Annotated in this window: 47 protein-coding genes and 13 tRNA genes (1 of these 60 cut by a window edge); 44 read left to right on the forward strand and 16 right to left on the reverse strand. The window is 70.5% G+C overall.

Annotated elements, in window-relative coordinates:
- Positions 1 to 44: the 3' portion of a GNAT family N-acetyltransferase gene (locus tag VZQ01_RS11005; protein ID WP_223747809.1), read on the forward strand. It extends 490 nt beyond the left edge of the window; the window shows 44 of its 534 coding nt (coding positions 491–534); its start codon lies beyond the left edge, outside the window; its stop codon occupies positions 42 to 44.
- Here VZQ01_RS11005 and VZQ01_RS11010 read toward each other — a convergent pair.
- From VZQ01_RS11010 to add, 4 genes are all read right to left on the reverse strand, one after another.
- Positions 37 to 504 carry a hypothetical protein gene (locus tag VZQ01_RS11010; RefSeq protein ID WP_223747808.1) on the reverse strand — a complete coding sequence of 156 codons (468 nt, stop codon included), beginning with the start codon at positions 502 to 504 and terminating at the stop codon, positions 37 to 39. The two genes, VZQ01_RS11005 and VZQ01_RS11010, sit on opposite strands and share 8 nt — an antisense overlap.
- Before the next feature lie 128 nt (positions 505 to 632).
- Positions 633 to 2,057, reverse strand: a complete 1,425-nt coding sequence (locus VZQ01_RS11015) for an RtcB family protein (protein ID WP_223747807.1) — start codon at positions 2,055 to 2,057, stop codon at positions 633 to 635.
- A gap of 316 nt (positions 2,058 to 2,373) precedes the next feature.
- Positions 2,374 to 3,153 (reverse strand): SDR family oxidoreductase, encoded by a 780-nt coding sequence (locus VZQ01_RS11020; protein ID WP_426747794.1) that lies wholly within the window; start codon positions 3,151 to 3,153, stop codon positions 2,374 to 2,376.
- A gap of 107 nt (positions 3,154 to 3,260) precedes the next feature.
- Positions 3,261 to 4,424, reverse strand: coding sequence for an adenosine deaminase (gene add / locus VZQ01_RS11025; protein ID WP_046711669.1), 1,164 nt, complete (start codon positions 4,422 to 4,424; stop codon positions 3,261 to 3,263).
- A 92-nt stretch (positions 4,425 to 4,516) separates the two neighbouring features.
- Here add and VZQ01_RS11030 point away from each other — a divergent pair, with 92 nt between their 5' ends.
- Positions 4,517 to 5,563 carry an outer membrane protein assembly factor BamB family protein gene (locus VZQ01_RS11030; protein ID WP_426747796.1) on the forward strand — a complete coding sequence of 349 codons (1,047 nt, stop codon included), beginning with the start codon at positions 4,517 to 4,519 and terminating at the stop codon, positions 5,561 to 5,563.
- A gap of 214 nt (positions 5,564 to 5,777) precedes the next feature.
- Here the strand turns inward: VZQ01_RS11030 and VZQ01_RS11035 are convergent, their stop codons facing one another.
- Positions 5,778 to 8,090, reverse strand: a complete 2,313-nt coding sequence (locus tag VZQ01_RS11035) for an ATP-dependent helicase (RefSeq protein WP_426747798.1) — start codon at positions 8,088 to 8,090, stop codon at positions 5,778 to 5,780.
- Between the two features lie 125 nt (positions 8,091 to 8,215).
- On the opposite strand from VZQ01_RS11035, the gene VZQ01_RS11040 reads away from it, so the two are divergent.
- The 4 genes from VZQ01_RS11040 (at position 8,216) to VZQ01_RS11055 (ending at position 11,188) form a co-directional block, all read left to right on the forward strand.
- Positions 8,216 to 8,701 (forward strand): PaaI family thioesterase, encoded by a 486-nt coding sequence (locus tag VZQ01_RS11040; RefSeq protein WP_141326223.1) that lies wholly within the window; start codon positions 8,216 to 8,218, stop codon positions 8,699 to 8,701.
- Positions 8,702 to 8,824: 123 nt separating this feature from the next.
- The gene (locus VZQ01_RS11045; RefSeq protein ID WP_223747803.1) at positions 8,825 to 9,469 is read left to right on the forward strand and encodes an RNA polymerase sigma factor; all 645 of its coding nucleotides are present in this window, start codon (positions 8,825 to 8,827) and stop codon (positions 9,467 to 9,469) included.
- Positions 9,462 to 10,010, forward strand: coding sequence for a zf-HC2 domain-containing protein (locus VZQ01_RS11050; RefSeq protein ID WP_223784481.1), 549 nt, complete (start codon positions 9,462 to 9,464; stop codon positions 10,008 to 10,010). Before VZQ01_RS11045 ends, VZQ01_RS11050 begins: the two co-directional genes overlap by 8 nt.
- 11 nt (positions 10,011 to 10,021) lie before the next feature.
- A complete protein-coding gene (locus VZQ01_RS11055; RefSeq protein ID WP_426747799.1) occupies positions 10,022 to 11,188 on the forward strand; it encodes an AraC family transcriptional regulator in 1,167 nt (388 codons plus the stop codon).
- Positions 11,189 to 11,256: 68 nt separating this feature from the next.
- Here the strand turns inward: VZQ01_RS11055 and VZQ01_RS11060 are convergent, their stop codons facing one another.
- Positions 11,257 to 12,444: a hypothetical protein gene (locus VZQ01_RS11060; RefSeq protein WP_223784479.1), complete on the reverse strand. Its 1,188-nt coding sequence runs from the start codon at positions 12,442 to 12,444 to the stop codon at positions 11,257 to 11,259.
- Positions 12,445 to 12,490: 46 nt separating this feature from the next.
- Positions 12,491 to 13,162, reverse strand: coding sequence for an RNA polymerase sigma factor (locus tag VZQ01_RS11065; RefSeq protein ID WP_046711661.1), 672 nt, complete (start codon positions 13,160 to 13,162; stop codon positions 12,491 to 12,493).
- Between the two features lie 319 nt (positions 13,163 to 13,481).
- Here VZQ01_RS11065 and VZQ01_RS11070 point away from each other — a divergent pair, with 319 nt between their 5' ends.
- From VZQ01_RS11070 to VZQ01_RS11085, 4 genes are all read left to right on the forward strand, one after another.
- Positions 13,482 to 14,189 (forward strand): metallophosphoesterase, encoded by a 708-nt coding sequence (locus VZQ01_RS11070; RefSeq protein ID WP_223747799.1) that lies wholly within the window; start codon positions 13,482 to 13,484, stop codon positions 14,187 to 14,189.
- Between the two features lie 332 nt (positions 14,190 to 14,521).
- On the forward strand, positions 14,522 to 16,285 hold the full coding sequence (locus VZQ01_RS11075) for a vWA domain-containing protein (protein WP_223747798.1): 1,764 nt from the start codon (positions 14,522 to 14,524) through the stop codon (positions 16,283 to 16,285).
- A 32-nt stretch (positions 16,286 to 16,317) separates the two neighbouring features.
- Positions 16,318 to 17,325 (forward strand): hypothetical protein, encoded by a 1,008-nt coding sequence (locus VZQ01_RS11080; RefSeq protein WP_426747800.1) that lies wholly within the window; start codon positions 16,318 to 16,320, stop codon positions 17,323 to 17,325.
- A 21-nt stretch (positions 17,326 to 17,346) separates the two neighbouring features.
- Positions 17,347 to 17,718 (forward strand): Mov34/MPN/PAD-1 family protein, encoded by a 372-nt coding sequence (locus tag VZQ01_RS11085; RefSeq protein WP_223747796.1) that lies wholly within the window; start codon positions 17,347 to 17,349, stop codon positions 17,716 to 17,718.
- A gap of 2 nt (positions 17,719 to 17,720) precedes the next feature.
- Here the strand turns inward: VZQ01_RS11085 and VZQ01_RS11090 are convergent, their stop codons facing one another.
- From VZQ01_RS11090 to nfi, 3 genes are all read right to left on the reverse strand, one after another.
- Positions 17,721 to 18,227 carry a DUF2267 domain-containing protein gene (locus tag VZQ01_RS11090; protein ID WP_426747801.1) on the reverse strand — a complete coding sequence of 169 codons (507 nt, stop codon included), beginning with the start codon at positions 18,225 to 18,227 and terminating at the stop codon, positions 17,721 to 17,723.
- Positions 18,228 to 18,331: 104 nt separating this feature from the next.
- Positions 18,332 to 20,674, reverse strand: a complete 2,343-nt coding sequence (locus VZQ01_RS11095; RefSeq protein ID WP_267697586.1) for a GMC family oxidoreductase N-terminal domain-containing protein — start codon at positions 20,672 to 20,674, stop codon at positions 18,332 to 18,334.
- A 184-nt stretch (positions 20,675 to 20,858) separates the two neighbouring features.
- Complete coding sequence (gene nfi / locus VZQ01_RS11100) at positions 20,859 to 21,560, reverse strand: deoxyribonuclease V (RefSeq protein WP_426747802.1); 702 nt, start codon at positions 21,558 to 21,560, stop codon at positions 20,859 to 20,861.
- A 299-nt stretch (positions 21,561 to 21,859) separates the two neighbouring features.
- Here nfi and VZQ01_RS11105 point away from each other — a divergent pair, with 299 nt between their 5' ends.
- The 7 genes from VZQ01_RS11105 (at position 21,860) to VZQ01_RS11135 (ending at position 28,101) form a co-directional block, all read left to right on the forward strand.
- Positions 21,860 to 22,891, forward strand: coding sequence for a hypothetical protein (locus tag VZQ01_RS11105; protein WP_408891514.1), 1,032 nt, complete (start codon positions 21,860 to 21,862; stop codon positions 22,889 to 22,891).
- 82 nt (positions 22,892 to 22,973) lie between these two features.
- Positions 22,974 to 24,284: a hypothetical protein gene (locus tag VZQ01_RS11110; RefSeq protein ID WP_408891515.1), complete on the forward strand. Its 1,311-nt coding sequence runs from the start codon at positions 22,974 to 22,976 to the stop codon at positions 24,282 to 24,284.
- A 105-nt stretch (positions 24,285 to 24,389) separates the two neighbouring features.
- A complete protein-coding gene (locus VZQ01_RS11115; protein ID WP_426747803.1) occupies positions 24,390 to 25,475 on the forward strand; it encodes a hypothetical protein in 1,086 nt (361 codons plus the stop codon).
- Positions 25,476 to 25,614: 139 nt separating this feature from the next.
- Complete coding sequence (locus VZQ01_RS11120; RefSeq protein ID WP_426747804.1) at positions 25,615 to 26,916, forward strand: S8 family peptidase; 1,302 nt, start codon at positions 25,615 to 25,617, stop codon at positions 26,914 to 26,916.
- 190 nt (positions 26,917 to 27,106) lie between these two features.
- Positions 27,107 to 27,355, forward strand: a complete 249-nt coding sequence (locus tag VZQ01_RS11125) for a hypothetical protein (RefSeq protein ID WP_046711652.1) — start codon at positions 27,107 to 27,109, stop codon at positions 27,353 to 27,355.
- A 9-nt stretch (positions 27,356 to 27,364) separates the two neighbouring features.
- On the forward strand, positions 27,365 to 27,946 hold the full coding sequence (locus VZQ01_RS11130; protein WP_426747805.1) for a HesA/MoeB/ThiF family protein: 582 nt from the start codon (positions 27,365 to 27,367) through the stop codon (positions 27,944 to 27,946).
- A gap of 84 nt (positions 27,947 to 28,030) precedes the next feature.
- A tRNA-Gly gene (locus tag VZQ01_RS11135) sits at positions 28,031 to 28,101 on the forward strand.
- A 115-nt stretch (positions 28,102 to 28,216) separates the two neighbouring features.
- Here VZQ01_RS11135 and VZQ01_RS11140 read toward each other — a convergent pair.
- The gene (locus tag VZQ01_RS11140) at positions 28,217 to 28,558 is read right to left on the reverse strand and encodes a zinc ribbon domain-containing protein YjdM (RefSeq protein WP_223747788.1); all 342 of its coding nucleotides are present in this window, start codon (positions 28,556 to 28,558) and stop codon (positions 28,217 to 28,219) included.
- Between the two features lie 87 nt (positions 28,559 to 28,645).
- Between VZQ01_RS11140 and VZQ01_RS11145 the strand changes: the two genes are divergently transcribed.
- Positions 28,646 to 29,182, forward strand: a complete 537-nt coding sequence (locus VZQ01_RS11145) for an AAA family ATPase (RefSeq protein ID WP_426747806.1) — start codon at positions 28,646 to 28,648, stop codon at positions 29,180 to 29,182.
- A 13-nt stretch (positions 29,183 to 29,195) separates the two neighbouring features.
- On the opposite strand, the gene VZQ01_RS11150 is transcribed toward VZQ01_RS11145, so the two are convergent.
- On the reverse strand, positions 29,196 to 30,212 hold the full coding sequence (locus VZQ01_RS11150) for a hypothetical protein (protein WP_426747807.1): 1,017 nt from the start codon (positions 30,210 to 30,212) through the stop codon (positions 29,196 to 29,198).
- 87 nt (positions 30,213 to 30,299) lie between these two features.
- Positions 30,300 to 30,962: a glutathione S-transferase family protein gene (locus tag VZQ01_RS11155; RefSeq protein WP_426747809.1), complete on the reverse strand. Its 663-nt coding sequence runs from the start codon at positions 30,960 to 30,962 to the stop codon at positions 30,300 to 30,302.
- A 195-nt stretch (positions 30,963 to 31,157) separates the two neighbouring features.
- On the opposite strand from VZQ01_RS11155, the gene VZQ01_RS11160 reads away from it, so the two are divergent.
- Positions 31,158 to 32,135, forward strand: a complete 978-nt coding sequence (locus VZQ01_RS11160) for a hypothetical protein (RefSeq protein ID WP_426747810.1) — start codon at positions 31,158 to 31,160, stop codon at positions 32,133 to 32,135.
- An 11-nt stretch (positions 32,136 to 32,146) separates the two neighbouring features.
- Here VZQ01_RS11160 and VZQ01_RS11165 read toward each other — a convergent pair whose 3' ends face one another.
- Entirely contained in the window at positions 32,147 to 33,289 is a 1,143-nt protein-coding gene (locus tag VZQ01_RS11165) for a serine/threonine protein kinase (RefSeq protein WP_426747811.1), read from the reverse strand.
- Between the two features lie 266 nt (positions 33,290 to 33,555).
- On the opposite strand from VZQ01_RS11165, the gene VZQ01_RS11170 reads away from it, so the two are divergent.
- Entirely contained in the window at positions 33,556 to 33,705 is a 150-nt protein-coding gene (locus VZQ01_RS11170; protein ID WP_426748952.1) for a LytTR family DNA-binding domain-containing protein, read from the forward strand.
- A 98-nt stretch (positions 33,706 to 33,803) separates the two neighbouring features.
- Positions 33,804 to 34,061 carry a hypothetical protein gene (locus VZQ01_RS11175; RefSeq protein ID WP_223747783.1) on the forward strand — a complete coding sequence of 86 codons (258 nt, stop codon included), beginning with the start codon at positions 33,804 to 33,806 and terminating at the stop codon, positions 34,059 to 34,061.
- Positions 34,062 to 34,419: 358 nt separating this feature from the next.
- Here the strand turns inward: VZQ01_RS11175 and VZQ01_RS11180 are convergent, their stop codons facing one another.
- Entirely contained in the window at positions 34,420 to 35,073 is a 654-nt protein-coding gene (locus VZQ01_RS11180) for a glutathione S-transferase family protein (RefSeq protein ID WP_426747812.1), read from the reverse strand.
- Positions 35,074 to 35,162: 89 nt separating this feature from the next.
- Here VZQ01_RS11180 and VZQ01_RS11185 point away from each other — a divergent pair, with 89 nt between their 5' ends.
- The 16 genes from VZQ01_RS11185 (at position 35,163) to VZQ01_RS11260 (ending at position 41,732) form a co-directional block, all read left to right on the forward strand.
- Positions 35,163 to 35,972, forward strand: coding sequence for a helix-turn-helix transcriptional regulator (locus VZQ01_RS11185; RefSeq protein WP_426747813.1), 810 nt, complete (start codon positions 35,163 to 35,165; stop codon positions 35,970 to 35,972).
- Positions 35,973 to 36,075: 103 nt separating this feature from the next.
- Complete coding sequence (locus VZQ01_RS11190) at positions 36,076 to 36,234, forward strand: hypothetical protein (protein WP_426747814.1); 159 nt, start codon at positions 36,076 to 36,078, stop codon at positions 36,232 to 36,234.
- A 282-nt stretch (positions 36,235 to 36,516) separates the two neighbouring features.
- Positions 36,517 to 36,587: transfer RNA gene (locus tag VZQ01_RS11195), tRNA-Lys, on the forward strand.
- A gap of 5 nt (positions 36,588 to 36,592) precedes the next feature.
- Positions 36,593 to 36,665: transfer RNA gene (locus VZQ01_RS11200), tRNA-Gln, on the forward strand.
- Positions 36,666 to 36,865: 200 nt separating this feature from the next.
- Positions 36,866 to 36,938 (forward strand) — tRNA-Phe (locus tag VZQ01_RS11205).
- Between the two features lie 101 nt (positions 36,939 to 37,039).
- A tRNA-Thr gene (locus tag VZQ01_RS11210) sits at positions 37,040 to 37,113 on the forward strand.
- A gap of 22 nt (positions 37,114 to 37,135) precedes the next feature.
- Positions 37,136 to 37,206, forward strand: a tRNA-Ala gene (locus VZQ01_RS11215).
- A gap of 6 nt (positions 37,207 to 37,212) precedes the next feature.
- Positions 37,213 to 37,286 (forward strand) — tRNA-Arg (locus tag VZQ01_RS11220).
- A gap of 14 nt (positions 37,287 to 37,300) precedes the next feature.
- A tRNA-Arg gene (locus VZQ01_RS11225) sits at positions 37,301 to 37,375 on the forward strand.
- Between the two features lie 102 nt (positions 37,376 to 37,477).
- Positions 37,478 to 37,550: transfer RNA gene (locus VZQ01_RS11230), tRNA-Val, on the forward strand.
- 18 nt (positions 37,551 to 37,568) lie between these two features.
- A tRNA-Leu gene (locus VZQ01_RS11235) sits at positions 37,569 to 37,642 on the forward strand.
- A 50-nt stretch (positions 37,643 to 37,692) separates the two neighbouring features.
- A tRNA-Leu gene (locus VZQ01_RS11240) sits at positions 37,693 to 37,766 on the forward strand.
- Positions 37,767 to 37,786: 20 nt separating this feature from the next.
- Entirely contained in the window at positions 37,787 to 38,329 is a 543-nt protein-coding gene (locus VZQ01_RS11245; protein ID WP_074949914.1) for an HNH endonuclease, read from the forward strand.
- Between the two features lie 165 nt (positions 38,330 to 38,494).
- A tRNA-Ser gene (locus VZQ01_RS11250) sits at positions 38,495 to 38,580 on the forward strand.
- 9 nt (positions 38,581 to 38,589) lie between these two features.
- A tRNA-Ser gene (locus VZQ01_RS11255) sits at positions 38,590 to 38,674 on the forward strand.
- A 238-nt stretch (positions 38,675 to 38,912) separates the two neighbouring features.
- Positions 38,913 to 41,732, forward strand: coding sequence for an AAA family ATPase (locus VZQ01_RS11260; RefSeq protein ID WP_141332461.1), 2,820 nt, complete (start codon positions 38,913 to 38,915; stop codon positions 41,730 to 41,732).
- A gap of 48 nt (positions 41,733 to 41,780) precedes the next feature.
- Here the strand turns inward: VZQ01_RS11260 and VZQ01_RS11265 are convergent, their stop codons facing one another.
- The gene (locus VZQ01_RS11265; RefSeq protein WP_426747815.1) at positions 41,781 to 45,422 is read right to left on the reverse strand and encodes a CARDB domain-containing protein; all 3,642 of its coding nucleotides are present in this window, start codon (positions 45,420 to 45,422) and stop codon (positions 41,781 to 41,783) included.
- Positions 45,423 to 45,783: 361 nt separating this feature from the next.
- Here VZQ01_RS11265 and VZQ01_RS11270 point away from each other — a divergent pair, with 361 nt between their 5' ends.
- From VZQ01_RS11270 to rimO, 7 genes are all read left to right on the forward strand, one after another.
- The gene (locus VZQ01_RS11270; protein WP_267697672.1) at positions 45,784 to 46,995 is read left to right on the forward strand and encodes a polysaccharide deacetylase family protein; all 1,212 of its coding nucleotides are present in this window, start codon (positions 45,784 to 45,786) and stop codon (positions 46,993 to 46,995) included.
- Between the two features lie 1,587 nt (positions 46,996 to 48,582).
- Positions 48,583 to 51,297 carry a serine/threonine-protein kinase gene (locus tag VZQ01_RS11275; RefSeq protein ID WP_426747816.1) on the forward strand — a complete coding sequence of 905 codons (2,715 nt, stop codon included), beginning with the start codon at positions 48,583 to 48,585 and terminating at the stop codon, positions 51,295 to 51,297.
- Positions 51,298 to 51,405: 108 nt separating this feature from the next.
- Entirely contained in the window at positions 51,406 to 51,768 is a 363-nt protein-coding gene (locus VZQ01_RS11280) for a hypothetical protein (RefSeq protein WP_248545814.1), read from the forward strand.
- Positions 51,769 to 51,873: 105 nt separating this feature from the next.
- A complete protein-coding gene (locus VZQ01_RS11285; protein WP_223747763.1) occupies positions 51,874 to 53,514 on the forward strand; it encodes a ribonuclease J in 1,641 nt (546 codons plus the stop codon).
- Positions 53,515 to 53,538: 24 nt separating this feature from the next.
- A complete protein-coding gene (locus tag VZQ01_RS11290; RefSeq protein ID WP_046711562.1) occupies positions 53,539 to 54,036 on the forward strand; it encodes a YajQ family cyclic di-GMP-binding protein in 498 nt (165 codons plus the stop codon).
- 8 nt (positions 54,037 to 54,044) lie between these two features.
- Entirely contained in the window at positions 54,045 to 55,160 is a 1,116-nt protein-coding gene (locus VZQ01_RS11295) for a DOMON domain-containing protein (RefSeq protein WP_426747817.1), read from the forward strand.
- Positions 55,161 to 55,193: 33 nt separating this feature from the next.
- Entirely contained in the window at positions 55,194 to 56,591 is a 1,398-nt protein-coding gene (rimO, locus tag VZQ01_RS11300) for a 30S ribosomal protein S12 methylthiotransferase RimO (protein WP_274622640.1), read from the forward strand.
- Positions 56,592 to 56,707: the final 116 nt, after the last annotated feature.

Here is a 56,707-nt window from a genome sequence, read left to right on the forward strand (position 1 = left end):
CGACGCGCCGTGGGGCCACCACGGCAGCGCCCGCGCCTATCTGAAGGCGGCCTTCACCTCGGGCTTGAAGAGCACCACCAGGGCCCAGATGCTGATGGGGAGCGCCAGGCAGCCACAGGTGCCACAGCATGGCACCAGTGACGCGAAGCAGCCGGCCACCGCGAGCCCCCAGTTCTGGAGCTTCTTCATCATCAGCGCGCCGAAGAAGGCGAGCGCGTTGAGGAGGATGACGGGGCCGTACCACATGAGCCGGCCCGCGAAGGAGCTGGTGGAGGTGAGCAGGGCGCGGTTCTGCTCCAGGGCGTCCTGATAGGGCGCGAGCGCCGGGTTGTTGAAGAGCTGCTCCAGGTCGTCCGGATTCACCGGCGACAGCAGGCTGACGATGGCCCACAGCAGGCTCACGCCGGCCAGCACCATGAGCAGGATGGCCGGCACGGACACGGCGTCCTTGGGGTTGGAGCGAGGAAAGCCGTCTCCCGCGGGAGCTCCGTAGGTGTTCTCCATGTCCTTGTCTCTCCCTTGAAGCGTGAAGGGTGGGCCCGGGCCCACGCGCGTGGGGCGCATTCCAGCCAGGGGACGGGGCGTGGACCAAGGAAAATGGCACGCCGTCGTCCCCGGGCTGTCGTTGTAGCTCAGGCCTTGAAGGTGAGCAGCGGGGCCAGCCGGGCCACTTCGCGGACGATGCCGGCCTCCACCTGGGAGTCCACCACCGGACGGATGGGCTTGTAGGCGGCGGGGGCCTCCTCCACGCGGCGCTCGGCGCGCAGGGAGATGCAGTCCACGCCGGACAGGCCCAGCGCGGCCTCGCTGTGGTCCGCTCCGCCGCGCGACATGGAGAAGCGCGAGCGGGCGCGGCCCGCCCCGTGCGACGCGGACTCGAGCGAGCGCGCGTCGCCGCACCCCACCATGAGGAAGGACGTGGCGCCCATGGAGCCGGGGATGATGACGGGCTGTCCGTCGCCCGCGGGGCAGGCCCCCTTGCGCGCCAGCCACCCGCCCTCGTACGGGAGCGTGAGGTTGTGGGGCACGTCGTAGACGAGCGGCGCCTCCACGTCCCCGAACAGCTCGCGCAGCGTCTGACGCAACAGCTCCGCGAGCAGCAGCCGGTTGAGGAAGGCGTAGTTGGCGGCGGTGGCCTCGGCCTCCAGGTAGCCGGCGACGAGCGCCTCGTCGGCGAGCGGGAGGATGCCGCTCTCCGGGAAGGGCGCGCCCTGGGGCCAGGCCTTGCGCGTGCGCTCCCGCCAGGCCACGCCCACGTGCTTGCCCACGTCCCGGCTGCCTGAGTGAATCATGAACGCGAGCTGGCCTTCGCGCACGCCCCACGCCCAGGCCCGCGCGCGGTCCTCGACGGCCTCCACGCGCTGCACCTCGACGAAGTGGTTGCCTCCGCCGATGGTGGCCAGGCCCGCGTCGCGCACCACGCCCTCGCGGGTGAGCGCGTCCGGTGCCCAGGTCGGGTCGCCGTGCAGCGCGCCGCCCAGGTGGATGCGGTCCACCTCCGCGTCGAGCTGCGCCAGGTCCGCGGTGCGAGCGCAGCCCAGCGGCGTGTCCAGCGTCTCCAGCAGCCAGCCGGGGAGGCCGTCACGCAGGAGCGCGGTGGAGGCGCGCGAGGACATGGCGACGTCCCGCGTGCCGAAGAAGTAGTGGCCCTTCATGCGCTCGACGAAGTCGTCCCGGCGGGAGAGGAAGTCCTCCACCGACAGGTCGGCGACGTGCAGGCGCATGCCGCAGTTGATGTCGGTGCCCACGGCGCCGGGGACGACGAGCCCCCGCGTGTGCAGCACCGAGCCGATGGCCACGCCGGAGTCACCCGGGTGGAAGTCGGGGGTGGCGCGCACGCGGAGGACCTCTCCGCCGCCCGGGTGCTTCAGGGCCGCGAGGTGCGCGAGTTGTTGGAAGGCCTTGCCCTCGACGGGCAGGTCCGGGGGGAGGAGCACCTCGGCGGGCGGCGCGTTCGCGTCACCCAGGAGGCGCACGGAGTAGAGGCGACCGTCATAGGTCACCTCGAGCCCCTCGCGGGCAAGCGCCCGCAGGAGCCGATTCAGTTTCGGCTGCATGACCAACTCGGGAATGCCCCGAGGGCTCGCGTACGAGCGCCCCGGGGGGACGTGGCGGAGGAGATGGTGGACCTTGGGTCAGCAGCCGCGGTCGCCGGACGGCCCGAAGGCCATCCTCAGCGCGCAGGGACGCCGTGGGTCCACGAACCTGACGACTTCCTCCGCCCGGCGGGCCTTCCGCGTCCGCGCTCCGTCAGTGCCAGGCGAGCGCCTGGGAGGCGCGACGCATGTCCCCGTCCCGAGGAATGAGGCGTCGCCCAAGCCGTCTTCGCGGAGCGCTTCTCCTGTGCGAACTCCGGTTCGCAACGGACCCTCACTACGTCGCGCCGGACAGGCCGCCATCCACGTTGATGGCCGCGCCGCTGATGTAGCCACCGCGCGGTGACAGCAGGAAGGCCACCACGTCGGCGAACTCCTCCGCGCGGCCCACGCGCCCCAGGGGGATACCCGCGTTGCGCGCCATCTCCGTCTGGAACGTCTCCACCGGCTTGCCCAGCTCCTGCGCCCGGCGCACCCACTGGCCACTCTCGATGATGCCCACCAGCACCGCGTTGACGCGGATGTTGCTCGGCCCCAGCTCCTTCGACAGCGCCTTGGTGAGCGCCAGGCCCGCGGCGCGAGACACCGACGACGGCGTCGACTGCGCGCCCGGCGTCTTCGCCCCGATCGCCAGCACGTTGACGATGGCGCCACCACCCGCCTCGCCCAGCAGCGGCAGCACATGGCGCGACGCGCGCACGGCCGCGAACAACTTGAGCTGCAGGTCCGCTTCCCAATCCGCGTCCGACACCGACGCGAAGGGCCGCGCCGCCGCGGTGCCGGCGTTGTTCACCAGCGCGTCCACCCTGCCCCACCGCGCATGCGCGGCGTCGACGAAGTGCTCCACCTCCCACGCCTTGGACACGTCCGCCTGCACCGCGAGCACGTCCCCGCCCTCGGCCCTCAGCGCCTCGGCCGTGGCCGCCAGCCGCTCCGCGCCCCGGGCACAGAGGGCCACCTTCGCCCCCTCTCGCACGAGCCTCCGGGCCACCGCCGCCCCCAGCCCGTCCGAGCCTCCCGTCACCAGCACCACCTTGCCACCCAGCTCCAGGTCCATGTGCGCCTCCGTCCCGGGCCATGACACCAGGAGGCCCGGGAGAGCGCCGCCTGCCTGGCCACCGACGCGCGGCCGATGACGCCGCGCGCACGGTGGAGGCTACGCCATCACGCCGGCTGCTTCACCGGCACATGCCGCTTCTTGTCGAAGGCCACCAACGTGTTGGCGATCTCCTCGTTCACCAGCCGCAGCATGTCCTGCTTCTCCCGGAACGGGAGGAAGGCGCTCTTGAAGCCGGAGACGATGATGGTCGCCAGGTCGTCCAGCGACAGCCCCAGCTCCTTGTGCGCCACCCACAGCTCCTTCGTCACCGTGGTGTCGGTGATGAGGCGGTTGTCGGTGTTGATGGTCACCCGCAGGCCGTAGTCGAAGTAGAACTTCAGCGGGTGCGCCTGGAGGCTGGACACCGCGCCCGTCTGCACGTTGGACGTGGGGCAGACCTCCAGCGGAATCCGGTGGTCGTTGACGTAGTTGAGCAGGTCCCCGTCCTCGCGCAGCCGCGTGCCGTGGCCGATGCGGTGCGAGCCCAGGTTGTGGATGGCCTGGGAGATGGACTCGGGGCCGTACGCCTCACCGGCGTGCGCGGTGCAGTTGACGTTGTTCTTGAGGATGAGCTGGAAGGCGTCCTTGTGGTCCTTGGCGGGGAAGCTCGCCTCGGCGCCGGCCAGGTCGAAGCCGATGACGCCCCGGTTCTTGTAGGCCACCGACAGCTCCGCCAGCCGCATGGACGTCTGCGGGTTGATGTGGCGGATGCCGCAGACGATGACGCCGCACTTGATGCCCGTCTCGCGCTTGGCCACGCGCAGGCCCTCGAGCACCGAGTCGATGACCGTGGTCATCTTCAGGCCCTTCTGCAGGTGCAGCGCGGGCGAGTAGCGCACCTCCAGCCAGCGCACGTTCTCCGCCGCCGCGTCCACCGCCAGCTCGTACGCCGCGCGGTAGAGCGCGTCCGCCGTCTGGAGCACCGAGAGCGTCACGTCGAACGCGACCAGGTACTCCTCCAGGCTCTTGCACACCTCACCCATGTGGATGGCGCGCGCCAGGCCGTCCTCGGTGTCCGCGGGCAGCTTCACCTTCTGCTGCTCGGCCAGCTCGAGGATGGTCTTCACCCGCATGGAGCCATCCAGGTGGCAGTGCAGGTCCGTCTTGGGAAGCGCGTGCAGCAGCTCCTCCGTCACCGCCAGCGTGGGGGGCGGGACGAAGTCCGTCCGCCGGGCTCCAGAAGGGATGCCGGTGGCGCTGGGAATCTCGTCGTCACGAATCGTAGGCATGGTCGAATTTCCTTCCTTACGCCATCCTCCAAACCATGTCGCCCCGCGCGTGTCCATGCAGGCACACCCTCCTCGCCCTGGCCCTGACATTGGTGTCGGCCGCGGGGTGTCGAGAACCCGCGCAGACGGCTTTCCGGTACTCCACGGATGCATCCTCCCGCGCGGGCCTGACGCCGCTGTCCGACGGGGTCCTCACCGGCAACGAGGCCGGCGCCGTGGTGCGCCTGGACCGGACGGGCACCCTGCAATGGCGGGTGGCCCTGGGCCGCGAGGTGGCCACGCGCCCCGTCGTCGCGGGTGACAGCGTCATCGCCGGGACGGTCGCCGGAGACCTGGTGTCCCTCTCCCTGGCGGACGGCTCGGAGCGCTGGCGGCTCACCGGTGAGCCCCCCGTCCTGACACCCCTCGTCGTGGCTCCGGACGGGCAGTCCCTCTTCGTGGTGGCCCCGGATGGCGCGGTGCGTTCGCTCGCGGTGGACACCGGGAAGGTCCGCTGGAGGACCCCCGCGCCCAAGTCCGCCGAGCCCCCGCCGGAGTCGGGCCGGGGCCTCCCCGCGCCAGTGCTGGCCGACGGACGGCTCGTCGTCGCGCTCGTCGGCGCGGGCCTCGTGGCCCTGTCCGTGGCGGACGGCGCCACGCTCTGGCGGCAGGCCACGAAGGACGTGCTCGGCCTGGAGGCGGAGGGTGACGTCCTGTTCCTCGGCACGAAGGCGTCCCAGGTCCGGGCCCTCCGCGCGAAGGACGGCGGGATGCTCTGGGAGAAGACCGTGGCGGACTCGCTCACGGGCCCGCCGTCCCTGGCGCTGGGCATGTTGTGGGTGGGGGCTCGGACGCAGGACGCGCCGGTGCTGGTGGGACTGTCTCCGTCGGACGGGAAGGAGCTGGCGCGCATGGGGCTGCCCGACCCGCTCACCACGCGCGTGGCCGAGGCCATCGGGGAGCTGCTCCTGGTGCCCACGCAGGGACGGCAGGGGCGACTGGTGGCGCTCAAGCGTCCGACGTGGGAGCGCGCGTTCTCCCTGCGCACCGACACGGCGCTGCGCTCGCCGCCGGTGGTCCAGGGGGACCAGGTGTTCGTGCTCGGACAGGACGGGCGGGTGCTGTCCTGGAAGCTGCGCCCGCTCGAGAACAGTCCCTGAGGCGAACCGTATCCGTCAGGCGCCTTCGGGCCCGCGCGTCCTTACCGGAATCCGCGCCCGTCCGACGAGGCCTTACACGCTCAGGACTCTGCTGGTTCGAATCCAGCCCCCTCCACTCACGTGGAGGGGTAGCCAAATGGTAAAGGCACCAGATTAAAAACCTGGCAGTCGACCCTCATGGCTTCCTCACTCGGGCGCGGACTGCCCCACCCCGCTACCCTGGCATCAGGAAGCGGGCGATGACGCGCTTGAGGCCCACGGCGCCGCCGAACTCCACCGTCACCTTCGCGTTGGGCCCCGTGCCGTCCGCGGCGACGATGCGGCCCACGCCGAACTGCTCGTGCCGCACGCGCATGCCGCGCACGTCGCCGCTCACCCCGTCCATGTCCGACGCCTGTGAGTAGGAGCGGTCGATGCGCGGACCGTCGTCCTCGTCCCAGGTCCGCTTGCGCGGCGCCGCCATGGGAGCGGGCCGGGGCGGCTCCGGGATGTCCTGCTCGCTGATGCCGAACAGCTTGGGGGGCACGTCGCGCAGGAAGCGGCTGGGCGGGTTGTAGCGAAGCTCACCGAACAGCGAGCGGCACTGCGCCAGGCTCACGAAGAGCCGCTTGCGCGCGCGCGTGAAGCCCACGTAGCAGAGCCGCCGCTCCTCGGCCATCTCCTCGCCGTTGTCCGGGTCCTCGCCCTTGAGCGCGCGCGAGTGCGGGAAGACGCCGTCCTCCAGGCCCGTGAGGAACACCGCGTCGAACTCCAGGCCCTTCGCCGCGTGCAGCGTCATCAGCGCCACCCGACCCTCGCCCACCTCCGCGTCCGCGTCGCCCACCAGCGAAATCTGCTCGAGGAACGCCTGCAGCGGGGGCGTGTCCGCCGACAGGGGCGCCGCGTCCACCTCCGGAGGCACCTCGACCTGAGGCCCGGACGCCGCGGCCACCGCCGCCGCCGCGCGGTTCAGGTCGAACTCCTGCGCGGCGCCCAGGAACTCGCGGAGGTTCTCCGCCCGCGTCGTCGACTCGTCGCTGCCCTCGGCGACCAGCGTCTCCACCAGCTTCGTCTCGCGGAGCATCTCGTCCACCGCGCTCGCCGCGTCCGTCGTCCCCTGCGCGTAGCGGTGCAGGGACTCCAACAGCCCGTGGAAGGTGCGCAGCCGCTTCACCGCGGTGGTGTTGAGCGCGGGGATGAGCCCGGGCTCGGCGAGCACCTCGTAGAGGCTCTGGTTGCGGGTGTTCGCGTGGTCCACCACCCGCTCCACCGTGGTGTCGCCGATGCCGCGCGCCGGCGTGTTGATGATGCGCAAGAGGTCCGCGTCCGAGCGCGGGTTCACCATCAGCCGCAGGTACGCGGACGCATCCCGCACCTCGGCCCGGTCATAGAAGCTGCGCCCGCTCACCAGCGTGTACGGCACACGCGCCAGCCGCAGCGCCTCCTCCAGCACGCGGCTCTGCGCGTTGACGCGGTAGAACACCGCCATGCTGGAGAACTTGATGAAGCCCTCCCGCTGGAGCGCGAGAATCTGCCGCGCGACCTCCTGCGCCTCCATCCGCTCGTCGCGGTTGAGCATCAGCTGGAGCGTCTGGCCCGCGGGCCGGTCCGACCACAGCTTCTTCTCCATCCGGCGCGTGTTCTTCCGGATGACCTCGTAGGCCGCGTCCAGGATGTTGCGGTCCGAGCGGTAGTTCTGCTCGAGCTTCACCACCTTGGCGCCAGGGTACTCGCGCGGGAAGTTGAGGATGTTGTCCACGTCCGCGCCGCGCCACCGGTAGATGGACTGGTCGTCGTCACCCACGACGACGAGGTTCGCCGAGGGCGGCGGCGCCAGCTGCTTGAGCAGCGCGTACTGCACGGGGTTGGTGTCCTGGAACTCGTCCACCAGCACGTGGTGGAAGCGCCGGCGGTAGTTCTCCAGCACCTCCGGCCGCTTGCGGAAGAGCGTCACCAGCAAGAGCAGCAGGTCCCCGAAGTCCACCGCGTTGGCCGCGCGCAGGCGCTCCTGGTACGCGTGGTAGACGCGCTGGACGAGCAGCCCGCGCTCGTCCCCGGGCTCCACCTCCATGTCCTCGGGCAGCCGGGCCTGGTTCTTCTCCTGGTCGATGCGGCTCAGGATTTCGCGCGGCTGCATGGACTGCTCCAGCCCCGCCTCGCGCATGGCGCGCTTGACCACGTTGAGCTGGTCGCCGTCGTCGTAGATGACGAACGAGCGGGTGAGCCCCACGTGCTCCGCCTCCCGGCGCAGAATCATCGCGGCCGAGGAGTGGAACGTGCTCACCACCAGGTCGTTCGCCTGACGCCCCAGCAGTTGCACCAGGCGCTCGCGCATCTCGCGCGCCGCCTTGTTGGTGAAGGTGACGGCGAGGATGCGCCAGGGGAACACCTCGTGGACCTTCACCAGGTACGCCACCCGGCGGGTGATGACGCGCGTCTTGCCGCTGCCCGCGCCCGACAGGACGAGGAGCGGGCCGCCGTGGTGCAGCACGGCCTCGCGCTGGGGGTCATTCAGGTCTTCGAGGAGGGCGGATTCGTGGACGTTCACGGGCGACTCGGGGGGAGCCCCTGCTTCTAACGTCTTTCACCGTCCGGTGGGCGTCCTTCCGCACCCCCTGGCACGCCCGGCCGGTCCCTCGGGCGCCGAGGCTCGGGTATATAGGGCCAGACATCATGTCCGACGCCCCCTCCGTCCCCCCGGCGAAGCCCTCCCAGGCCGCGCTGGACCGCTACGCCGAGCTGTTCAACCAGAGCCTCACCCTGCGCCACTTCGGCGCCCAGGTCGCCTTCCCGGAGGGCCGCAAGGTGGTGGTCACCATCCCCGAGCTCAAGCCCGAACACCGCGGCGGCGTGGGCAGCGCCGCGGCCGTCAACGGCGGCATCCTCGCCGCCCTCTTCGACTACGCCATCGGCACCAGCGGCGCGCTGGTGGACCCGTCCAGGAGATGCGCCACCGTGCAGCTCTCCATGAGCTTCCAGCGCCCCGTCACCGGCGACCACCTGCGCGTGGAGGCCGAAATCGACAGCCAGGGCCTCACCCTGCTGTTCGCCACCGCCCGCGTCTACGACAGCGAGAACCGCGTCTGCGGCCAGTGCCAGGGCGTCGTCCGCCTCTCCAACCTCCCCTGGCCCTCGGGGGAAAGCCCCGCCGCGAACTGACCTTTGGCCACTCCTCCGCACATCCTGCTGGCGCCCGGCGATATGTCCGCCACGGACGTACGTTCCCCGGAGACCGGGGAGCGGCCAGAGCCCCCAGACGCAGCAGAGCGACGGGAAGACGGCATGAGTGCAGCCGTGCAGGGCCTGCGGATGACGACGGTTCGACTAGCGAGGGAAGCCGAGGAGCCGATGGAGGCGGCGCGCGGGGCGGACGAGGAGGTCCTGGCGCGCAAGGCGCTCGCCGGCGACCGGTCTGCCTGGGACGCGTTGGTTGCGCGCCACCACCGCCGCGTCGTGGTATCGCTCCTGGCCCGGGGCGTCCGGGTGGACCGGGCCCACGAGCTCGCCCAGGAGACGTGGGCGAGGCTCATCCAACAACAGCAGCGTGGGCTGCTGACGGAGCTGCGCCTGCCCAACCTCGCCCTCACCCAGGCGGCCTTCCTGGCCGCGGACGATGCCCGCCGGGCCCGGCGAGAGTCCATCTCCGGGGCGGTGGAGGAACTGCCCGAGCGTCAGCATCCGGTGGACCCGGCCGTGTCCGCCGAGCGTCGCCTGCTGTCCGAGGAACAACTGTCCCGCGCCCATGCCGCGCTCGCCCAGGTGTCGCCGAGCGCGCGGAGCGTCTTCCTCCTGGCCTGTGACGGCCAGGAGCTACCCCATGCCGAAGTCGCCGCGAAAGTCGGACTCTCCGTCCAGCGCGTGCGGCAGATCCTGTGCGAGGTGCGCAAGAAGCTGCGCTCCGCGCTCGAGGAGGAGACCCATGCTTAAGCCCCACCTGACCCGCGACTCCGCGGAGCAGTACATCCTGGGCGCGCTCGCCCCGGAGAAGGCGGCGGCGTTGGAGGCCCACACGCTGGAGTGTGAGCCTTGCGCCCTGCTGCTGCAGGAAGAGGCGCTCCTGTCCGAACAGCTCAACGAGGTCGCCCAGGACTGGAGCGTCCGCGAGGAGCGCGTGGCGCGTCCCGCGCGCTGGCACGCGCGCCGCGCGGCCGCGGGCGTCGCCATCGCGGCCCTGGCGGCCTCGCTGGCCCTGGTGCTGCTGCCCGGGGGCAAGGCCACGCAGTCGCGGGAGCTGGAACCCGGGGAGGTGCTGCCGCCCACACTGGCGCTCGGACTGGAGGAGGACCTTCCGGCGACGAACGTGGTGGCCTGCCCGGACCTGGCCACGCAGGCGTTCTGCACGCGCAAGGCGGCGGAGCGGGGCCTGCTGGTCATGACCCCCTCGGGCATCGCCGAGGTCCCCCGCTATGAGGCCCGGACGGGTCTCCCCGAGGGCGCGCTGAGCGCGCGCCAGCCCGTGTCGCTGTGAGGACGCCCGCCATGGACTTCCGGAAGAATCTCGCCGCCCTGCTGCTCGCCCTGGCCGCGCCCGCGGCCCTGGCCGAGCTGTCGGGCAGCACGCCGAAGCTGCCGGTGGGCTGGTACGTCACCGAGAGCGCCCCCAAGCGCTACGAGGCGGGCGTGGACACCAGCGCCCCGTGCGAGGGCAGCCGCAGCGCGTACCTGCGCTCGCTGAGCCACGACGAGGCGGGCTACGGCACCTTCATGCAGGCCTTCGGCGCGCAGGACTTCCGCGGCAAGCGGCTGCGCTTCTCCGCCGCCACACGCGTGAAGGACGTGGATGGCTGGGCGGGGCTGTGGATGCGCGTGGAGGGGCCGGACCCCAAGCAGCCGCTCGCCTTCGACAACATGCAGTCGCGCGCGCTCGTGGGCACCCGCGGCTGCAAGCGCCACGAGGTGGTGCTGGACGTGCCCAAGGAGGCCACCACCATCATGGCTGGCCTCATCATGAGCGGCACGGGCCAGGCGTGGCTGGACGGCGTGCGCTTCGAGGTGGTGGACGAGTCGGTCGCCGTGACGGACCTGCTCGCCTCGCGCCCGCTGGTGGCCTCCACTGGCCCCGCCGGGCTGGACGAGCCCACGCCGGTCGCGAAGAACGACCAACTGCCCGTGGGCCGCGTGGGTGACATCTGGTTCAACAACGGCCGCATCGCGGCGGCCAAGCCGTACACGCGGCGCCACGACGGCGTCTGGGTCAGCATCCTCTCCGAGGAGATCTACGAGCACGGCATCGCCGTGACGGGCACCTTCGGCCAGCGGCAGGTGGACCTCCGCGTGAAGGCCGGCACGTCGCTCACGCACATCGAAGGCAGCTGGGGCGAGGAGCCCGTCAGCATCCAGCTCAGCCCGGACGCGCTCACCATGAAGTGGGGCCGGCTGACGCGGCAGCTGAAGCGGGACAAGGACGCGCCGGTGGACAGCACCTGCAACCGCTATGTGACGACCGAGGGTCCGCGCGTCCTGGACCTCGTCGACGTGTGCGGCGCCGCGCTGAGCACCCGCCCGCCCACCGCGCAGCTCGTGCTGAGCTTCCTCGACAACGGCTTCCGCCGCGTCGTCCCCCCGCGCAACTTCCCCATCCCGCAGCCGCCCGTCCGCAGCCGCGAGGCGCTCAACACACCGAGCGTCACCGCTCCGCCGCAGTAGTCGTGACGGTGGGCCCTTGGAGTCCCGAGGCCGCTCGCGCGGCCCCTGGGACGGCCGGGGCCTTCCTCTCAGAAGGCGAAGTCCCGCTCCAGCGTGTCATTGCCCGCCTGCACCGAGAGGTGCGCGGTGCGAGCGCCGGTGGCGGAGGCCGAGGACAAATCGAACGACAAACCCTCGGGCCCGTTCGTGGGCCTGAGCGAGGGGCGGCCGGGGCTCAGGAACACCGCCGCCGTCACCGTCCTGCCCGCCAGGGGCTGCACCAGGAGCCGCACGCGCTGACGCTCGCGCACCAGCACCACGCGGAAGTCGCGCCGCTCCTCCAGCACCTCGCGCTGCTCCGGGTGGCGCGCCGAGGACGGGCGCTGCGACACCGGGGCGCGGGACGAGCGCGCGGCCCGGGCCACGCCCGCGTCGCCCTCGTCCATCTCCAGGGCCTCTTCAATCGCGTCGTCACCCTCGCCCAGCGCCAGCACCGCCTGGGCGCACTCGCCACAGCGCGCGGTGTGCGCGTCCACGCGCTCGCGCTCGTCGGCCGTCATCAGGCCCATGTCGAAGCGCCACAAATCATCCCGTGTGAGGTGACGACGGGGAGGCGCATCCACCGGCGCGGCGTCCGCGATGTCCGCGCGGCACTCGGCGCAACCCTGGATGTGGGGGGTCGGACTCTGGGGGCCGGAGGTCCACGTCGCCACCAGGTCATCGCAGCCGGCCCGGGCACCGAACCACCAGGCCTTGTCCTGCTCCGCGGGCTCGAGGAGCGCTTGCTCCTGGCGACGCTCGGGGTTGAGGGGAATGAACCAACGGGCCCGGGGAAGCAGCAGCGCGTCCAGGTTCCCGAGCGACTCGAGGAAGCGGTCTCGATTTCGCGCCGCATCCCCCTGCAAGTCGCCATGCAGGCCCTCCCAGGCGGCGAGGGCAGATGCCTGCGAGGCGGCCCTGTCACGAGCGGCAAGTCCCTCCAGCGCCGAGGCGCGCCACACCTCGGCCTCCTCACCCCCGTCCAGCGCCACCTCCATCGCCTCTTCCGCGGCCCTCAACAGCACGGGCTGGAGCGCCTGCGGTTTCTGCGCCTGAAGCCAGGTCTCCACTTCCGGTCGACCGAGGCCCCGCAGGGCCGCCTCCACACCTTCGGTCCCCCATTGGGTCGCCCGCCTCAACAAATCTCCGGCGGCTTCGAGGACGACTCCTGGGGGGACACTCGCGGCGGTGAGCTGGGAGCGACGGGCGGCAGAGCGGGACATGGCTTCGGTCTTCATGACTTCATTCCTCCTGAATACCCCGGGGTGTGGCCGGGAAGGAGGCTCACGCTTCCTCCCCTCGTGGCGACTCGCGCTGGAGATCCAGCAGGTAGAGCTTCAAGTAGGCCTGCGCGCGACTGACGCGCTTGTAGGAATTGACCACGGTGATGTTCAGCCGACGCGCGCATTCCTCGTGATCCTCCACGTCCTCGTGGTGATACAGCTCCCATGCCGAGGCCTCCTTGGGGTGCTCCTGCTGGAGCCGTGCGAACGCGGCCCAGTACAGCTCCTGGGCGTCCGCGCGCTCCTCCGTCCTCCTGCCCATCTCGACAGCGCGAGCCCGCTCGGAAGGCGGCTCTTCCATGACGTCATCGGGGTCCGACGAGGGCGCCGCGAGCTCCTCGCGGTGCCGCCGGTAGAAGTCGATGGCCACGTGCTTGACGATGCGCAGGAAGAACGTCTTGGGAGACGCACTCCGGCCCGGCATCTGCTGGGAGATGCCACGGAACTGGTCCAGCCCGCGGTCGAGGAACTTGCCGACCGCGTCCTGATAGAGCTCGTCGCCGTCCGCTGGGGAACCGCGACCGTAGCTCGCCTGAATCTTGCTGATGACGTACCGGGCAGGCCGGCTCCACCGCTGAACCAACGCTCCGAGCGGGCCTCCAATGGGCTCGTTCGTGGCGCGGCGGCGGACCACCTCCGCGAACAATTCGTCATCCGTGAGCTGCTCGAACACCGGAAGGACCTGGGAGCTGTGCCCGGAGACCCGCCCCGGGAGATGGGATTACAGGGATGTCGCGCGGCAAGGTACCACGTTGGCATCCGCAGGCAGCCTCCGAGTGGAGCAGGGGTGCCCAGGCCACCCGGACGACCGGACAGTCGTGGCACCCACGAAGCCCGACGCCCGGGTCGCCGACTTCCTGACAGGATGATCCCCGGGGCCGTCCGGGAGGGGGAACGGGAATCTCCCGGTCAGGAACGTGGGGGCCCCCCGTCCCTGGCCGCATTGCTTCCGGGCGCCTGCCCACCCTCCCGCTTCCAAGGAACCCTCAGTCATGTCCCCCCGCACCATCGTCATCGGAGACCTCCACGGCTGCCACGACGAGGCCCTGGAGCTGCTCGCCAAGGTGGGGGCCACCTCCAGCGACCGCGTCATCTTCGCGGGGGACCTGGTGGACCGGGGGCCCAAGCGCCGGGAGTGCGTGGAGCTGGCCATGCGGCACGAGGCCATCCTGGGCAACCACGAGGAGACGACGCTGCAGCAGCGCCACCGCGCCGCCGAGCGGCTGAATCCCGACCACCTGGAGACCCGGCAGGTGCTCGAGCCCGAGCACTACGAGTGGATGGCCCGGCTGCCCCACTACCTGAGGCTGCCCGAGCACAACGCCGTCGTCGTCCACGCCGGGATGATGCCCGGCCTGCCCGTGGAGGCGCAGGACCCGTACCACCTGCTCCACGCGCAGTGCATCCAGCCGCCCGCGAAGAAGAGCTACTGGCCCTCCAAGGCACCGGCGGGGTGGACGTTCTGGACCCACCACTGGAAGGGCCCGGAGCGGGTCATCTTCGGACACACCGTGTTCGACCAGCCGCTCGTCACCGAGCACGCGGTGGGCATCGACACGGGGTGCGTCTACGGACGCTCCCTGACGGCGGTGGTGCTGCCGACGTGGGAGCTCGTCTCGGTGCCGGCCCGGAAGACATACCGGGGCGGCAAGGACGTGGCGAAGTTCCCGGTGCATGGCGACGTGTGCGTCTACTCGTGAGCACCCGTCACCGACGCGTCGACTCCGACTGAAAAGCCTCGCGCCCGGCCGACAGGGCCAGACACGCAATGAGAGGTGCGGGTTCGAATCCCGCCGGGGCCGTCAGGCTCCGTAGTTCAACGGTAGAACACTGGACATTCAATCCAGCATCACCGGCCTCGTCACTCGGGCGCACCTTCCTTCCTCCTCACTCCCAGCTTCGCGCGGGTGGCCGTGCCTCGTGCACCTGACGCCCCCCGTGCGCTCCACGCGCGGTGCACTCCCAGGGCCCTGTCGGGCTCGAGGTCCGCCCCGCGCCTGACCCGCCGCACGTCCCGAAAGGGGGACTCCCCATGTCGACGAACCCGAACACGCAGCTGTTGCCCGAGTCCCAGCGAGGCCCCGCCGAGAAGCTCCTGGACCTGGTGCTCAGCGGCTCGGCCCACCTGTGGCACAACCGTCCGGGGCTGGACGTGGGCGGCACGTGGGTGGCCGCGGCGCACGCCACGCCGGCGCAGCGCGCGGTGGGCAAGCCCGTCAAGCCGGGCCTCTTCGTGCCCGCGGCGGTGAAGCTCTACCGGCAGCTGCTCGACATCCACCAGCTCAACTCGGAGCTGATGGCGCACTTCGCGTCGTACGCGCTGACGCAGACGGACTGGCGTGACCTGAAGGTGGCCACGTGCGCGCTCATGCTGGTGCAGCAGCACGCGGGCCAGCCGGTGCGCGGTGACGACGGCCAGGTGGCGTTCCACGACGACGACTACCGCTCCATCGGCGAGGCCATGGTGCTGCACTACGAGCGCAAGTCCACGCGCATGCTCACGCCCAAGGCGGTGCTGCGGGTGGCGGAGCTGCTCGAGCTGCCGGACATCGCCAGCCTCAACCGGCAGGCGGGCTTCGGGGACCCGGCGTCGCGCAAGCCGCCCATGGGCCGCTGGAAGCGCGTGGCGTCCAGGTGGCTGGCCGCGCGGGAGTCCAACCTGTCGATGCTCCAGGGCCTGATGAAGGCCGGCTACAAGGAGACGTTGAAGAAGCTTGCGCGCAAGGCGGGCTACAAGCCGCTCACGCAGGGCTTCTTCGAGGTGCTCGGCTGGAAGCAGAAGCAGGCCGAGGGCGGGCACCGCACGGTGGGCCTGAGCGGGCTGACGCTGGTCAAGCGCGAGCGCTTCGACGGGCTGTCCGAGGCGGAGATCTGCGAGTGGATCGACTCCGAGCGGCTCTCCTACAAGGAGGTCGTGGGTCGGCTGCCGAAGGACGTGGGGATGACGCCGGCCATCATGGCGGCGCTGTTGCCCTCGTTGTCGGACCGCGACCTGCGGCTGATGACGCCCACGTTGGAGGAGCTGGGGTTGCTCGCGGAGCCCACGGTGCGCGCGCGCTGGGAGAAGGCCGTGCAGACGGCGACGGACCAGCGGGCGCTCAACATCGCGAAGAACGTGCGCAGCGAGGTGCTGCGCCAGAAGCTGGAGGAGGCGAGCGACAACGCGGCACGACAGGCGGTGGCGGAGGCGACGGCGGAGACCGACGTGCGGGTGATGTTCCTCATCGACAAGTCGGGCTCCATGGACGGGGCCATCGAGAACTCGAAGGAGGCGCTCGCGCGCATCCTCGCGGGCTTCCCGATGGAGAAGCTGCACATCGCGGCGTTCGACACGATGGGCACCGTGCTCCGGCCCAAGGCCTCCAACCGCACGGCGGTGCAGCACATGCTCGCGGGGCTGAAGGCCTCGGGTGGCACGACGCACGCGGCCGGCGTGCACGCGCTGCACCGAGACGGCATGAGGGTGCCGGAGGGGGCGAAGCTGGTGGTCATCGTGGTGGGCGACGAGGCGGGCGAGGCGGGCGACCAGTTCGCCCGGGCGTTCCGCGACGTCGGCTTCCCGGTGGCGGCGATGGCGCTGTTGGTGAGCGTGGCGGGTGGCCGTGGCAACACGGTGCGCACGTGCGCGAGCCAGCTGCGGGTGCCCTTCAGCGAGGTGAACGTGGACCAGTTCGCGGACCCCTACCAGGTCCCCCGGGTGCTCAAGGCGCTGCTGGACGCGCCGACGCTGCCCGGTGCCAGCCAGTCCGGCTGGGTCGAGCGGGTGATGCGTACGCCGCTGTTGAAGGTGGCGTGAGCTCGAAGTCGCGGTGAAGGCAAGGAGGCGTCGTGGACTACCGGAAGTTGCTCGGGAAGGTGGAGTCGGCGGTGCTGCCGTATCTGGGCGGCGGCACCGTGGACACCGCCACGCGACGCCTCCGTGTCACCACCCCCGTGGCCCCGGGGTGGTGGCGCTTCGAGTTGAAGGGGCGCGAGGCCACCGCCCGTGAGCCCGCCGGACCCGAGGGCCTGGAGGCGCTGCCACGGGTGCGCGGCCATGTCTGGGGAGCGCGCCTGGTGCTCGAGGGCGCGGTGGCACGGCCCCTGGAGCTGATGCCGGAGGATGAGCCGTCACCGCTCGCGCCCGTGAGCGCGCGGCGCTGGCACGACGGCGCGCTGCTGTTCGACGGCGTGGAGTTCGAGGGCGAGGCGGAGGACGCCGCGCGTCGGGCCTTGGAGGAGGGACAGCCGCTCGCGTCGGTGAAGGGCGTGAGCGCTCCGCTGCGCGCGGCGTTCGGCTATGCGCTGCTGGAGGCCGCGTCGAGGACATTGGACATCCGCTTCGCCCCCGCGGAGACGCGAGGGCGGGTGCTGAGGGTGGCCGAGTTGGGCCGTCCGGAGGCGGAGTCGTGCCTGCGCGCCCTCGCGGAGGAGCGGCGGGTCCACCAGCGAGCGCTCGAGGCGCGGCGCGTGGCCGAGCAGCAGCGAGCGTGGCTCGACGCGCAGACGGTCCGCGCGTCCGAGCTGGCCCAGGAAGCCCGTCGACGGGTGCTGTCGGGCGACATGTCACGAGACCGGGGCTCGCCAGTGGGAGACCACTCCCGCGCGGAGGTGGCGCTGCGGGGCGCGGGAGCGCGGCTGCTTCATCATCGTCGCATGGCGGGGAACCAGTTGGAGGTGACGTTCAGCTTCATGGGGGAGCGGTTCGTCTCCATCGTGGACGCGCGCACGCTCCAGGTGCTGGACGCGGGCGTGTGCCTGGCGGGCGCGGACAGCGAGGTGACGCTGGAGAGCCTGCCCTCGGTCATCCGCGAGGCCATCGACACGGACGTGCTGGTCATCACCCGGCACGCGTGACACGGGAAGAGAGGAGGAACCATGTCGTCGCATGAGGTGTGCCTGCTCATCGGACGGGACGAGGAGGTGCTGTGGTGCGAGGCCTCCGACAGCCCCGTGCTGCTGCCTGACTCCCGCGCGCGCTGGGAGGCCATCTGGTACTGGCGTGAGGAGCTGGTGGAGGTGACGCACAGCCACCCCGAGGGTCCACTCGGCTTCTCCGAGGAGGACGAGACGACGATGGCCGCGTTGACCGAGGCGCTCGGACGCGCCCCCCGCTTCTCCGTCGTGGCCCCCGGCGGCATGGTGGCCCGCGAGGACGGCCGCGACGTCTGGGTGTCCGAGGAGCCCTGGTGGACGGGCCCCCTGCGCGAAATCTCCGGCATGCGTTACACGCCGATGGCGCGGGCCTGACGTCAGCTCGGACGGCGCCACAGCTCCCTGATGTCCTCGGGGAGCTGGTCCATGACGTCCTCGGCCTCGCCCTCGGAAATCTGCGCCCGCACGGAGTTGAGCACCGCGCGGACCACGGGCTCCACGGCCTCCGGGTTGAGCGCCAGGTCCTCGCCCACGCGCGCGAGCAGCTCCTCGCGGCCGAAGCCCTTGGGCAGCTCGTCCTCGTGGCGCTCGCAGCGGTGCAGCAGCAGCGTCAGCTTGTTGGGGAGCTGGGCCTCCAGGTCCTGCGTCTCGCCCTGGGTGATGCGCTGCTCCACCGCGCAGAGCACGGACACCGCGGCCTTCTCGGCCACCGAGGGCGACATGCCGCCCCGCTCGCACAGGTGCTTCAGGAAGGCCGCGTAGTGCTGGCTCGCGTGCGCCTCCTTCCGACGGGCGCGGCGGGCCTCGATGGGCAGACCGCCTCGCTCGTTCGAGCCGTCCGTCGAAGAAGACTCCTGCCCTTCGCGCTCCCGCTTGTCCGCCATGGCCGTGTCCTCCCAGAGTGCCTTCGTGGGGTCAGGTTGCCCACGGCGCACGGGAGGAGCACCACCCGCTGGCACGGCGGAACAGGCCGCCGGCTCCCCGCCCGCTACGCGGCCTTCTTCACATAGGTGTCGTAGAGCGCGCCGAAGAAGAAGCGGCCGAAGCGCAGCAGCGTCTGCCACTGGCCCACCGCGTCCCGTGCGCCGAGCACGCGCAACGTGGAGAGCTGCTTCGCGAAGTCCGCCGGGTCCAGTGACAGCACGCCGCGCGCGACGCAGGGGCCCGAGATGTCCATGCCCCGGTACACGGACACGAGCAGCCGCGTGGTGTCGGCCCACAGGTCGAAGCCCGCATCGTCGTGGACGTCCTTGTACCCATCCAGGAAGAAGCGCTCACCCGACTCGGCGACGAGCGGCAGCAGGTAGCGCATCCGCCGCCCGCCAGGACGTGCGCCCTCCTGGGTCATCAGGTGCAGCTCGCCCCCCTCCACGACGAGCGGCCGGGGCGACAACGCCAGGGCCTCCACCATACCGGAGAGCGCCAGCGGGTGCAGCCGGTCCTCGAGCGTGCGCTCCAGGTCTCGCGTCTCCACCGTGACGACGAAGCGCAGACGCGTGGCGCCCTCGCGCTTCGGGTCTCCCGCGACGAGCTCATGCTCATGCACCGCGCCGGACACGTGGCCGTACATCGTCTCGGAGAAGCGCACGCCCACCGGCGTCCGCGCGTCGGCCGCGGGTGCCTCCAGCGCGGGCGTGTAGTCGATGTGCCAGCCTCGCCGACGCGCCAGCAGCGCGACGGAGCGCTCGGCCACCGCGGAGATGGTGAACAGCGGGTTGGTCCCCAGGGGCCTCGGAATCACCGAGCCGTCGCTGACGTAGAGCCCCTCGTGGACCTCGCTCCCCTCATGACGGGAGAAGACGCGCCCCTCGTGGTCCACCACGCCCGCGCCCGCGTGCTCCGCCATGACGCAGCCTCCGAGCGGATGGGTGCACAGGACCTCGTGTCCGGTGAGCCGGTTCCACAGCGGGTTGCGCACGAAGGTGCCGCCCAGGGCCGCGGTGGCCTCGCGCAGCCGCTGGTCCACGCGCGCGAGCTCCGGCTGCGTGCCCACGTCCGGCCAGTGCACCCGCACCCGGTCCCCTTCCATGCGCAGCTCGCCCACGCCCGCGTCGTGGGACATCACGAGGAAGGTCTGCGTGTTGCGCATGGCCCCGTGGTACGGGCCGCGCACCGCGCTGTCCGCCACCCGGGCCAGCTCCTCCAGCTTGTCCTTCAGCCCCGAGTCCATGTCCTCGCCGCCCACCGCGGCCGCGGCGGACAGCAGCGCCAGCATCGGCTTGCCGAACGCGCCCGGCATGGCCCCGTTCTCGATGACCATGCCGTCCTCCTGCCGGGCCGTCGCGCGCTCGTCGATGATGCCGCTGATGGTGGGGCCCACCGGCTCGCGGCCCTCCGGCGGATTCACGCCGTGGCCCACGCCGTTGACGGGCACGTCCGTGTTGTAGCCGAAGGCCATCACGTCCCCGTTGGCGCTGAAGCGCTGGCCCAGCTGCTTCGACAGCGACAGCCCCAGCGCGCGCGAGCGCATCAGGATCTCCGCCGTGCCCATGGTGCCCGCCGCGAGCACCACCAGGTCCGCCGTCAGCCACAGGTCCGGCGCCTCGAAGCGCTCGCGACCGGTGTTCATCGGCCGGTAGTAGATGCGCCAGCGATTCCCGTCGCGCGCCAGGTAGCGCACGGACACCTCGGTGAAGACCTTCGCGCCGTGGCGATGCGCGTCCGGCAGGTAGTTCATCAGCACGGAGTTCTTCGCGCCCTGGTTGCAGCCGGTGAGGCAGTCCCCGCACAGCGTGCACGCGCCCTGCTTCACGCCGGCGTCGTTCACCTGCTCCTCGAAGGAGACCGCCAGCGGGGGGCGCTTGAAGGTGCCGCCCATGCGACGGGCCGCGCGCTCCATGGCCGCCAGCGAGGCCAGGCGCGGCGAGGACTCCGGATAGGGCGTGGGCCGCAGCATGCGCTCGGCCCACGTGAAGCCATCCTCCAGGAGCCCGGGCACGTCCTCACGGAACGCCTCCGGCCAGCGTGAATCCTGGAGCACGCGAGGGTCCGGCCGCAGCGTCACGCCCGCGTTGATGAGCGACGTTCCGCCCAGCCCACACCCCGACACCACCGCCACGTCGCCGCCCCGGTGCAGTTCGAACAGGGCGGTGGCGCGGCCCAGGTCGACGTTGCTCTCCGCCTCCATGTGGACCTGGAGTTCCTGGGCGAAGTCCGCCTCCGTGCGCGGGTAGTCCCCCGGCTGCAGCTCGCGGCCCCGCTCCAGCACGCACACCTGGCGCCCCGCCCTGGCGAGCCGGCTGGCGGTGATGGCGCCGCCATACCCCGACCCCACCACGACGACGGGGTAATGCGACGCCAGCTCACTCCACCGGGATGACAACCTCCGCATCGACGCTCCCACGGGCGACCCCCACCTTCGCTGCGCCACCCTCACGAGAGCGCCCACGCCCTCTTCGCGTCAGGTGGCCGGGGACACGTCTGCCCGGGCCGTGCTCGCGCCCGGTACCGTCCCCATCTCGAGGACTCTGGACATAGAGGTCGTCGGGCCGTCGGTCAAATCCAGGGAGGTCGTCTCACTCCAGCTCCGCGGCCTCGCCGTCCGCGCGGCGCAGCGCGTTCACCATCCGGTGCGCGTGACGCGTCGTCTCCGGCTCGCGGTACTTCGGGCTCGCCCGCAGGACCAGCTCCACCGCCGTGGGCAGGTCCATCAGGTGCCCCGGCGAGACGTACACGGGCTGCACCGACTTGCGCGTGCGGACCGCCATGCCCACCACCTCGCCCTTGTGGATGATGGGCGACGTGGAGCCACGCGCGTCCGCAAGCTTGCCGTGCGTGCCGACGAGCAGGGACTTGGCGCACCCGATGGAGGGGATGCCGAACAGGAGCCCACCGTGGCTCGCGATGCCCAGCCGTCGCGGATGGGCGATGCCGTGCCCGTCGAAGATGAGGACGTCGGGCCGCATCGAGAGCCGCTCCCACGCGACGGCGACCACCGGCAGCTCCCGGAACGAGAGCAGCCCCGGCACATACGGAAACCCGAGGGTCACCGCCGAACCCGCCTGGGCCACGGGCACGAGCGCGCCGGCGTCCAGCACCACGACTCCGCCGAAGCCCGTGTCCCGCCCCTTCTCCGTGGACACGTCCGCGCCCGCGACACGCTCCACCCTCAGGCCCGGCGGGGGCTCGAGCACCACCCGCTCCCGGAGCTCGCGCTGGAGCGCCACGGCCTCCGTCGGCGTGACGTCCCAGCGATGCATCCGAGCTGACAGTTTCATGTGTGACACTCCTCCTCTCGCCTGCCCCGAGGATGCGTCCCCGCACCGCGACCGCAACCCGGGAGGTCACCCGAAGACGTCCTGGGCGTGGACCAACCAACGCTCCCACCGACTCCCGGGGCGAGCCCCTGTCCCCCGTCGCACTGCCCTCCAGGTCCAGCCTGGAATGCACGGCCGCCGTGCCTACCGTGCAGCCTCCCAGGCATCGGTGAAGCCGCTCCCACGGACCTCTGCTTCGCGCCGCGCCTGGGACACCAGAGGGCCGGCCCACGGGAGCGTCGCATGTCCGGGAGTATCTGATGCGTCGAGTCCTCGCAGGCTGTCTCGCGGTATCCGCGCTGGGAGCATCGCTTCCCGCCGCCGCTTCGGAGTGTGGCTACACCGCCGCCGGGTGGAACGCCCCCAACGGCGCGGTGGTGTTCAGCCGCAGCAACGACGGGCCCATCCGCAACGTCATTGATGCGATTGGCGAGTTCCGTACGCACTCCATGCTCTCCCACGGCCCCACCGGCGGCGTCACCCACGCCACCATGAAGGACCCGGCCCAGAACAACTGGCCCACCGTCTGTGGAACACCGCTCGTCGCGTCGCAGCTCCAGTACGGCTACCCGGGCCTGGAGCAGGTGAACCAGGGCGGCATCTACCACTACCTCTACGATGCGAACGGCCACGGGCCGGACTGGACGGCGTGGCAGCTGGGTGACCCCGCGGGCGCGGCCCGCATCGCGAACAGCCTCTGGTTCAACCACCCGTACGTCAGCGACGTCTCGCGCGTCGATGGAAGCCAGCGCATCGACCGGCCGCTGTGGAACGGCTCACGCGTGCCCTACTCGCTGTTCCAGTACCGGGACCTGGAGGCGGCGCACGAGATTCCGGGCAACGCGGCCAACAACGGCATGGTGTGCTCCACCTTCCTCGCCTACGCGCACGTCTACGCGGGCAAGGGCGCCGTCTCCCCGTACACGTACCCGCACGAGGTCACCGCCAACGCGGCCAACTCCGTCCACTGGGGCGTGCATGGCCAGTGCAAGGAGTCGCTGGGCTGGTTCGAGAACGTCGCGCTGAGCGTCATCTGCCCCGTCTTCTGGAACGTGTGCACCAACGCCGGCAACCAGGTGGCCAACTGCATGTCCGCCAACCGCTGCGACACCAGCACCAGCGTCATCTGGCGGGAGGTGCGCGACGACCCCAACGCCACCGCCACCTCCATCAGCCCGGACCGCATCGGCGGCTGGGGCGTACACCCGTCCAACGTCACGCTGTGGGCCAGCGACTACTCCCATCAGCTCCAGTGGAACTCCGGCGGCAACGTCTACGGCTGCTGGCAGTGAGCCCTCACGCGTCGCTCGAATCCACAAGGAGCCCTGGATGACTCCCACGCAACCCTCATGGTGGCGCAGACACAGGACGTTCATGCTCGGACTGGGAATCGCGGCGGTGATGGCGGGTGTGCTGCTGCGCTCGAACGAGCCGGACACACCTCCCGGCCCCGAGCCCTCTCCCGCCCTCGACGGCACGCCCACGCGCGCCGAGGTGCGGACCACCGCGGTGTTGCCCTCGCGCACCGAGCACGCGCGGAGGCCCGCCGCCGCGCCTCGCGTCCCCGCGCCCCTCATCGACGAGGTGACGGTGGAGAAGCGGGAGGTCTGCTCCGGCGAGGACAACCTCATCAGCGTCCGCGCCCACTCGCCGGACGGAGACGACACCCACCTGCACGCCACCATCGGCGCGGGCAGCGGCATGCGCGTGCCCCTGCGGGTCTGGCGGATGGCGGATGGGACGTACGAGCTGCCCACCGTGACGGTGTTCGGCAAGGACAACGTCGCCACCCAGGCGCGCGTGCCCCGGTACACGGTGAAGGACTGTGAGCCGGAGCGACAGGTGGACATCTTCTCCCGACGCGCGCCCAACACGGAGGAGGAGTTCGAGTTCCTCGCGCGCATCCTGGAGCGCCCCCGCCCCGGCGCCGCGCCCACGCCTTTCGCCCCCGTGAAGTTCGTCTGGACCTTCGACGACCGTCACACCGTGACGACGAGCGCGCCCCGGGTGACGCACTCGCTGCGCCCCGACCCGATGCGGCCCGCGGCGCTGTACTCGCAGCACCTGGTGAAGGTGGAGGCGTTCGATGCGTCCGGGAAGAAGGCGGCGGGACGCTCCTCGCTCCAGCTCCTCGATACGACGTTCGAGAACTTCGCCAAGAAAGGCATCGTCACGGTGCTCGCGGTGGGCTCGCCGCGCTTCCCCGTCGAGGACGCGCAGGGCGTGGTCCGTCAGACCTTCCAGCTGTCCCACCGCTGGAAGCGTCCGGTGCGGCTGGAGCGGGTGACGGCGCTGCGCTCGCTCGTCCCGGAGGCCGATGCACCGCCGCTTCCCGAGGACACCGCCGAGGTGAGCCTGGGCGTGGACCTGCTCCCCGTGGGCCAGGACGTGGAGGTCCCCGTGGCGCTCGACACCCGCGCCGAGGCTTCGGTGACACACGTCACCTATCTGCTCGAGGGAACCACCGAGGATGGACATCCCGCGCGGGGGACCTTCTCCATCATGCGACCGCCTCCCCGCCCCACGCGCGAGAACAGCACGCCCGTGTTGGACCCGGTGCTGCTCGCGAAGGTCAAACGCGCGCGCGAGCTGCTCGGCCAACCCTTCGTCACCGATGAGGACCTCTGGCGGCTGGAGCGTGAAGGCCGCTTCAGTGACTTGAAGGTCCAGCGCGAAGGCCCCTGAGGCCACGCCGTCCAGCCGGTGGGAGCGACCACTCCCACCGGCTCGGCGACCGGTGAGGACCCCGTCGCCCACGGCCCGGCGCCACCATGCTCCCCTGTGGGACGCATGCCCTCCCCGCTCCTGCCACTGCTCCTGCTCGCGCTCGGTACGAGCGAGGCCGGCCCCACGGACACCCCACCGACGGAGGCCCCGTCGGCCCCGTCCCTGGCGCAACTGGAGCGGAGAATCCTCGGACGAGGCTGCGAGCCCCGACTCCTGGGTGACGCGAGCCGCCGCTTCGTGGAGGCGCAGCTCCTGTGTGACGGACACCTGTCCTTCATCCTCGTCCAGAGGTCCCTCGCGGGGAGCCCCCTGCCCGAGACTCCCAGGCGACTGAAGGCGCTCCTCGACGACGCCCTCACACGGGCCCGCGCGCCCTTCCTGCGGGACGGCGTCACCGTCGTCCAGGGACACTCGCTTCCGCGCAGCGTGCTGTACCGGGGCTACGTCCTGTTGATGCTCGCGGGCATGGAGCGCGCGGGCGTGTCCGACGCGCAAAGCACCGCCCTGTTCGACGCGCTGGCCGACCAGCTGGTCGAGGCACTGGAGCGACAGCTCCTGCTGCCCTCCTTCGGCAAGTCCATCTGGCCGTGTGACAGCGCGCCCGCCGCCGCGGGGCTGCTCCTCCACGGACGGCTGCGCGGCGACGCGGCCTCGCTCGCGATGGGTGAGCGCCTCACCGCCCGACTGGTGGCGCTCGCGGCCCTGCCCTCGGGCTTTCCCACGAAGATCGATGCGCGGGGCAAGCCCGTGGAGCCCTTGCCTCGCGGCACCACCCTGGCGTGGACGGGCGCCTTCCTGGCCATGGGCGCGCACCCTTCCGCCGCCACCTTCACCTCCGCGCTGGTGAAGGGACACTGTGACCACCCAGCAGGTGCCCTGCTCCCCTTCGCGGCCTGTCGGGAATGGCCTCGCGGCGTGAAGGGCAAGGAGGACTCCGCCAGTGGTCCCCTGCTCCAGGGCGGCTACTCCGTGGGCGCCAGCGCCCTGGCCATCGCCGCCACGCGACTGTCCCCGGAGCATCAGGACTGGCACGCGGACCTGCGCAACACCGCGCGGGAGATGGGCATCCGTCCGATGCTCGAAAAACCACATCAGCATCCGCTGGAGGCCTCCCTCTACTGGTGGGGAACCACCGCGCGCGCCTGGTAGGCAATACGCCCCCATGTCGGCATTCCGCGCTTCGTTCAATGACAGACGACTGTCTCATCCCTCGGGACACAATCAGGATTAAGCCGATTTATAAGTCCATCCGTATCATTCGGGGAGACCCAGTGCAGGGGGATGAGCCATGAATCGACGCACGACAGCGATGACGCTGGCCATGGGTGGACTGGCATTGTTGGGGGGCTGCTCGAGCAGCCGGCCCACCTGCAGGGACGCGACGGCCACCGCCGCGCTCCTCGCGCCGCCTCGGGAGAAGTTCGTCGAGGTGAGCAAGAAGGTGCCGGGCGAGTACGTGGTGGTGCTCAAGGAGCCCGAGGCCAGCCTGGAGCCGCTCGCCGTGGCCCAGCTCACCCAGGGCCTCACCACGAAGTACGGAGGCACCGCGTTCTCCGTGTACGAGCACGCGGTGCGCGGCTTCGCCACGCGGATGACGGAGGAGCAGGCTCGCGCGCTGTCGCAGGACTCCGCCGTGGCCTTCGTCCAGGAGAACGGCGTGGTGTCCATCCGCGAGAGCCAGCCCAAGCCCACGTGGGGCATCGACCGGGTGGACCAGCGGCAGCTGCCGCTCGACAAGCTCTACATGTACAACGCCACCGGGCTGGGGGTGCACGTGTACATCCTGGACACCGGCGTGCGCTTCTCCCACAAGGAGTTCGGCGGCCGGGCCTCCGTCGGCTTCGACGCCATCGGCGACAGCATGAAGGGCAATGACTGCCATGGCCACGGCACGCACGTGGCGGGCACCGCCGCGGGCAGCTCCTACGGGCTGGCGAGGAACGCCACGGTGCACTCCGTCCGGGTGCTCGGCTGTGATGGCAGCGGCACCACGGCCGGCGTCATCGCGGGCGTGGACTGGGTGACGAAGAACCACAAGTCGCCCGCCGTGGCCAACATGAGCCTGGGCACCGACACGGACCCGGCGCTCGACGAGGCGGTGCGCCGCTCCATCGCGTCGGGCGTCGTCTACGTGCTCGCCGCCGGCAACGAGTCGGGAGATGCGTGCAAGCACTCGCCCGCCCGCGCGCCGGAGGCCATCACCGTGGCCGCCACGGACACGAGCGACAAGCGCGCCCACTTCTCCAACTACGGCGACTGCGTGGACGTCTTCGCGCCCGGCAACAAGATCACCTCCGCCTGGCACTACGGCGACTTCCAGACGCGCATCCTGAGCGGCACCTCCATGGCCGCTCCACACGTGACGGGCGTGGCCGCGCTCTGGCTGGAGCTCAACCCCCAGGCCACCCCCGACGCCGTCGCCAGCGCGCTGTTCGAGAACGCCACCGAGGGCGAGGTGCGCAGCGCGGGTGAGTGCACGCCCAACCGCATGGCGTACTCGGGCTTCATCGGCGCCTTGCCGCTCAACCCCACGGTGAGCACGCCGCCCGACCCCTCGCCGACGACGGTGAGCGGCGAAGGTTCGAAGTAGGAATCCGGCCGCGAGGACCCTCCCCCTCGCGGCCCCCGAGGGCCGGGCTCCGTCTCCACGGCGGAGTCCGGCCCTCGTCTTTCCAGCGCACGGGCGCGCCCGGTCAGGAAGCCGCGCCCACCCGCGTCCCGCGAGCCACCCCGTCGGCCGCGCTCCCGCGTCCCACGAGGGACCCGCGAGGAGCCCCACCATGGCCACGCTGAACATCACCTACGACGGCATGTCCGCGGACGTGCCGGTGGAGCTGGACCGCCCCGTCTCCGACGCCGACGTGCGTCGCATCGCCACGGAGATGGTGCGCTCGGGCGGCGTGCCCGGCCTGCACCTGGCGCACCTGCGCGAGGACGCGTTCCAGCACTTCATGGTGGACCGCTTCCGCGGCGCCCGGGGCGACGAGCGCATCTACCTGCGCCCCAAGGTCCCCTTCGGCGCGCGGTGAGGTGACGTCATGCGCATCGTCTTCTGTGGCGTGGGGGCCATCGGCTCGCAGGCGGCCGTGCTGTGCCGCAACCTGGAGGCCACGCTGGTGTTCATCGACTTCGACCGCGTGGAGTCCAAGAACCTGCTCGCGCAGGCCTACGTGAAGCCCTCGGTGGGGAAGAACAAGGCCGAGGCGCTCAAGCTCCAGCTCCTCAACCTGCACGGCGTGAAGGCGGAGTCCTTCGGCGTGCGCGTCACCCGCGACAACGTGGCGGCGCTGTGCGGCGGCGCGGACCTGCTGGTGGATTGCTTTGACAACCAGGAGAGCCGCCTGCTGCTCTCCGCATTCGCTCGGGAGGCGGGCAAGCCGCTGGTGCACGGTGCGGTGAGCGCGGATGGCACCTTCGGTCTGGTGCGCTGGGACGAGCGCTTCACGCCGGACGCCGAGGACACCGCCGGACAGGCCACCTGCGAGGGCGGCGCGCACCTGCCGCTGTTGGGATTGCTGGCCGCGACGCTGGCTCGCTGCATCCAGGACTTCGTCAAGCACGGCACCCGACGCGACACGCTGGTGAACCTGTCGGCCGTCATCCCCACCGCGGGAATGTGACGAGGCGCGGGGAAGACAGGGCGGAGTCAGGGATGAAACTGCTCCGCCGTAGATTCCCCGCAAGCTCGTTGGAAGCGCAGAAACGCGGGTGTCGTCCAGCGGCAGGATGACGGTTTCCCATACCGTCGACACGGGTTCGAATCCCGTCGCCCGCTTCGCCTCACGCAACAAGCCCTACCGGGGTCGTCCAACCAGCAGGCTGGCGGACTCTGACTCCACGGCGAATCCCGCGTCGTCAATGGATGGAGAGGCATCGCCCATGGGCGATACCTACGCCTTCTTCACGAACTCCGACTTGAGCCCCATGGCACCGATGCCGTCGACCTTGCAGTCGATGTCGTGGTCCCCATCGACGAGGCGAATGTTCCGGACCTTGGTGCCGACCTTGACCACCGTCGACGAACCCTTGACCTTCAAGTCCTTGATGACGGTGACGCTGTCGCCGTCCTGCAGCAGGTTGCCGTAGGCGTCACGCACCTCGCGCTTCGCCTCCCCCTGCTCGACCGCGGCGGCTGTCGACCACTCGTGAGCGCACTCCGGGCAGACGTAGAGGCTACCGTCTTCGTACGTATAGGCGGAGTTGCACTTCGGGCAGGCAGGCAAGGCGCTCATGTCGATTCCAAGGAGAGAGACGCGAGGGCATATACACGAGCGACGCGCCAAGGGCCTCCACTCCATCATCTCCGACCGAGGAAGACCGTGACCGTTCATCTGCACGTCATCACCGGGGGCCCGGGCTCCGGAAAGAGCCGTCTCATCGAGGCGCTGGCGGCGGAGGGGCTCGCGCACATGCCCGAGGCGGGGCGTGCCATCATCCAGCAACAGGTGGCGATTGGCGGCGCGGCCCTGCCCTGGGCCGACCGGATGGCCTTCGCCGAGCTGATGCTGGGCTGGGAGCTGCGCTCCCACCAGGAGGCGCGCGAGAGAGGCGTTCCCGTCATCCTGGACCGAGGCATCCCCGACGTCATCGGGTATCTGCAAGTCTGCGGTCTGCCGGTGCCTCACCATCTCTGGAAGGCCGCGGAGCTGTTTCGCTACAACCGACGCGTCTTCATCGCGCCGCACTGGCCCGAAATCTTCCAGCAGGATGTCGAGCGCAAGCAGGACTCCGTCGAAGCGGAGGCCACGCATCGCTCGATGGTCGACGTCTACACACGCCTCGGCTACGAGCTGCTTCCTCTTCCCCGGACCTCGATTCCAGAGCGAGTGCGATTCGTTCGCGCGAACCTCCCTTGAGGCCGCGTCGGCGCTACAGGAACTCGTCCCCGCCCGTTGTCTCCGGATCTTGCGCGGAGAGGAGGACCTTCCCAGGCACCTGCTCCACGCGCAGGCCCAGCCCCATCGCCGCCAACTCCTCGACCGCGGTGAGCGCCTCCATCACGGGCACGACGTCCGCGACCCTGGCGGGCACGGCGATGCGCTCGAGACGCGCGCCCACCTGTTCCAGCAACGCGTGAGCCGGGAGCGCCTCGACGTATCGGCCGTACAGAGAGGCGGGCGCGCACAGCTGAGCGACCTTCGAGGGAGGGACGGACGCGACGAACGCATCGAAGCGCGCCCTCACCTCCTCCGTTGAAGTCTCCTTCCTCCAGAGGCCGAGCAGGGAGCGAAGGAAGTCCAACAGTGGTTGCCCCAGCTTGCCTGCGACGACCTCCAGCGCTCGTTCAGCGCGCACGGCGTCGGGCTCCACGAAGTACAGCGGCAGCACCTCTTCAATACCCGGCGTGTAGAGGGGCTCGGCGAGCTGCTCCGGTGCGCCCGCGAACGCGCGCAGTGCCTCGGATTCGAGCGGCTCCCCTCCGAGCCAGCGGCACCACAGCGCTTCCAGAGAGCCCGCGGAGCGCGACGCGCGACGCAGCAGATGGGAGCGTGCCTGCTCCACGCCTCCGAACAACACGACCGTCACCAGGTCGCCGAAGGCAGGCCCCTCGGGGAACTCGAGCGCATCCACGCCTGTCCAGCGCGCGTAGCGGTTGCGCTTCAAGTCACGCTGGACCTCGCTCGCCACCTCGCTCCACGCGGACCAGGGCACGTCGAGCGCCTCGTAGTCCTTCCGCAGCCCCTCGTCCGCGGGGGCCGAGACTTCGTTGGGGCGCTTCTTGAAGTCGGCCCGTACGCGCTTGAGCTCCTTCGCGAGCGCGGGCAGCTCCTCCGAGGGACAGCCTCCTGTCAGCAGCCGGAGGCGGGAGACGGGAACGCCGGTCAGCTTGAGCAGCCAGGACTTGAATGCCGACCAGGCGGGTGCGGAGAGGTGTCGTGACTCCAAGGGCTGTCCTCGCTCAGTCGGCAGGTCCGCTCCCCGCGAGGGAGCATCACGCCAGGGTGCTCACGTCATGATAATCGCGGCGCGAAGCTAACGCGCGCTGCCCGCCGGGACGCCCAGACGCTGCTCATAGGCCTCCAGCGTCCGCTGCCATGCGGGCCGTTGCTCACAGCGCTCGCGATAGGCGGAGACCCTCGGAAAGCCCTCCAGCACGCCCGCGTTGCGGACCTCACGCAGGACGGTGACCATCAGGATGTCCGCCACGGTGAACGCCTCGCCAGCGAGATACGGACGGCCCTCCAGCCAGGCCTCCACCGCGCCCAGCACGCGCTCGGCATACTGGACCACCCCGGGACGCCGCTGCGCGCCAGTGGGGTCCGCGGCGCCGAACAGGTCGATCATCACCAACTGGAACAGCGGAGGCTCGACGCTGTTGAGCGCGGCGAAGCACCACCGCATCACCTGGGCGCGGCCTTGGAAGTCCGCGGGCATCAACCGGCCCGTCTTCTCCGCGAGGTACAACAGGATGGCGCCTGATTCGGTGAGCACGAAGCCCTCGTCTTCGAGCACCGGCACCTGGGCAAAGGGGTTCATCCGCCGGAACTCCTCGCTCCCGAGCTCCCCCGCGGGATGGTCCACGCCGTGGACCCGATAGGGCACGCCGAGCTCCTCGAGCGCCCACAGGACGCGCAGATCCCTCGTGAGCCCCACCACCTTCGAGTTGACGCGGCCAAAGCCATGGAGCGTGAGCATTTTCGCAGTATTGGCCTCCACCCACCTGCCGTCGAGGCCCGCGAGGCACCGTCCCGACGCTCTTTCGCGAAATGTCCGGCATGACCATGGTTCGTCCGCAGTGAGGCGAGTGGACGGAGGCAGCAGGAGCGTGCTCGCACGGTATGCTGCGAGGCCATGCACCCGACGCGTCGTCTCCTGTCCCGTGGAGCGTGGTTGTTCGACATCAATCCGCAGCGACTCATCGTCGTCCACGGAACCGAGGGTGTTCGCCGGGAGCTGGCAGGGGACTCGCCGGGTCATCCCTCCGCGCCCGTGGTGCTCGCCGCGCTCGACGAGACGAAGGACGTCTGGGTGGGGAATGGAGAGGGGCGTGTCTTCTCCGTGGGAGCCGATGCGAGCACTCCCGCCCAGGCTTTTCCGAGGGAGTGCTTCGATCTCACCACCGATGGAGACCGGCTCATCGGAGCGCAGGTGGACGGAAACCTCGCCCTGACCACCCTCTTCACGACCGATGGGTCCGGGCAGAAGTGGGAGCCCATGCCCCTTCCCGCCCCCGTGTCCGCCACGCACGGGTACGGATACTCCGAGGGGCTCCCGCTTCCGGAGTCGCCTGACGGGGCGCTCCTCGACAGCAGCCCCTTCGGCATCACCGTCGTGGAGAAGGGCCGGGGCCGCGTCTACGTGCTCCGCTCGGGCGCGACTCAGCCGGAAGGAGCACTCCAGGTGGAGCCGGGCCATGAGCAGGACCTCTGGAGGGCCCTGGCCACGCCGCACGGCGTCCTCCTCCTGCTCATCGTCAACTACAGGCTGACGGGGCTCCTCCACTTCGCGCTCGACGGAACCCTGCTCGGCTCCCTCCCGCGCAGTGACAGCGATGAGGACGAGGATGAGCTGACCTGGGGTGGGGCTGGAATATGTGTCCTCGATGCGGGCCGGGCGGCCCTCTTCGTCCAGGACAAGATGCTCCTGGTATCCCTGCCCGGGCTCGAGGTGCTCGAGACGCTCGAAGGGGAATGGCCTCGCCCCGTGTCCGTGACGTCCGCCGGACGCGACCGGTGGTGGGTGGGCCCCGAGGACCGTGACGCGCTCTTCCTGCTCACCGCCGAGCCCGGCCAGCCCTTGCGCATCCACGCCACGAACCCTCCGGTGAGCCCGGGCGCGCCGCTCGAGCTTCGTGAACGTGTGGGGTGAGGACGCCGGCCCTACGGAGTCGTAGCGGGGGCCCGCGGGGGCTCGGGTGCGGCCCCCATCCGCCAGAGCAAGAGGCCGCCTCCGAGCAGCACCAGGAGCCCCACGGCCGCCGCGAGCATCCGACCTCGCGTCACGGTGAGCCGTGGCTGAGCCTCCAGGCGGTCCGAGGTCGGGCTCACCTGCTGGGCGAGCTGGGCCACGTGCTTCGGTTTCACTGACTCACCCGTGGAGCGGATGAACTTCTCCAGGTCCGCCTTGAACGCGTGGCAGTCCGGATAACGCTCATCCCGCTCCTTGGCGAGCGCTCGGGCGAGGATTTCACGTAGGGCGTCGGGCAGGTCCGGCCGGTGCCGCTCCGCGGGTATCATGGGCTCGGTCAGGATTGCCTGCATCACGCTCCTTTCGGGCGTGGCTTCGAACGGCCTGCGCTGGGTGAGCAGCTCATAGAGCACCACACCGAGCGAATAGACATCCATCCGCCGGTCCACCGGCGTGCGGCTCATGACGTCGGGCGCGTTGTAGACCTCGTCGTGAACGAGGGGAATCATGCGCGGCGTAAACCGGGACCGCAGTTCGTCGACGCCGAAGTCCACCATCATGGCCTTCCCCTGGTGTGACAGGAGGATGTTGTAAGGCCTGATACAGCGGTGGATGAGCCGCAGCGGCTCGCCCGTCTCGGAGTCCGCGAGGTCATGGGCGAAGGCGAGCCCCTCGCAGACCTGCGAGATGATGCGCGCGCACAGGGTCGCCGGAAGCGGCATCCGCTGGGCGGCCATGTGCTTGAGCACCTCGTGCAGGCTGGGGCCCTCGATGTGCTCCCTGGCGAGGAAGTACGTGCCGTCCGTCACACCGAAGTCGAAGACCTTCACGATGTTCGGATGGTCGAGCAGGGTGGCATGCCTCCCCGTGTCGAGGAACAGCTCCGCGAACCCCACATCCTCGGCCATGTCCGACCGGAGGCACTGGAGCACCAGCGGCTTCTCGCGCCCGCGCGGGCCGGAGACCTGGGCGAGGTGGTCCTCGATGATGCCGCCGAAGAGCAGTCGGGTGCGTGTGTATGGGCCGAGTTGGGATGTCACGGGACGGATGATTAGCAGATGTGCCGCCCCCGATTTCGCGACAGGAGGCGAGAATCGGGCCGCCGCCTCGAACACCGCGACCCGACTCCCGCTCGAACGCCGGGTGGGTCAAGGACCGCCGGGCTTCGACTTGAGCTACAACCGTTCGTCGCGGAGCGCCTCGCCCTTCAGGAAGGACGTCATCCGCTCGAGGATGCGCGGGTCCGACTGGAAGAGCCCATCCTGTCCCGCGCCCTCCAGCACCAGGTGCACGGCCTTGGAGCCTCCGCGACGGGGGCACCGAGCTGAGCGAGAAGGGCCTGGAGCGGCTCGAGCAACTGCTCCCCACCGACTTCGTCCGCATCCACCGCTCCTATCTCGTCCGAACGACGGACATCCGTGAGCTCGTCGCCTCGGAGGGCTCACGCACCGCAGTGGAGCTGCGAGACGGCACCCGCCTGCCCGTGGGTCGCAGCCGACTGCCCGTCCTGCGCAAGCGGCGGGAGGCGTAACCCCACCCGCGAACGGGGACACCCACTCCCTGCAACGACTTGCGTCAAACGCAGTCACGAACCGCACATGGTATGGTGTTCCCCTTCGAGGAGGACACATGCGGTCATTCATTCCTGGTGCGCTGCTGGCGACGTTGGTGGGCTGTGGCGGTCCCGTGACGCAGGAGGGCGAGCCGGACCTGGCCTCGCAGGAGGCACCGCTGCCGGACTGCTCCAACGAGCCGAACGCGAACCTCCACAGGTACTACAGCGACGCCACGTACACCGAGCTCATCGGTGAGTATGGTTGCTACTGCGGCGGGCTCTATGTCTGGGGTGGCCGGTCGAGCTATTCGGTGTACATCCAGGAGTGCTGAGCTGACGCATCCGGCGGCGACGGCATCCCCTCCAAAGACTGCCGTCCGCCTGACCGCTTGCACCGCGGCAGGGAAGCCCGAACCTCCTGTTCCAGGGGAGGATGACGCAGTTGGGACGGCTTCGCTTCACGCAGTCGTCCGACCTGCGCCCCTCGACCTGCCCGAGCGCGTCGGGCTCCTCGGCGGCCGGGCCCGGAGCCAACACGGCCCATCGGCAGCACCGTCGCAATCACTGCTCCGATGATGCCTGCTCGCATCTGGCCCTCCTCATGTGCAGTGCTGCCTTGTACGACCTCTCCAGGGCAGTACGAGAGGCGCTGGGATTGCCGCCCGGGCCGGAAGCAGTGAAGCCCGAGGCCTATTCCGGGGAGGCTCCCAGCACCGGCGTCAAATCCGGGTCTGCCTTCTGCATTGCCCGGCGATACGCCGGCCGCGCGCCAATGCGCTGCAGGTACGCCAGGATGTCCGGCCAGGGCGAGAGGTCATACGGCCTGAACAGCCGCATCGTGGTCAACGAGAACACGGTCATGATGTCCGCGGCCGTCAATGCGTTGCCGGCCAGATAGGGAGCCTCGCCCAGCCGCTTCTCCAGGGTGGAGAGGACGAGCGTGAAGCGCTCCCTGGCCGCCTGCAGCAGCGCGGAGCTTCCTGAAGGGTCGACTCGCTCCAGGTATCTCACCTGCAGGACGACGGGTTGCAACGTCCCGTTGGCGAAGTGGAACCAGTAGAGGTAGTCGGCGAAGCCGGGCTCGCCGGGCCGCACCGCGAGGCGGCCGCCTCCATGGGTCTGGATGAGATAGTCACAGATGGCCCCGGACTCGCCGAGGACCAGGTCTCCATCGGTGAGGATGGGGGCCGTGCCCATCGGGTGGAGCGCCTTGTACTCCGGCGGCGCGAGCCGGTTGTCGGCCCGGCGCGCATAGCGCTTCAGCGCATAGTCCAGCCCGAGCTCCTCACAGAGCCAGACGATGCGCTCGGACTGTGAGCGGCCGAGGTGATGAAGCGTCAGCAAGGCAGCACTCCTGCCCGTGGCGTTGTGGTGGTCATGCGCGAACCGTAGGCTGCGCATGGCACGGCGAAAAGACGTGCCCGGATACCGGTATGGCGACTACCACCCTCCCTGAATTCCTCCGCGCCCGCCGAGAGCGGCTCCAGCCCGAAGTGACTGGGAGGCGGCGCACGCCAGGGCTGCGTCGCGAGGAGGTCGCGGCGCGCGCCGGCGTGAGCGTTACCTGGTACACGTGGCTCGAACAGGGGCGAGGCGGGGTCCCCTCCGACGACGTGCTCGAACGCCTCGCTCGCGCGCTCGAGCTCGACGACACGAACCGCGAGATGTTGTTCCTGCTCGCGCATGAACGCCCACCTCCGCGCCGGCACACGCCGCCCGCCGACGTCACTCCCGCCCTTCAGCGCGTGCTGGACAACCTCCGCGTGCCCGCGCTCGTGAAGACGCCGACGTTCCAGATCGTCGCGTGGAATCGCGCCGCCGTCGTGCTGTTCGGCGACTACGCCGCCATGCCGGAGCACGAGCGCAACATGCTGCGCCGGGTCTTCCACCCCAAGGCCACCACGTTCCTGCCCCACGCCGAGGACATGCAGCGAACCTGCCTCGCCGCGTTTCGCGTCGCCATCGCGCGCGCGGGCGCCACGCAGGAGGCGGCCGCGCTCGTCGACGAGCTGATGGCGACGAGCGAGGACTTCCGCCGTCTCTGGGCCGAGAACGAGCTGCACACGCACGGCGTGAGGCCCAGGCGGCTCGTTCGCCCCGACGTGGGTGAGCTCCGGTTCGAGGCGTCCATGTTCACCGTCGATGACAGCGACGGCCTCAGCATGGTCGTCCTCTCGCCGGTGGATGACGCCTCCGCGCGCGCGGTCGAGCAGCTGCTCCAGGAGCGAGCGCCGCCGCCCTGAGCCCCACCGCGCGGGCCCGCCAGGTACGACCCGAGGATGTTCGGAGCCTTTGTCAGGGACGAAAATCATCCACCGTGGATTCTCCCTGAAAGGAGCGGTGACCATGACGACGTTGACGGTGGGGATGAATCCGATGAAGCGCAGCAATCTCGACAGCCTCTGGTCCCAGTTCAACGCCGCCTCCGACGCCCTCGCGAGCTTCGGCTCGACCTCCAACGTGGGTTTTGGCCTTCTTCACGGCCAGCCGCCCGTACCCTGCTGAAGCTCGCGCTCCGACATCGGCGCGCCAAGCCACGCAGAGGCCGGGCTCCCATCCAGGGGGACCCGGCCTCTCGGCTTTCCGGGCTCCAGCGTCCCCCATGCCGCCCCCGCGTGGCTCGCCACACACAGCCTCACCGCATCGCGGGGCATCCCCCGAGGACCGGGCACGCGTTCGTGTGCCAGTCATCCCGGTTCGGGTCCCCTGGCAGCCTCAAGGTCTCTGACAACTGAATCGTCGTGGTGAATGTATGCCGCCCGCCAGCATCGGGGCGGCAAGCAATCTGCCTCCGTAGCTCATTGGAAGAGCATCCGCCTCTTAAGCGGACGGCGAGGGTTCGAATCCCTCCGGAGGTACTCATACCGGGGTCGTCTAACCAGCAAGGATGGCGGACTCTGACTCCGCAGGTGCAGGTGCAAAGCCTGCCTCCGGTTCTCTCCATGCCCCTCTTCTGAGGGCCGGCTCCCTGCCGAAGTTCGCAGCACCAATCGGGCCCCGATTGAAGGACAACCGCAGGCCCCAGTCTCAAACCCCTGAATACCACTCGCCTTTCTACCGCTCAGAGAGTTCGAGTTCTCTAGAGAAAAACAGAGAACGAGTTCGCACAGAGTTTCGTTCGGGGAGCTTCACACTTGCCGACCTGGCGTAGGTGGTCCGCGCGCCCGTCTGAAGAGCGGGAGGACTCGGTTCGATTCCGAGGGTCGGCACTCGCAGCACTGCTTCACCTTCATAGGCCGCGCTCCGGGAGCAGCCTGGACTCCAAATCCGAGCGGGCGGGGTTCAACTCCTCGGCGGCCTGTTTCGTTTCGCCCCTGTAGCTCAACTGGTAGCAGCACCGGTTTCGTAAACCGGCGGTTGTCGGTTCGAACCCGACCGGGGGCACTGTTCTTCACGCAGTCATCATGGGTCCGTAGCTCAATGGGAGAGCACTCGGTTTGCACCCGAGCGGTCCGGGTTCGAGTCCCGGCGGTTCCACTTCTTGCCCTTGTAGCTCAGTGGATGAGAGCGCACGGTTCCGAACCGTGAGGCCGCAGGTTCAATCCCTGCCAGGGGCACTGTCTCTCCTCACGCTCCCGTAGCTCAGCGGAACCAGAGCACGCGCGTCCTAAGCGCAAGGTCGCAGGTTCGAATCCTGCCGGGGGCTTCACAAGCTTTCACCTCTTTCTGCGGTGTGGGGTCGGTGCCCCACTGGGCCTCATAAGCCCGGCCTCCAGGGTTCGACTCCCTGCTCCGCAACTCGTCTTTCGCACGCCGAGCCAGCTGGAGACGGCGACGGTCCCACACACCGTTCTCGCCGGGTTCGATTCCCGGGGCGTGCACTGTGTCCTCGAAGTCTTGCCGGTGTAGCCCAATGGGTAGAGGTGCCAGGTCGAGAACCTGGAGGTTGCGGGTTCGACTCCCGCCGCCGGCACTGTTCGTCGTCGTCGTGTCGTCGCAGGTCAGCAGGAGCTCCCGAAGTCCGTCCGCGTAGCCCAAACGGGAGAGGCCGCCGGCTCAAACCCGGCCCAGTGCGAGTTCGAGTCTCGCCGCGGATACAAACGAAAGGCGTTGCGTCATGGAGACGCTGGTTCTCAGTCAATCCTTCGAGCCCGTCGCGCGGATTCCCTGGCAGCGCGCCGTCATGCTCATCTTCCAGGGCAAGGTCGAGGTGGTCGAGGAGTACGAGGACCGCTTCGTGCGCTCGGTGACGGTGGAGATTCGCATGCCGTCCGTCATCCGGTTCTTCCGCGGCCTGCGCAAGGGGCCCAAGGGCGTGAAGTTCAGCCGGGAGAACGTCTACGTGCGAGACCACTGCCGCTGCCAGTACTGCGGCCTGAAGGTGTCGCGCGCGGAGGCCACGTATGACCACGTGGTGCCTCGCGCCCAGGGCGGCCGCACCACCTGGGACAACGTCGTCATCGCCTGCGTGCCCTGCAACCAGAAGAAGGGCAACCGGACGCCGGAGCACGCGAAGATGGCGCTGCGCTGCGCCCCGGTGAAGCCCAAGAAGCTGCCGGACACCCTGCACCTGTCGTTCGTCTTCGACAAGGGCATGCCCATGTCGTGGGCCAAGTTCCTCAGGGACGTGGCGTACTGGCATGGCGAGCTGGAGTCCTGAGCTCCCTCCGAGTGGAGGAGGTCCGCCAGAGGCGGGCCTCCGTCCCCTTCGTCCCCGCCCACACGGGTGACGGGGGATGAGGAGGTCCGCCAGAGGTGGACCTCCCGCCCGGAGGAAGCTCCCCGCGCGCCGGCAGGCGGGAGCGCCGCTGCCGGCACATTTCCTGGAAGACCGACGCCAGAGGCTGGCGGCCCGTTTCGAAAACGGTGCGGGTGCATGACGCGCTCGGGGTTCGAGTCCCCTGTCTTCCGCTGTGTCTTGGAGCATGCAGGCCGGGTGGCCGGCCGCCCGGCTGGAAATCGGGAGGGCCCTTCGGGGCCCGTGGTTCGACTCCACCCTGCTCCGGTCTGTCTCTTTGGAAGTTGGACTGGCGATGGCGCCAGGCCCCGCTGCTACCGGGTGCGAGCCGGCCTTCCGGCTTGGGGTTCGAGTCCTCCGACTTCCGCTGCCACACCCGCCCACCCTGGGTCCGGGCCCGGCTCGCACAGGCGGGCCTGTTGCCGACCCAGGCCGGGATTGCGCGCTCACCTCGACGGTTCAGCGGTTAGAGTGCGTGCTCCGGCGAGGGGGCGGTTGACGAGACATGGCGACGAGGAAGAGCGAGGACCAGGAGCGACTCATCGACCGGGACCTGACCGCGTTGGCCCGCGAGGGCCGGCTGCCGGCCGCCCATGGCGTGGACGCCGCGGTGACGGAGGTCCTCGGGTTGCTGACGCGCGGTGGCAAGCATCCCCTGCTGGCCGGAGACCCCGGCGTGGGCAAGAGCGCGCTCGTGCAGGAGGTGGCCCGGCGCATCGCCGAGGGCCGCGTGGACGCGGAGCTGGCGCAGGCCCGGCTGGTGGAGGTGTCCATCGCCAACATCCTCGCGCGCTCCACCCAACGACAGGCGGCGGAGAGCTTCGAGGAGCTGCTGGCCCGGCTCGCCCGGCAGGCCTGCCCCATCGTCTACATCCGTGATTTGCCCGTGGCGCTGGGCGGCCCCCTGGCCCCCGTCGCCGTGCGCGCGCTGCGCACCAGCGGCATGCGGTTCATCTTCGAGACCGAGCCCAAGCGCGTCCAGGAGCTCCTGCGCTCCGACGAGGCGCTCGCCGAGCGGCTCCACCTGCTGCCCCTGCACGAGCCTCCGCTGGAGAAGGCGCGCTGGGTGCTGGGACGGGTGGCGGAGGAGCTCGAGCGCGAGCTGCGGCTGCCCATCGACCCGGCGGCGTGCGACCTGGCGCTGCGGCTGTCGTCCAAGTTCCTGCTCGCGCAGCGCATGCCGCGCAAGGCCATCGAGCTGCTCAAGGAGACGGCGGCGGAAGCGGCGGGCGCGGCCAAGGACCACGTGGGTCCCGAGGACGTGCTCACCCGCTTCTGCGCCGCCACGCGCCTGCCGCGCTTCGTGGTGGACGACGCGATGCCGTTGGACCTGGAGGAGACCGAGCGCTTCTTCGGCGAGCGGCTCCTGGGCCAGACGGACGCGGTGGCGGCGGTGCTGCGCTCGGTGGCGCTGCTCAAGGCGGGGCTGAACGACCCCCGCCGGCCGCTGGGCGTGTTCCTGTTCGCGGGCCCCACGGGCGTGGGCAAGACACAGCTGGCGAAGCTGCTGGCCGAGTACCTCTTCGGCTCGGCGGACAGACTGGTGCGCCTGAACATGGCGGACTACCCGAACGACGGCGACGAGAGCGTGCCCTTCGGCGCGTCCTGGGCGCCGGCGCTGGAGACCCGGCGCGGCGAGCTGACGGCGCTGCTCGACGGCAAGGTGTTCTCCGTGCTGCTGCTGGACGAGTTCGAGAAGGCCGCGCGCAGCGTGCACGACCGCTACCTCCAGCTCTTCGACGAGGGCACGTTCGTCAACGGCGCGGGCGAGGTGGTGTCGTGCAACAACACGCTCATCGTCGCCACGTCCAACGTGGGCGCGGAGGTGTACCGCGAGCCCGCCATGGGCTTCGCGGGCACGCGGCGCGCGGAGGAGATGGTGACGGAGGTGGACCGGCGCATCGGCGAGTCCTTCCGTCCGGAGTTCCTCAACCGCTTCGACGCCATCTGTCACTTCCAGCCGCTGTCCAAGGTGGACATCCGCAAGATTGCCCAGCGCGAGGTGGGCCGCGTGCTGGAGCGCGAGGGCATCCGCGCGCGCTCGCTGGACGTGGAGGTGACGCCCGAGGTGGTCGACATCCTCGTCGAGCGCGGGTACTCGCCGCAGTTCGGCGCGCGCTACCTGCAGCGTGAAATCGAGAAGACGCTCACCGCGGCGCTCGCGGTGGAGATTGCGCGCAAGCCGCTGCCTCCGGGCACGCCCGTGCGCGTGGAGGCACGCGCGGGGGACCGGGTGGTGGCCGTGGCCGAGCCCGCAGCCCCGCCGCCGTCGCCCACCGCGCAGTTGCTGCTGCCCTCCGCGCGCGCGGCCCCGGTGAAGCGGCGGCTGGACCGCAAGTCGCTGCTGGTGGAGATGGACCGGCTGGTGGGCAAGGCGCGCGCGCTGGCGGCGTCCTCGGGGCGACCGGAGCTGGAGGAGCGCAGGACGGCCCTGCTCACGGAGACGCAGGCCCCCAACCTCTGGGACGACCCCACGCACGCGGCGGACGTCATCCGCGCCTTCCGGCTGGTGGAGGCCCACCTCAACGAGATGGAGCGGCTGGAGGCGGCGTGCTTGTTCGCCCGCCGGCTGGTGCGCGAGGCGAAGAACGAGGTGCAGCTGGGCTCCGCGGCGCGGCAGGTAGAGGAGGTCGCGCGCGAGGTGCAGATGGCCGAGGCGCTCCATGCCTCGGGCGCCTCGCAGCAGGACACCGAGGCGCTGGTGGACATCTGCGCGAGCGACTCGGCGGAGACGCAGGCGGTGTGGGTGCAGGAGCTGGCCACCATGTACCTGGGGTGGGCGCAGCGCCGGGGCTACGAGGCGGTGGCGGTGGCCGAGGCGGACGAGCCCTCGCGTGTCGTGGTGCGCATCGCCGGGCCGGGTGCATACGGGTTCCTCGCGGGAGAGGCGGGCATGCACCGACGCCTGGAGGACGAGAAGCGCCAGCGCGCGTATGTCCGCGTGCACCGGGGCGGCGCGCTCTCCGAGGAGGAGTTGGAGCTCTTGGAGGTGCTGGGCCGTCCGGTGAAGAGCCACGAGGGCGCCTACCTCCAGCGCGTGCGCACGGAGGTGACGGTGAAGGACGAGTCCACCGGGCGCGTGCTCACGCTCACCGGCGCGGGGGAGCTGGAGGAGCTCAAGGACATCGCCGCGCGCGTGGTGGCGGGCCAGGGCGGCAGCACGGATGAGGCGCGCCGCTACTACCTGGGACGCAGCGCCCGGGTAGAGGACCCGCGCACCGGCGCCGGCACGCCCCGCGTGAAGGACGTGCTGCGAGGCGAGCTGGACGTGTTCATCGCCGCGTGGATTTCACGCGCCCCCACCGAGCCTCCGCTGGGGAGCTGAAGGCGGCGAGGGGACGGGCTCGACGGCCCCGTCCCCTCCGCCCTCACGCTAGTTCGTCACCGTCAGCGGGGTGGTGCGCGTGTTGTTGTCCTCGCGCAGCTCCTGCTGCGCCAGGAACGAGTCCACGTAGGCACCGAGGAACCGGGCACCGGGCGCCCCCTGCGCATCCGGGGGCAGGCTCACCTGCAGGTTGGTCACCGACTGCGTGATGCAGGCTCCCGGGGCCAGGCTGGGGATGTTCGCGCCTCCCATGGGCACCTGGTCCAGCGGCGGCACGCCACCCGGGGGCACGGGCGCCTCCGGGGCGAGGCTCGTGTCCAACGAGACCACGAACGTCACCGTGCTCGAGGCGCTCGCCGTCGTCCCCTGGTTGCACACCCGAACCGTCGCGGAGATGCGGCTGCCGGAGATGGCCGACACCGGCCCCGTCAGCGAGGACACGACGAGGTCCGGCCTCGCGCCGATACCGATGAGCCCGTGGACGAAGGTGTTGTTGTCCTCGCGCAGCTCCTGCACCTGCGACGCGGCGTCGACGATGGCGCCCAGGTGGAAGACCCAGCCCTGCAGGCCCGGCGGTGCGGTCACCGACACGGTGGTGCTGCGCTGCAGGCACTGACTCACGGCCAGGGCGGGCACGTCCACGGTGCCGAGCGGCTGCTGTTCCTCCGAAGGCAGCGGCGACGCGGAGAGTTGGTCATCGACCGACAGCAGGAGGCGGACACTCGACACGGGGCTGGGCATCGTCCCGTGGTTGCAGACCATCACGGAGACAGACAGGGACTGGCCATTCTGCGCGCTGGCCGGCGCGGTCATCGCGGTCACGACCAGGTCGGAGCGGCTGCCCACGCCGATGAGGCCGTGGAGGAAGACGTTGTTGTCCTCGCGCAGCTCCTGCACGGAGTTCGTCTCGTCGACGATGGCACCCAGGAAGTAGGCACCATCGCCCTGCGCGTCCGGCGGCAGCCAGGCGTTCGGTGTGAGCGAGCGGGAGAGGCACTGGCCGATGGCGAGCGCGGGGACATCCACGCTCCCGAGCATCACCTGGTCCATGGCGGGAGGCGCGGACGGCGCGGTGGCCGTCAGCACGGCGTCCGTCGACAGGTAGACGCGCGCGGTGGACGGCGGGCTCGACAGGGTGCCGCGATTGCAGACATTCACGGACAAGGCGAGCGGCAGGCTCACCCCCACGCTCCGGGGCGCGGTCATCGCGGTGATGACCAGGTCCGGGCGCTGGCCGACGCCCACGCGCTTCACGAAGCTGTTGTTGTCCTCGCGCAGCTCCTGCACGGACGACGGCTCATCCACGATGGCGCCCAGGAAGAACGCGCCACCCCCTTGCGAGTCCGGCGGAATGGAGGCCCACACCGGGTTGGAGCGCGTGGTGCACTGGCCCGCGCCGAGGGACGGCACGGAGACGGAGCCCACCGGGACCTGGTCCATGGGCGCGGGGCCGGGGCTCGACGACATGGGCGAGAGCACCGCGTCCGAGGACACGAAGAGCTGCGCCTGCGTCGAGTTGCTGGGGCGGGTGCCCTGGTTGCACACCGTCACCGTCACCGTGGTGGGCCCCGAGGTTGGCAGGCTCTCCGGCGAGCCCAGCGCCGTGACGACCAGATCCGGCATGAGGCCCACGCCCACTTGCCCCTGGATGAAGGCGTTGTTGTCCTCGCGCAGCTCCTGCACGGAGGGCGGGTCGTCCACGATGGCGCCCAGGTAGTACGCCCCATCGCCCGTTCCAGCCGGCGGGATGACGGCGCCCGGCATCGCCCCTTCGCGCACCAGGCACGCGCCCGGGCTCAGCGAGGGCACGAAGATTTCACCCTGCGGCGTCTGGTCCAGCGGCATCGACGGGCCGGGCCACGGCGTCATCGGCGTCAGGGCCGTGTCCGTCGACAGGTAGACCTGCGCGCGAGCGGGGTTGCTCGGCTGGGTGCCCTGGTTGCACACCGTCACCGTCGCCTGGAAGGGCTGCCCCGAGGCGAGGCTCGGCGGCGCGGTCATCGCGGTGATGACCAGGTCCGGCCCGTTGCCCACGCCGACCAGCCCCTTCACGAAGGTGTTGTTGTCCTCGCGAAGCTCCAGCACCTGGTTCACGTCATCCACGACGGCGCCCACGTAGAAGGGGCCCGCGCCCGTCGCACCCGGCGGCACCATGGGCCAGCCCGTCAGCGAGCGCGTCGCGCACTGTCCCGGCACCAGCGAGGACACCTGGACGTCGCCCACCGGCGACTGGTTCGGCGGCATGGGCGCGGGGCCCGACGGCATGGGCGACAGCGTCGGAGTCGTGGAGAGGTAGAGCTGCGCGCGCACCGGGTTGCTGGACTGCGTGCCCTGGTTGCACACCGTCACCGTCGCCTGGAAGGACTGGCTGAAGGACATCGAGGGCGGAGCCTGCACGTCCGTGACGACGAGGTCCGGGCGATACCCCAGCCCCACCAGGCCCTTCACGAAGGTGTTGTTGTCCTCGCGCAGCTCCAGCACCTCGCCCGCGTCATCCACGATGGCACCCAGATAGAGCGCGGTGGCCTCCGTGGGCATGGGCGGGAACGAGGGCCAGACACTCTCCTCGCGCGTCAGGCATTGGCCAGGCGCGAGCGACGGGAACGAGCCCATGCCCACCTGCACCTGGTCCGACGGCGGAGGCCCCGGAGGCGTCATCGGCGTCAGCACGTCATCGAGCGACAGGTACAGCCCGAGCCGCGCCCAGCCACTGGACTGCGTGCCCTGGTTGCACACCGTCACGCGGACGGGAGTGGACTGCCCGGGCGTGAAGCTCGCGGGAGACGACAGCTCCCGGACCACCAGGTCCGCGCGACTGCCCACCCCGATGACGGTGGTCGCGTGGGTGTTGTTGTCCTCGCGCAGCTCCGGCACGGAGGCCGGGTCGTCCACGATGGCGCCCAGCACATACCGCCCCTGGCCATTTCCCGACGGCGGCAGCCACGCGCCGACTTGCGAGAAGCGAGCGATGCACTGCCCCGGCTCCAACCAGGGGAGCTGCAGCGAGCCCACCACGACCTGGTCCTGCGGAGGCGCGCCGGGCCCCGACGGCGTCAACACATCATCCACGGAGAGCAGGAAGCTCACCCACGTGCTGGAGGAGGCCGTCGTGCCCTGGTTGCACACGCGGGCCTGGACCTCGAACATCTGCTGCGTCATCACGCTGGCGGGAGCGCGCAGCTCCGTGATGACCAGGTCCGGGAGATTGCCCACGCCGATGCGCTGGACCGCGCTGTTGTTGTCCTCCCGCAGCTCTTGGACGGAGGACGGGTCATCCACGATGGCCCCCACGTAGTAGGCGCCGTCCTGCTGGGCCAACGCAGGCAGCGAGGCGGTCAGCGAGACCTCGCGCGATACACAGGCTCCTGGAGTAAGCGTCTGCGACAGGGAGAAGTCTCCCACGAGCAGCTGGTCCAGCGGAGGAGCCTGGGGGCCGCTGGGTGTCAGCACGTCATCCACGGACATGAAGAACCGGGTCTGCACGCCGCTGACCGGCGCGCTGCCCTGGTTGCACACCGTCAGCGCGGCGTTGAAGCCCTGACCCCGACTCACACTCGCGGGGACCCGCAGCTCGCGGATGACGAGGTCCGGCCCCGTCTGGAGCGGACTGGATGCCGCCTCGACTCCGGGCTCCCGCGAGGCCCCTTCGCCTCCCGAACAGCCCGTGCCCACACCGATGAACAAACCCATGACCAGCCAACTCGTGGCGGTCACGCTCCACTCCGGCCTCTTCATGAAGTCTCCCGTTGAAGTCACATGTGGAGCACGGCGACGAGCCTCGACGCCGGCTCCAGGCACGCGTACTAAGGGTGTGGCCGCCCGAATGAAAGCCCTGATGAAACATGACCGTTTCATGAAGTCGGAAAGGACTCCCTCGACGACAAAACCTCACTTCTCGATACGTGTGACGGCGAGCGAGTCCCCAGCGCCCCCTGAGCGCGACGCGCATCCACGGGTCAACGTGTCGAGGGCCTCGGGTTGCCCTGTGTGGAAGTCCTCTGCTATCGCGCGCCTCGCGCCGCATGCGGCGAACTGCCCCGGGGGGCTGTCCATGGCGAAGGGTTCCGAGACGATGCGAGGGTTTGCCGCGCTGCTGGTGCTGTTGACGACGTCCGCGTTCGCGGCCGAGCCCTTCTCGCAGGGCATGGTCACCATCACCCTGGATGACGGCTGGGCCACCCAGTACACCAAGGCGCGGCCCGCGCTGAATGCGCGAGGGATTCCCGCGACGTATGGAATCATCACCCAGGCGCTCGCCCAGGGCTGGGGTGGCTACATGAGCACCTCCCAAGTCCAGACGCTCATCGCCGAGGGCAATGGCATCGCCAGCCATACCCTCACGCACCCGGACCTCACCACGCTGTCGCCCACCGAGCTCGTCGCCGAGCTGCGGGACTCGCGCGACTGGCTGGTGGGGTCGCTGGGCCTGAGCGCGGTGCCGGATTTCATCATCCCGTATGGGGCCTACGACGCCACCGTGCTCGCCTCCATCCGGCAGCACTACGCCAGCAGCCGCACGGTGAACGCGGGCCGGAACTTCCGCGACACCATCGTGTACGAGCTGCGTGGCAACGACGTGGCGCGTGGCGTCTCCGTCGCCACGGTGCGCGGCTGGATTGACCAGGCCCTCGCGGAGAAGAGCTGGCTCATCCTCGTCTTCCACGAGTTCGTGGACGGAACGCCGACCCGCGACACGCAATACAAGACGTCCAACTTCGCGAGCATCCTGGACCACCTCCGCACCCGGGGCGCGCTCACGGTGACGCTGTCGCAGGGGCTCGCGCTGATGAACGGCCGCACGGAGCCGGAGCCGACCGCGGGGATGAGCATCTATGGCGATGCCCTGGAGGGAGGCTTCGCGGATTGGAGCTGGGCAGAGCACTCGCTGGACGAGACGACCACGGTCCACTCGGGCTCGGCGTCCATCCGCTTCGAGCCCGACGCGTGGGCGGGGTTGATGCTCCACCACTCGGGCGTGGACCTGTCGGGGTACCAGTCCCTGGAGTTGTGGGTGCATGGTGGCACCACGGGCGGTCAGGGGGTGCGCGTCGTGCTGCATGACGGCACCAACGTGCTCGGGAGTCAGCGGCTGGACGAGGCGCTGGGCGGGCCGCTGGTCGCGGGCGAGTGGCGCAAGGTCACGCTCTCGCTCGATGCGCTGGGGGCCTCGTCGGGCGTGATGCAGGACCTCTACATCCAGGACGACTCGGGAGCAGACCAGGCGGCGGTGTACCTGGACTCAATCGCTCTCATCCCCCGATGAGGCTCCCGGGCGGCGCGGGGTCGGCTCGCCGCGCCGCGGCATCCGGGGGTGGGGCCGAAAGGACAGACAGGGCTCCCATCGGCTGAGAATGGGCTGTGTCCGACCCTTGTGTGGCCCATTGGGAGTCGCGAATCCGGGCCCCCTTCTCATGTACCCGCCGTGTGGGGTTACATCCGAGGGGTGTCCTGCTTCGACGAGAAGACCGCGCAAGCGCTGGTCAGCGGTGTGCTCTCCGTCGCGGAGGCCCAGCGCCTGCGGCGTCATGCGGAGGGATGCCGTGCGTGCGCGGCGCTCCTGGCGAGGCTGACACCGCCCGGCAGCGCGGCACATCGCGTCACGCCGCAGCAGGAGGACGCCACGGAGCTGGCCCTACCGCGCGCCGCGTTGATGGCGATGGTGGGGGATTTCGACCCGCCCACGGAGCCACTGCGTGCCGCGCGGAAGAGGGGCATGGACCCGGAGGTGGGCAGTTCGAGCGCTCATCCCGAGGAGGCCGCGCCGGACGCGGGGACACTGATTGCGCCAGTGCCCCGGCGCCTGGAGGGTCCGAAGACGTTGCTGGAGCTCCCAGCGGTCGCGGAGGCGGGGACCCAGATTGCGCCGGCGCCGAAGGTGTCCATGAGTTCGGGGCAACCGTCGCGGCCTCCCGTCGGCGCGAGCAGTCCCGTCACCTCGCCTCCAGCGTCATCCGCGAATGAGGGACGTTCGGCCGCGGCTCCACCGGCTCCGCTCGGGACGAGCGTGGCGGCCACATCGGCTCCAGCGTCATCCGTGGCGGCTGGACGCTCGCCTACGCCACCAGCGGGGCCTCTCAGGACGAACGCGGCGGCGACATCGGCTCCAGCGTCTTCCGAGAATGAGGGACGTGCACTTGCGCCACCAGCGGAGCCTCTCAGGACGAACGCGGCGGCGACATCGGACCCAGCATCATCCGCGAATGCTGGACGTGCACCGACGCCACCAGCGGGGCCTCTCAGGACGAACGCGGCGGCGACATCGGACCCAGCATCAGCCGTGGCTGCTGGACGTGCACCTACGCCACCAGCGAGTCCCCTCGGGATGAACGCGGCGACCCCTTCTTCCCCGGCCTCGTCCGCAAGCACGAGGCAGTCCCCCGTGAATCCATCGCGCACCCTGGTCGGTGAAGACGCTTCCGCGTCTCCTCCGCCGTCGCGCCCCCTGGCCGGCGCGAGCAGCTCCGTGCCGCCGCCGTCATCGCGGGCACCGGTGGGCACGAGCACCTCCAGTCCTTCGCCTCCCTCTCGGCCACTGGTCGGAGCAAGCACCTCCGTACCCTCGCCTGCCTCTCGGCCGATGGCCGGTGCGAGCGCCTCCGGTCCTCCGCCTCCCTCCGCCTCCGAGGCGGTCGCGGCTTCCCAAGGCCCGTCCAGCGCCGGCGCTCCATCACCGACCTACGGCGAGGGCACGCAGGTCGCTCCTCCGCCCCGCCCTCCCGTCGTCGAGGGCACGCAGGTCGCTCCGCCACCCCGCCCTCCCGTCGTCGAGGGCACACAGGTCGCTCCTCCGCCCCGCCCTCCCTTCGGCGCTGGCACGCAGGTCGCTCCGCCACCCGGCAACAGCCAGCGTGTGCCTCGCCCATCGTCGGAGCCGCCATCCATCGAGGCTCCCTCGCGGACGCTCGTCGGCCGGTACCACATCCTCGACAAGCTGGGCTCGGGCGGCATGGGCGTCGTCTACAACGCCTACGACCCGGAGCTGCACCGCCGCGTCGCCATCAAGCTGCTCCACCCGAGCGCCAACACCGTGGTCCGCGCCGACGGCGCGACGCGCCTGCTGCGAGAGGCCCAGGCCATGGCCCGCCTCTCCCACCCCAACGTCGTCTCCGTCTACGACGCGGGCACCTTCGCCGGCCGCGTCTTCATCGCCATGGAGCTGGTCGACGGCGTGTCCCTGCGCCACTGGCTGCGCGCCACGGACCACTCCTGGCGCGACGTCCTCGACCTCTTCCGCCAGGCTGGCAAGGGGCTCGCCGCCGCGCACGCCGCCGGGCTCGTCCACCGTGACTTCAAGCCCGCCAACGTGCTCGTCAGCCGCGACGGCCGCGCGCAGGTGACGGACTTCGGACTGGCTCGCAACAGCGCGGACCAGGACGCCGCCGAGGAAGGCCGCCCCACCGCGCCCTCCCAGCTCGCCCTGCGGCGCGAAGACCTCCTGGAGTCCCCGCTCACCGAGGCGGGCCTCGTCATGGGCACGCCCGCGTACATGCCGCCCGAGCAACACGAGGACGGACGCACCGACGCGCGCGGAGACCAGTTCAGCTTCTGCGCCTCGCTCTACGAGGCCCTCTACGGACAGCTCCCCTTCGAGGGCAAGGCCGCCAGCGTCTACCTGCGCGAGTCGCTCGCCGGCAACGTGCGCCCACCTCCGCGAGGCAGCCGCGTCCCCGCGTGGTTGCTGCGCGCCATCAGCCGGGGACTCGCGCCCACCCCCGACGCCCGCTACCCCTCCATGGAGGCCCTGCTCGCGGAGCTGAGCAAGGACCCGTCCGTCATCTGGCGACGCCGGGGCATCATGGCCGCCGGCGTGCTCGTGCTCTACGGCGCCATCGGCGTCGCGTGGTGGATGGGCAATCGCCGTCACGCGCCTTGTCTGGAGGCAGGGGCGCGGCTGACGGGCATCTGGGACGCCTCGCGCAGGGACGCCGTGAGCAAGGCGTTCTCCGCCACCCACAAGCCCCAGGCCCCCGAGCTGCTGTCGCGCGTGACGCAGAGCCTGGACACCTTCGCCCAGGACTGGACGCGCATGCACCTGGAGGCCTGCGAGGCCACCCGTGTGCATGGCCACCAATCCGACGCGGTGCTGTCCCTGCGCATGGCGTGCCTGGAGCGGCGCCGCTCGACGCTCGACGCCGTGGTGGGCGTGCTCGCGCAGACGGACGAAGCCTCCTTCGCCACCGCGCTGGACGCCGCCCAGCGGCTGCCCTCCGTCGACGACTGCGCGAACGTGGACGCCCTGCGCCTGGGCCTCCCCGAGTCGAGCGAGCAACGCCAGCGCGTGGAGCGCCTCCGCGCCGGACTGGACCGCACCACCGCCCTGGTGGACGCGGGCCGCTACGAGCAGGCCCACACGGAGCTCCAGGCGCTGCTCGTCCAGGCCCGCGCGCTCGGCTACCGCCCCGTGCTCGCGGAGGCGCTGGAGCTGGAGGGACGCCTGGGCCTGGTGCTCGGAGACGAAGCGCGCGCGCAGAAGGCGCTGCGAGAGGCCCTGCTCCTCGCCCAGGCCACGCGCCATGACGAGGTCGCCGCGCGCGCCGCCGCCCGCTGGGTCACCACCCTCTCGCGCTCCCCCGAGCTCGAGGAGTGGGGCGTCGCGCAGGCCCGCGCCAGCATCGAGCGCGCGGGGGGCGCCCCGGAGCTGGAGGCCCTGCTCCACACGAGCCTCGCGCGCAACGCGTTCTTCCGCGGCCAGTACGCCGAGGCCGCGGAGGCCTTCGGTCGCTCGGCGGCCCTGCGCGAACAGGCGCACGGCCCCGAGCACCTGCTCACGCTCGAGTCCCTGCGCAATCAAGCCTCCGCTCTCTCCCGCACCGACGAGACGGAGCGCACCTCGAAGCTGCTCCACCGCGTGCTCGACCTCACGAAGGTGGTGATGGGGCCCGACCATCCCCAGACGGCCCTGGCCGCCAACGCCGTCGGCTATCACCTGACGCTCCGCCGCCGCTTCGACGAGGCCCTGCCCTACCTGCACCAGGCCATCACCCTGGAGGAGCGCGCGATGGGCCCCGACAGCGCGACGCTCAGCTATCCCCTCAACAACCTTGCTACCGCATTGGAATCCCTCGGGCGCTTCTCGGAGGCGCGTCCACTGCGGGAGCGCGCCCTCGCGCTGGACCTGAAGACCCACGGCGCCACGCATCCGGAGACCGCGGCCGACTGGGCGCTTCTGGCCCAGCTCGCGTTGAGCGAGGGACGCACGCGCGACGCGGTGGAGCTGGCCCGCAGCAGCGTGAACGCCTACGAGGCCTTCCAGAAGGGCCACCCCGACCAGGCCGCGCCGCTGACCACGCTCGGCCTCGCGCAGCTCGCGCTGGGACGCACCCGCGAGGCCCGGGCCACGCTGGAGCGCGCCCTCACCCTGCGGGCCACCACGCCGGGCCTCGGAGAGGACCTGGCCGCCACCCGCTTCGCCCTCGCCCGCGCCCTCGGCGCCGCCGAGTCCTCCCGCGCGCGCTCTCTCGCGCAGCAGGCCCTGGGCTTCTACGAGGCCACACCGGACCTGTGGACCGCCGAGGCCCGCCGCGTCCGGGACTGGATGAGCACCGGCCCCGTGTCACGTCCCTGAAAAGCCAACCCTCGAAAACCATCCCAAGCACCTTCGCGCCGGCCTCGCCCGATACTCCCCATGCAAGCCTTTTCACTGAAGGCACCGCACGCGATGGGGGATTGCGTCATGAGCATCGACAAGCCATCGAAGTCCGCCGCCAGGATGGGGCCACGCCCGGCCACCTCGAAGCCCACTCCCCCGGCGCCCCGGCCCGCGTCACCGAAGACGGGAGCCCCCTCGACCCCTCGCCGGGACAGGTTCGACGGGCACAGGCTGGAGGGCGCGGGGCTCCCCATCCGACTCTCCGGGCAGCCCCCTCGGCCGTTCCTGAGGCTGCCGCTCAGGCCCTGGACCCCTCACACGAAGCTGGAGCCCTGGAGCGGCGTCGCCCAGAAGCCCTGGCTGCGCTACCCGGACCTCTTCGGCACCGGCGCCACCGCCCGGCCCGCGTCGCCCTGCGGCTGCGGCCTGCCCATCCGTCTCTCCTAGGTCGCCCGCTGTCCAGGCTCATCGCCGGGGTCCGCGGCCCCTCCATGGATGTCACGGCGAAACTTTCCACCGCGCGAGGCGGGGTGAGTCCTTAGACTCCCCCAAATGCTTCAAGTCATTCCCCTGGGCGGCCTGGGAGAAATCGGCCTCAACTCCCTGGTCATCGCCTGCAACGGGGAGATGCTGCTCATCGACGCGGGCCTGATGTTCCCCTCCGAGGGGATGCCCGGCGTCGACATCATCATCCCGGACTTCACCCACCTGAAGCAGAACGCCGCCTGCCTCAAGGGCGTGGTGCTCACGCACGGCCACGAGGACCACCTGGGCGCGCTGCCCTACCTGCTGGGCGAGGTGAATGTGCCCGTGTACGGCACGCGCTTCACGCTGGCCATGGCGCGCCACCGGCTGGACGAGCTGGGCGTGGAGGCGGACCTGCGCGAAATCGAGCCGCGCGAGCCGTTCAACGTCGGCACCATGTTCAAGGTGGAGGCCAGCCGCGTCACGCACACCGTGCCGGACGCGGTGGGCTTCATCATCCGCACGCCCGAAGGCACCTTCATCCACACCGGCGACTTCAAGCTGGACCCGGACCCCATCGACGGGCTGCGCACGGACCTGGAGCGCTGGGGCGAGGCCGGCGAGGAGGGCGTGCTGTGCCTCTTGTCGGACTCCACCAACTCCGAGCTGACGGAGGAGACCGGCAGCGAGCGCGTGGTGGAGCAGACCTTCGAGCGCCTGTTCCAGGGCGCCACCGGCCGCATCGTCGTGGCCCTGTTCTCCTCCAATCTGCACCGCGTGCGACATCTCCTGACGCTCGCGGAGAAGCTGGGGCGCAAGGTGGCCCTGCAGGGCCGCAGCATGCAGCGCAACGTGGAGATGGCGCGGCAGCTGGGCTACCTGGACGTGCCCGACTCGCTCTTCGTGCACCTGGACACGGTGCCGCTGCTCCCCGCCCAGCGCGTGCTCGTGCTCACCACCGGCGCGCAGGGAGAGCCCCGCGCGGGCCTGTCGCAGCTCGCCTCCGGTGACGGGCCGCTGAAGGTGGGCCCCGGAGACCTGGTGGTCCTCAGCTCCCGCCCCATCCCCGGCAACGAGCGCGGCGTGGGGGCGTTGATCGACCAGCTGCACTGGCGGGGCGCGAAGGTCGTGTACGCCCAGGTGGAGCCCGGCGTCCACGTGTCCGGCCACGCCAGCCGGCCCCAGCAGCAGCGCGTGCTGGAGCTGGTGCGCCCCAGCCACTTCATCCCCGTCCATGGCGAAGGCCGCCACCTGCACCGACACCTGGCCACCGCCCGCGAGGCCGGCCTGGAGCCCGCGCAGTGCCTGCTGGCCCAGGACGGCGACGTCGTGGGCTTCGAGGAGGGCCGGGGCCGCTTCACCGGGAGCGTGCCCTCCGGCCGCATCTTCAAGGACCGCTTTGGAGGCGGCATGGTGACGCCGGACACACTCCACGAGCGGGTCCGCCTGTCCGAGACGGGGCTGGTGGCCGCCGTCGTGGTGCTGCAGCGGGGCACGCAGCAGCTGGTGGGCGGCCCCCAGCTGTCGGGCCAGGGCCTGTCGCTGGATGAACAGGTGCTGCTGCCCCGGGTGGCCCAGGACGCCCGGGCGCTCTTCGAGGAGCTGTCCGTCCAGCTGCGGGGCGACGACGCCCTGGTGCGAGAGGAACTCACCCGGGTGGTGCGCCGTGCGTTCCGACTGTACAGCTCCAAGCGCCCCCTGGTGGTGCCCATGGTCGTCAGGGTGTAGGTGTGTTAAGCGCCGCTGTTGCCCATGCCCTCGTTCGACGTCGTCTCGAAAATCGACATCGCCGAGCTCGACAACGCGGTCAACCAGACCAAGAAGGAGCTCAGCACCCGCTATGACTTCCAGGGTGCGCAGGCGGACGTAGTCATCGCCCCGGACAACACGGCCATCACCGTGAAGGCCAACAGCGAGGACCACGTCAAGGCCGCCAAGGTCGTCCTGCTGGCGAAGCTGGCCAAGCGCAACATCAGCTTGAACGCGCTCGACTACGGCGACATCGAGAAGACGGGCCTGCACAACGTGAAGCAGGTCATCAAGCTCCAGCAGGGCATCCCGGTGGAGAAGTCCAAGGAGCTGGTGAAGCTCCTCAAGGATTCGAAGATGAAGGTGCAGGGCTCCATCCAGGCCGACCAGCTGCGAGTCACCGGGAAGAACCGGGACGACCTCCAGGCCGCCATCGCCCTGTTCCGCAAGGAGCAGGACCGACTGAAGCTGGACATGCAGTTCACCAACTTCCGCGATTGATAGAAGCCATGCGAGTCGCTGCCCTGTCCCTCTGCTGTCTGCTCTGTGTCCCGGCCGTCGCCTCCGCGCAGGACGAAGCCCTTCCCCCGCCCCGGCCGTCCAAGCTGGTGCCCAACATGTCCAAGCCGCCGAAGCTGCAGGGCGGCCTGAAGGGCTTCGCCTCGCCGCTGACGCTCAAGTCCACGGACGTGTCCGGCGCCAGCGCGTCGTTCACCGCCAAGGTGGGCTTCCGCAAGGACACGCTCTACGTGGGCGTGGACGCCAAGGACGACCAGCTGCTCGCGGGCGACACCGTCACGCTGTCCATCTACTTCCCGGACACGGGCCCGCTCACGACGGGCTACACGTGGCGCTTCGGGTTCGACGGCAAGCGGGACTCGGGCGCGACCAGCGGGACGCCGGAGTTCGCCCAGCAGAAGGTGAACGGGGCGGTGGAGCGCCGGGGCACCACGCTGTCGCTGGTGGCGGCGGTGCCGGTGCGCGCGCTGCCGCGCTTCCCCTCCATCGACCCGATGGTGATGGACGTGTGCATCACCTACGAGGACCAGGACGGCGAGGGCAAGGGCGTGCCCGTCTCCAACTGCCAGAGCGGCACCATGGTGGGCGAGGCGCTGCGGCTACCGGACGAGCCGCGCAAGGCGCTCAAGCTCAAGCCGCCCGAGTCCGTGGCGGCGCTGGAGCCCGCGGCCACCGGCTGGCTGGGGTGGGACCTGCTCAGCTACCCGGCCTGGGCGCAGGGGGACGAGGAGCTGTCCCCCGAGTCGCTGCGCGAGCTGGTGGTGGGCAAGCCCGTGGACGCCAAGTCGGTGAACGTGAACGTCCCCGAGTCCCTCAGCCTGACAGGCGAGCTGTCCTTCGTGACGGTGCTCTCGGGGAAGAATCCATATGCCGTCGCGGGTCAATGCGACGCCGAGACGGAGCTGCGGTTGGGGCTCTACCTCGTGACGGGGAAGACGGCGCGGCGAGTGCTCGAGTGGCCGGCCGCCACCTGCGCGCTGGGGCGCGCGTCCTCGGTGGAGCTGGACGAAGAGGACGGGCTGACCATCCGTTACTCGAACGGCGCGATGATGAACTTCGTTTGGAGTGGGGACCACTTCACGCGAACCGAACTGGGAAGCAGGTAGACCGCAGTGGAAACCACCAAGAGCCTGTACATGATGACCCTCGGCTGCCCGAAGAACCGGGTGGACTCCGAGGTGATGCTCGGCACGCTGAAGCACCGCGGCTACACGCTGGTGCAGGAGGCCTCCGAGGCGCAGGTCATCGTCGTCAACACGTGCGCCTTCATCGGTCCGGCCAAGCAGGAGTCGGTGGACTCCATCCTGGAGATGGCCGAGCTGAAGAAGTCGGGGAGCTGCAGCACGCTGGTGGTGACGGGCTGTCTGTCCCAGCGCTACGGCGAGGAGCTGGCGAAGGAGATGCCGGAGGTGGACCACTTCCTGGGCACCAGCGCGTACGCCCAGATTGGCGACCTGCTGGCGGCCGAGGCGTCGCCGCGTCAGGTGATTCCGGACCCCGACTACATCCACGACGCCGACACGCCGCGCATCAACTCGATGCCGAAGTACACGGCGTACCTCAAGGTGTCCGAGGGCTGTGACAACGCCTGCGCGTTCTGCATCATCCCCACGCTGCGCGGCGGGCAGCGCTCGCGCACCATCGAAGACATCGTCATCGAGGCGCAGCGGCTGGCGGACAGCGGCGTGCAGGAGCTGAACCTGGTCGCGCAGGACCTCACGGCGTACGGGCATGACCTGCCGGGCCGCCCGAAGCTGCACGACTTGCTCAAGGCGCTGGTGAAGGTGGACGTGCGGTGGATCCGCCTGCACTACGCCTACCCGCGCGTGTTCCCGGACGAGCTCATCGAGGTGATGGCGGCGGAGCCGAAGATCGCCCGCTACCTGGACATGCCGGTGCAGCACGTCAGCGACAAGCTGCTCTTGTCGATGAAGCGCGGCCGCAACTCGGAGTTCCTCAAGGGGCTGCTCACCAAGCTGCGTGAGCGCGTGCCGGGGCTGGTGATGCGCACGTCGCTCATCGTGGGCCTGCCGGGTGAGACGGAGGAGGACTTCGAGATGTTGAAGGAGTTCGTGAAGACGCAGCGCTTCGAGCGCCTGGGCGTCTTCCAGTACTCCGACGAGGAGGGCACGGCGGCGTACGACCTGCCCGACAAGGTGCCGCAGAAGATCATCGAGCGCCGGTGGCGCGAGGTGATGGCCATCCAGAAGCGCATCAACCGCGAGCAGAACAAGAAGCTCGTGGGCAAGCGGCTGGAGGTCCTGGTGGAGGGCCCGGCGCCGGAGACGGAGCACCTGCTGGTGGGTCGCCACCAGGGGCAGGCGCCCGAGATTGACGGTCTGGTCTACATCAACGACGGCCTGGCGTACCCGGGTGAGCTCGTCACCGTGGAGGTGACGGAGGCGCACGACTACGACCTGGTGGCGCGCGTGGTGGAGCGGCCGGACCCGAAGCAGCGTCAGCACGTGGCGCGTGACGCGCACCCGGCCCCCGTGCCGGTGGTGCCCGCGCCCCGGCCGGTGACGCGGCTGGAGTAGACGTGAAGCATCCCGGGCCGCGCGCCTTTCGCGACGGGGCCCGGGCGTCTGGCTGTCTGGGGTGAGGTGCCTGGAGGGAGCGTGGCTCCTCGGCACCGCGCGCCTCGGGGCAGCTC

The organism is Myxococcus faecalis, assembly GCF_050039385.1.
In the GTDB taxonomy this organism is placed as follows: domain Bacteria; phylum Myxococcota; class Myxococcia; order Myxococcales; family Myxococcaceae; genus Myxococcus; species Myxococcus fulvus.

Coding starts and splice junctions, on each gene's coding strand:
- VZQ01_RS11010 (WP_223747808.1), bottom strand. CDS start 504: ATGGAGAACACCTACGGAGCTCCCGCGGGAGACGGCTTTCCTCGCTCC.
- VZQ01_RS11015 (WP_223747807.1), bottom strand. CDS start 2,057: ATGCAGCCGAAACTGAATCGGCTCCTGCGGGCGCTTGCCCGCGAGGGG.
- VZQ01_RS11020 (WP_426747794.1), bottom strand. CDS start 3,153: ATGGACCTGGAGCTGGGTGGCAAGGTGGTGCTGGTGACGGGAGGCTCG.
- add (WP_046711669.1), bottom strand. CDS start 4,424: ATGCCTACGATTCGTGACGACGAGATTCCCAGCGCCACCGGCATCCCT.
- VZQ01_RS11040 (WP_141326223.1), top strand. CDS start 8,216: ATGTCCGACGCCCCCTCCGTCCCCCCGGCGAAGCCCTCCCAGGCCGCG.
- VZQ01_RS11045 (WP_223747803.1), top strand. CDS start 8,825: ATGAGTGCAGCCGTGCAGGGCCTGCGGATGACGACGGTTCGACTAGCG.
- VZQ01_RS11050 (WP_223784481.1), top strand. CDS start 9,462: ATGCTTAAGCCCCACCTGACCCGCGACTCCGCGGAGCAGTACATCCTG.
- VZQ01_RS11055 (WP_426747799.1), top strand. CDS start 10,022: ATGGACTTCCGGAAGAATCTCGCCGCCCTGCTGCTCGCCCTGGCCGCG.
- VZQ01_RS11060 (WP_223784479.1), bottom strand. CDS start 12,444: ATGAAGACCGAAGCCATGTCCCGCTCTGCCGCCCGTCGCTCCCAGCTC.
- VZQ01_RS11070 (WP_223747799.1), top strand. CDS start 13,482: ATGTCCCCCCGCACCATCGTCATCGGAGACCTCCACGGCTGCCACGAC.
- VZQ01_RS11075 (WP_223747798.1), top strand. CDS start 14,522: ATGTCGACGAACCCGAACACGCAGCTGTTGCCCGAGTCCCAGCGAGGC.
- VZQ01_RS11085 (WP_223747796.1), top strand. CDS start 17,347: ATGTCGTCGCATGAGGTGTGCCTGCTCATCGGACGGGACGAGGAGGTG.
- VZQ01_RS11090 (WP_426747801.1), bottom strand. CDS start 18,227: ATGGCGGACAAGCGGGAGCGCGAAGGGCAGGAGTCTTCTTCGACGGAC.
- VZQ01_RS11095 (WP_267697586.1), bottom strand. CDS start 20,674: ATGCGGAGGTTGTCATCCCGGTGGAGTGAGCTGGCGTCGCATTACCCC.
- nfi (WP_426747802.1), bottom strand. CDS start 21,560: ATGAAACTGTCAGCTCGGATGCATCGCTGGGACGTCACGCCGACGGAG.
- VZQ01_RS11105 (WP_408891514.1), top strand. CDS start 21,860: ATGCGTCGAGTCCTCGCAGGCTGTCTCGCGGTATCCGCGCTGGGAGCA.
- VZQ01_RS11110 (WP_408891515.1), top strand. CDS start 22,974: ATGCTCGGACTGGGAATCGCGGCGGTGATGGCGGGTGTGCTGCTGCGC.
- VZQ01_RS11115 (WP_426747803.1), top strand. CDS start 24,390: ATGCCCTCCCCGCTCCTGCCACTGCTCCTGCTCGCGCTCGGTACGAGC.
- VZQ01_RS11120 (WP_426747804.1), top strand. CDS start 25,615: ATGAATCGACGCACGACAGCGATGACGCTGGCCATGGGTGGACTGGCA.
- VZQ01_RS11125 (WP_046711652.1), top strand. CDS start 27,107: ATGGCCACGCTGAACATCACCTACGACGGCATGTCCGCGGACGTGCCG.
- VZQ01_RS11130 (WP_426747805.1), top strand. CDS start 27,365: ATGCGCATCGTCTTCTGTGGCGTGGGGGCCATCGGCTCGCAGGCGGCC.
- VZQ01_RS11140 (WP_223747788.1), bottom strand. CDS start 28,558: ATGAGCGCCTTGCCTGCCTGCCCGAAGTGCAACTCCGCCTATACGTAC.
- VZQ01_RS11155 (WP_426747809.1), bottom strand. CDS start 30,962: ATGCTCACGCTCCATGGCTTTGGCCGCGTCAACTCGAAGGTGGTGGGG.
- VZQ01_RS11175 (WP_223747783.1), top strand. CDS start 33,804: ATGCGGTCATTCATTCCTGGTGCGCTGCTGGCGACGTTGGTGGGCTGT.
- VZQ01_RS11185 (WP_426747813.1), top strand. CDS start 35,163: ATGGCGACTACCACCCTCCCTGAATTCCTCCGCGCCCGCCGAGAGCGG.
- VZQ01_RS11190 (WP_426747814.1), top strand. CDS start 36,076: ATGACGACGTTGACGGTGGGGATGAATCCGATGAAGCGCAGCAATCTC.
- VZQ01_RS11245 (WP_074949914.1), top strand. CDS start 37,787: ATGGAGACGCTGGTTCTCAGTCAATCCTTCGAGCCCGTCGCGCGGATT.
- VZQ01_RS11260 (WP_141332461.1), top strand. CDS start 38,913: ATGGCGACGAGGAAGAGCGAGGACCAGGAGCGACTCATCGACCGGGAC.
- VZQ01_RS11265 (WP_426747815.1), bottom strand. CDS start 45,422: ATGGGTTTGTTCATCGGTGTGGGCACGGGCTGTTCGGGAGGCGAAGGG.
- VZQ01_RS11270 (WP_267697672.1), top strand. CDS start 45,784: ATGGCGAAGGGTTCCGAGACGATGCGAGGGTTTGCCGCGCTGCTGGTG.
- VZQ01_RS11280 (WP_248545814.1), top strand. CDS start 51,406: ATGAGCATCGACAAGCCATCGAAGTCCGCCGCCAGGATGGGGCCACGC.
- VZQ01_RS11285 (WP_223747763.1), top strand. CDS start 51,874: ATGCTTCAAGTCATTCCCCTGGGCGGCCTGGGAGAAATCGGCCTCAAC.
- VZQ01_RS11290 (WP_046711562.1), top strand. CDS start 53,539: ATGCCCTCGTTCGACGTCGTCTCGAAAATCGACATCGCCGAGCTCGAC.
- VZQ01_RS11295 (WP_426747817.1), top strand. CDS start 54,045: ATGCGAGTCGCTGCCCTGTCCCTCTGCTGTCTGCTCTGTGTCCCGGCC.
- rimO (WP_274622640.1), top strand. CDS start 55,194: ATGACCCTCGGCTGCCCGAAGAACCGGGTGGACTCCGAGGTGATGCTC.